Annotated in this window: 54 protein-coding genes (2 of these 54 cut by a window edge); 24 read left to right on the top strand and 30 right to left on the bottom strand. The window is 70.9% G+C overall.

From position 1 onward, the window contains the following. Positions 1-43 carry the 3' end of a flavin-containing monooxygenase gene (locus ACZ3I4_RS32450; RefSeq protein ID WP_465385860.1) on the top strand. 1,400 nt of this gene lie to the left of the window's left edge, so 43 of the gene's 1,443 nt are visible here — the last part of the coding sequence; its start codon lies off the left edge, out of view; the stop codon is at positions 41-43. A gap of 39 nt (positions 44-82) precedes the next feature. On the opposite strand, the gene ACZ3I4_RS32445 is transcribed toward ACZ3I4_RS32450, so the two are convergent. Genes ACZ3I4_RS32445 through ACZ3I4_RS32435 form a run of 3 tightly spaced genes read right to left on the bottom strand, consistent with a single transcriptional unit; the run spans position 83 to position 2,363 of the window. Beyond that, complete coding sequence (locus ACZ3I4_RS32445) at positions 83-934, bottom strand: N-acyl homoserine lactonase family protein (protein ID WP_465385859.1); 852 nt, start codon at positions 932-934, stop codon at positions 83-85. Then, positions 895-1,458: a carboxymuconolactone decarboxylase family protein gene (locus ACZ3I4_RS32440; RefSeq protein ID WP_465385858.1), complete on the bottom strand. Its 564-nt coding sequence runs from the start codon at positions 1,456-1,458 to the stop codon at positions 895-897. Before ACZ3I4_RS32440 ends, ACZ3I4_RS32445 begins: the two co-directional genes overlap by 40 nt. Further along, positions 1,455-2,363, bottom strand: coding sequence for a DUF6282 family protein (locus tag ACZ3I4_RS32435; protein ID WP_465385857.1), 909 nt, complete (start codon positions 2,361-2,363; stop codon positions 1,455-1,457). Before ACZ3I4_RS32435 ends, ACZ3I4_RS32440 begins: the two co-directional genes overlap by 4 nt. A 40-nt stretch (positions 2,364-2,403) precedes the next feature. Here ACZ3I4_RS32435 and ACZ3I4_RS32430 point away from each other — a divergent pair, with 40 nt between their 5' ends. Further along, positions 2,404-3,150 (top strand): SDR family NAD(P)-dependent oxidoreductase, encoded by a 747-nt coding sequence (locus ACZ3I4_RS32430; protein WP_465385856.1) that lies wholly within the window; start codon positions 2,404-2,406, stop codon positions 3,148-3,150. 3 nt (positions 3,151-3,153) lie between these two features. Here ACZ3I4_RS32430 and ACZ3I4_RS32425 read toward each other — a convergent pair whose 3' ends face one another. The 4 genes from ACZ3I4_RS32425 to ACZ3I4_RS32410 all read right to left on the bottom strand — a co-directional run bounded on the left by ACZ3I4_RS32425 (position 3,154) and on the right by ACZ3I4_RS32410 (position 7,111). Next, positions 3,154-4,269: a Kelch repeat-containing protein gene (locus ACZ3I4_RS32425; RefSeq protein ID WP_465385855.1), complete on the bottom strand. Its 1,116-nt coding sequence runs from the start codon at positions 4,267-4,269 to the stop codon at positions 3,154-3,156. Positions 4,270-4,287: 18 nt separating this feature from the next. After that, the gene (locus ACZ3I4_RS32420) at positions 4,288-5,520 is read right to left on the bottom strand and encodes a hypothetical protein (RefSeq protein ID WP_465385854.1); all 1,233 of its coding nucleotides are present in this window, start codon (positions 5,518-5,520) and stop codon (positions 4,288-4,290) included. Further along, on the bottom strand, positions 5,517-6,035 hold the full coding sequence (locus tag ACZ3I4_RS32415; protein ID WP_465385853.1) for a SigE family RNA polymerase sigma factor: 519 nt from the start codon (positions 6,033-6,035) through the stop codon (positions 5,517-5,519). Before ACZ3I4_RS32415 ends, ACZ3I4_RS32420 begins: the two co-directional genes overlap by 4 nt. A 68-nt stretch (positions 6,036-6,103) precedes the next feature. Then, positions 6,104-7,111, bottom strand: a complete 1,008-nt coding sequence (locus ACZ3I4_RS32410) for an acetamidase/formamidase family protein (RefSeq protein ID WP_465385852.1) — start codon at positions 7,109-7,111, stop codon at positions 6,104-6,106. Between the two features lie 67 nt (positions 7,112-7,178). Between ACZ3I4_RS32410 and ACZ3I4_RS32405 the strand changes: the two genes are divergently transcribed. Continuing rightward, positions 7,179-7,646, top strand: coding sequence for a nucleoside deaminase (locus ACZ3I4_RS32405; protein WP_465385851.1), 468 nt, complete (start codon positions 7,179-7,181; stop codon positions 7,644-7,646). A gap of 17 nt (positions 7,647-7,663) precedes the next feature. On the opposite strand, the gene ACZ3I4_RS32400 is transcribed toward ACZ3I4_RS32405, so the two are convergent. After that, a complete protein-coding gene (locus tag ACZ3I4_RS32400) occupies positions 7,664-8,329 on the bottom strand; it encodes a hypothetical protein (RefSeq protein ID WP_465385850.1) in 666 nt (221 codons plus the stop codon). 39 nt (positions 8,330-8,368) lie between these two features. Continuing rightward, positions 8,369-8,737, bottom strand: a complete 369-nt coding sequence (locus ACZ3I4_RS32395; RefSeq protein WP_465385849.1) for a VOC family protein — start codon at positions 8,735-8,737, stop codon at positions 8,369-8,371. Between the two features lie 62 nt (positions 8,738-8,799). On the opposite strand from ACZ3I4_RS32395, the gene ACZ3I4_RS32390 reads away from it, so the two are divergent. Both ACZ3I4_RS32390 and ACZ3I4_RS32385 read left to right on the top strand, forming a co-directional pair. Continuing rightward, positions 8,800-9,732, top strand: a complete 933-nt coding sequence (locus tag ACZ3I4_RS32390) for a helix-turn-helix transcriptional regulator (protein ID WP_465385848.1) — start codon at positions 8,800-8,802, stop codon at positions 9,730-9,732. Between the two features lie 64 nt (positions 9,733-9,796). Continuing rightward, on the top strand, positions 9,797-10,558 hold the full coding sequence (locus ACZ3I4_RS32385) for an alpha/beta fold hydrolase (protein WP_465385847.1): 762 nt from the start codon (positions 9,797-9,799) through the stop codon (positions 10,556-10,558). Between the two features lie 16 nt (positions 10,559-10,574). Here the strand turns inward: ACZ3I4_RS32385 and ACZ3I4_RS32380 are convergent, their stop codons facing one another. The 6 genes from ACZ3I4_RS32380 to ACZ3I4_RS32355 form a co-directional block, all read right to left on the bottom strand. Next, a complete protein-coding gene (locus ACZ3I4_RS32380; protein ID WP_465385846.1) occupies positions 10,575-11,126 on the bottom strand; it encodes a hypothetical protein in 552 nt (183 codons plus the stop codon). 173 nt (positions 11,127-11,299) lie between these two features. After that, on the bottom strand, positions 11,300-12,247 hold the full coding sequence (locus ACZ3I4_RS32375) for an LLM class flavin-dependent oxidoreductase (RefSeq protein WP_465385845.1): 948 nt from the start codon (positions 12,245-12,247) through the stop codon (positions 11,300-11,302). Continuing rightward, positions 12,244-13,461: a threonine synthase gene (locus tag ACZ3I4_RS32370; protein ID WP_465385844.1), complete on the bottom strand. Its 1,218-nt coding sequence runs from the start codon at positions 13,459-13,461 to the stop codon at positions 12,244-12,246. Before ACZ3I4_RS32370 ends, ACZ3I4_RS32375 begins: the two co-directional genes overlap by 4 nt. Beyond that, positions 13,458-14,561 carry a M24 family metallopeptidase gene (locus tag ACZ3I4_RS32365; RefSeq protein ID WP_465385843.1) on the bottom strand — a complete coding sequence of 368 codons (1,104 nt, stop codon included), beginning with the start codon at positions 14,559-14,561 and terminating at the stop codon, positions 13,458-13,460. Before ACZ3I4_RS32365 ends, ACZ3I4_RS32370 begins: the two co-directional genes overlap by 4 nt. Then, positions 14,558-15,559 (bottom strand): TIGR03619 family F420-dependent LLM class oxidoreductase, encoded by a 1,002-nt coding sequence (locus tag ACZ3I4_RS32360; protein WP_465385842.1) that lies wholly within the window; start codon positions 15,557-15,559, stop codon positions 14,558-14,560. Before ACZ3I4_RS32360 ends, ACZ3I4_RS32365 begins: the two co-directional genes overlap by 4 nt. Then, positions 15,559-16,851, bottom strand: a complete 1,293-nt coding sequence (locus ACZ3I4_RS32355) for a cytosine permease (protein WP_465385841.1) — start codon at positions 16,849-16,851, stop codon at positions 15,559-15,561. The genes ACZ3I4_RS32360 and ACZ3I4_RS32355 overlap by 1 nt, the downstream gene beginning before the upstream one ends. Here ACZ3I4_RS32355 and ACZ3I4_RS32350 point away from each other — a divergent pair. Then, the gene (locus tag ACZ3I4_RS32350) at positions 16,786-18,105 is read left to right on the top strand and encodes a PucR family transcriptional regulator (RefSeq protein WP_465385840.1); all 1,320 of its coding nucleotides are present in this window, start codon (positions 16,786-16,788) and stop codon (positions 18,103-18,105) included. The two genes, ACZ3I4_RS32355 and ACZ3I4_RS32350, sit on opposite strands and share 66 nt — an antisense overlap. Here the strand turns inward: ACZ3I4_RS32350 and ACZ3I4_RS32345 are convergent. The 3 genes from ACZ3I4_RS32345 to ACZ3I4_RS32335 are packed head-to-tail and all read right to left on the bottom strand — an operon-like array spanning position 18,087 to position 21,019. Next, complete coding sequence (locus ACZ3I4_RS32345) at positions 18,087-19,172, bottom strand: vWA domain-containing protein (RefSeq protein ID WP_465385839.1); 1,086 nt, start codon at positions 19,170-19,172, stop codon at positions 18,087-18,089. The two genes, ACZ3I4_RS32350 and ACZ3I4_RS32345, sit on opposite strands and share 19 nt — an antisense overlap. Continuing rightward, positions 19,138-19,737, bottom strand: coding sequence for a class F sortase (locus ACZ3I4_RS32340; protein WP_465385838.1), 600 nt, complete (start codon positions 19,735-19,737; stop codon positions 19,138-19,140). Before ACZ3I4_RS32340 ends, ACZ3I4_RS32345 begins: the two co-directional genes overlap by 35 nt. 1 nt (position 19,738) lies before the next feature. Then, positions 19,739-21,019, bottom strand: coding sequence for a hypothetical protein (locus tag ACZ3I4_RS32335; RefSeq protein ID WP_465385837.1), 1,281 nt, complete (start codon positions 21,017-21,019; stop codon positions 19,739-19,741). A 193-nt stretch (positions 21,020-21,212) separates the two neighbouring features. Here ACZ3I4_RS32335 and ACZ3I4_RS32330 point away from each other — a divergent pair, with 193 nt between their 5' ends. The 3 genes from ACZ3I4_RS32330 (at position 21,213) to ACZ3I4_RS32320 (ending at position 25,129) form a co-directional block, all read left to right on the top strand. Continuing rightward, positions 21,213-22,607 (top strand): serine/threonine-protein kinase, encoded by a 1,395-nt coding sequence (locus tag ACZ3I4_RS32330; RefSeq protein ID WP_465385836.1) that lies wholly within the window; start codon positions 21,213-21,215, stop codon positions 22,605-22,607. A gap of 820 nt (positions 22,608-23,427) precedes the next feature. Further along, a complete protein-coding gene (locus tag ACZ3I4_RS32325) occupies positions 23,428-23,907 on the top strand; it encodes a hypothetical protein (protein ID WP_465385835.1) in 480 nt (159 codons plus the stop codon). A gap of 1,024 nt (positions 23,908-24,931) precedes the next feature. Continuing rightward, positions 24,932-25,129: a hypothetical protein gene (locus tag ACZ3I4_RS32320; protein WP_465385834.1), complete on the top strand. Its 198-nt coding sequence runs from the start codon at positions 24,932-24,934 to the stop codon at positions 25,127-25,129. A 914-nt stretch (positions 25,130-26,043) separates the two neighbouring features. Here ACZ3I4_RS32320 and ACZ3I4_RS32315 read toward each other — a convergent pair. After that, positions 26,044-28,167 carry an MMPL family transporter gene (locus ACZ3I4_RS32315; protein WP_465385833.1) on the bottom strand — a complete coding sequence of 708 codons (2,124 nt, stop codon included), beginning with the start codon at positions 28,165-28,167 and terminating at the stop codon, positions 26,044-26,046. Positions 28,168-28,240: 73 nt separating this feature from the next. Here ACZ3I4_RS32315 and ACZ3I4_RS32310 point away from each other — a divergent pair, with 73 nt between their 5' ends. The 3 genes from ACZ3I4_RS32310 (at position 28,241) to ACZ3I4_RS32300 (ending at position 29,840) form a co-directional block, all read left to right on the top strand. Beyond that, entirely contained in the window at positions 28,241-28,561 is a 321-nt protein-coding gene (locus tag ACZ3I4_RS32310) for a PadR family transcriptional regulator (RefSeq protein ID WP_465385832.1), read from the top strand. Between the two features lie 47 nt (positions 28,562-28,608). Continuing rightward, on the top strand, positions 28,609-29,238 hold the full coding sequence (locus ACZ3I4_RS32305; RefSeq protein WP_465385831.1) for a permease prefix domain 1-containing protein: 630 nt from the start codon (positions 28,609-28,611) through the stop codon (positions 29,236-29,238). 341 nt (positions 29,239-29,579) lie between these two features. After that, positions 29,580-29,840 (top strand): hypothetical protein, encoded by a 261-nt coding sequence (locus ACZ3I4_RS32300; RefSeq protein ID WP_465385830.1) that lies wholly within the window; start codon positions 29,580-29,582, stop codon positions 29,838-29,840. A gap of 270 nt (positions 29,841-30,110) precedes the next feature. Here the strand turns inward: ACZ3I4_RS32300 and eccB are convergent, their stop codons facing one another. Then, positions 30,111-31,523, bottom strand: coding sequence for a type VII secretion protein EccB (gene eccB / locus ACZ3I4_RS32295; protein ID WP_465385829.1), 1,413 nt, complete (start codon positions 31,521-31,523; stop codon positions 30,111-30,113). Between the two features lie 370 nt (positions 31,524-31,893). Here eccB and ACZ3I4_RS32290 point away from each other — a divergent pair, with 370 nt between their 5' ends. Both ACZ3I4_RS32290 and ACZ3I4_RS32285 read left to right on the top strand, forming a co-directional pair. Beyond that, positions 31,894-32,646, top strand: coding sequence for an NYN domain-containing protein (locus ACZ3I4_RS32290; RefSeq protein WP_465385828.1), 753 nt, complete (start codon positions 31,894-31,896; stop codon positions 32,644-32,646). A gap of 71 nt (positions 32,647-32,717) precedes the next feature. Further along, positions 32,718-33,458, top strand: coding sequence for an SDR family oxidoreductase (locus ACZ3I4_RS32285; protein WP_465385827.1), 741 nt, complete (start codon positions 32,718-32,720; stop codon positions 33,456-33,458). A 481-nt stretch (positions 33,459-33,939) separates the two neighbouring features. Here the strand turns inward: ACZ3I4_RS32285 and ACZ3I4_RS32280 are convergent, their stop codons facing one another. Both ACZ3I4_RS32280 and ACZ3I4_RS32275 read right to left on the bottom strand, forming a co-directional pair. Continuing rightward, on the bottom strand, positions 33,940-34,425 hold the full coding sequence (locus ACZ3I4_RS32280; RefSeq protein ID WP_465385826.1) for a DUF7919 family protein: 486 nt from the start codon (positions 34,423-34,425) through the stop codon (positions 33,940-33,942). 147 nt (positions 34,426-34,572) lie between these two features. Further along, positions 34,573-35,442 carry an RNA polymerase sigma-70 factor gene (locus ACZ3I4_RS32275; RefSeq protein WP_465385825.1) on the bottom strand — a complete coding sequence of 290 codons (870 nt, stop codon included), beginning with the start codon at positions 35,440-35,442 and terminating at the stop codon, positions 34,573-34,575. 115 nt (positions 35,443-35,557) lie between these two features. Between ACZ3I4_RS32275 and ACZ3I4_RS32270 the strand changes: the two genes are divergently transcribed. Continuing rightward, complete coding sequence (locus ACZ3I4_RS32270) at positions 35,558-36,766, top strand: alpha-amylase family protein (protein ID WP_465385824.1); 1,209 nt, start codon at positions 35,558-35,560, stop codon at positions 36,764-36,766. A gap of 59 nt (positions 36,767-36,825) precedes the next feature. On the opposite strand, the gene ACZ3I4_RS32265 is transcribed toward ACZ3I4_RS32270, so the two are convergent. Continuing rightward, positions 36,826-37,737 carry an AraC family transcriptional regulator gene (locus ACZ3I4_RS32265; RefSeq protein WP_465385823.1) on the bottom strand — a complete coding sequence of 304 codons (912 nt, stop codon included), beginning with the start codon at positions 37,735-37,737 and terminating at the stop codon, positions 36,826-36,828. 73 nt (positions 37,738-37,810) lie between these two features. On the opposite strand from ACZ3I4_RS32265, the gene ACZ3I4_RS32260 reads away from it, so the two are divergent. Next, positions 37,811-38,788, top strand: a complete 978-nt coding sequence (locus ACZ3I4_RS32260; protein ID WP_465385822.1) for an SDR family NAD(P)-dependent oxidoreductase — start codon at positions 37,811-37,813, stop codon at positions 38,786-38,788. 164 nt (positions 38,789-38,952) lie between these two features. Here the strand turns inward: ACZ3I4_RS32260 and ACZ3I4_RS32255 are convergent, their stop codons facing one another. Both ACZ3I4_RS32255 and ACZ3I4_RS32250 read right to left on the bottom strand, forming a co-directional pair. After that, the gene (locus ACZ3I4_RS32255) at positions 38,953-39,858 is read right to left on the bottom strand and encodes an SDR family oxidoreductase (RefSeq protein WP_465385821.1); all 906 of its coding nucleotides are present in this window, start codon (positions 39,856-39,858) and stop codon (positions 38,953-38,955) included. Between the two features lie 38 nt (positions 39,859-39,896). Next, positions 39,897-40,493 carry a TetR/AcrR family transcriptional regulator gene (locus tag ACZ3I4_RS32250; protein ID WP_465385820.1) on the bottom strand — a complete coding sequence of 199 codons (597 nt, stop codon included), beginning with the start codon at positions 40,491-40,493 and terminating at the stop codon, positions 39,897-39,899. 216 nt (positions 40,494-40,709) lie between these two features. Between ACZ3I4_RS32250 and ACZ3I4_RS32245 the strand changes: the two genes are divergently transcribed. Continuing rightward, on the top strand, positions 40,710-42,194 hold the full coding sequence (locus tag ACZ3I4_RS32245; protein WP_465385819.1) for an MFS transporter: 1,485 nt from the start codon (positions 40,710-40,712) through the stop codon (positions 42,192-42,194). Between the two features lie 88 nt (positions 42,195-42,282). Here the strand turns inward: ACZ3I4_RS32245 and ACZ3I4_RS32240 are convergent, their stop codons facing one another. After that, on the bottom strand, positions 42,283-43,152 hold the full coding sequence (locus tag ACZ3I4_RS32240; RefSeq protein ID WP_465385818.1) for a helix-turn-helix transcriptional regulator: 870 nt from the start codon (positions 43,150-43,152) through the stop codon (positions 42,283-42,285). Positions 43,153-43,274: 122 nt separating this feature from the next. On the opposite strand from ACZ3I4_RS32240, the gene ACZ3I4_RS32235 reads away from it, so the two are divergent. Together ACZ3I4_RS32235 and ACZ3I4_RS32230 are read left to right on the top strand one after the other, a co-directional pair. Continuing rightward, a complete protein-coding gene (locus ACZ3I4_RS32235) occupies positions 43,275-44,318 on the top strand; it encodes an NAD(P)-dependent alcohol dehydrogenase (RefSeq protein ID WP_465385817.1) in 1,044 nt (347 codons plus the stop codon). Between the two features lie 46 nt (positions 44,319-44,364). Then, the gene (locus tag ACZ3I4_RS32230) at positions 44,365-44,994 is read left to right on the top strand and encodes an SDR family oxidoreductase (RefSeq protein WP_465385816.1); all 630 of its coding nucleotides are present in this window, start codon (positions 44,365-44,367) and stop codon (positions 44,992-44,994) included. Here ACZ3I4_RS32230 and ACZ3I4_RS32225 read toward each other — a convergent pair. Genes ACZ3I4_RS32225 through ACZ3I4_RS32210 form a run of 4 tightly spaced genes read right to left on the bottom strand, consistent with a single transcriptional unit; the run spans position 44,974 to position 50,440 of the window. Beyond that, positions 44,974-46,674 carry a vWA domain-containing protein gene (locus ACZ3I4_RS32225; protein ID WP_465385815.1) on the bottom strand — a complete coding sequence of 567 codons (1,701 nt, stop codon included), beginning with the start codon at positions 46,672-46,674 and terminating at the stop codon, positions 44,974-44,976. The two genes, ACZ3I4_RS32230 and ACZ3I4_RS32225, sit on opposite strands and share 21 nt — an antisense overlap. 7 nt (positions 46,675-46,681) lie before the next feature. Continuing rightward, on the bottom strand, positions 46,682-47,488 hold the full coding sequence (locus ACZ3I4_RS32220; RefSeq protein ID WP_465385814.1) for a DUF4062 domain-containing protein: 807 nt from the start codon (positions 47,486-47,488) through the stop codon (positions 46,682-46,684). Positions 47,489-47,537: 49 nt separating this feature from the next. After that, complete coding sequence (locus ACZ3I4_RS32215) at positions 47,538-49,187, bottom strand: CocE/NonD family hydrolase (RefSeq protein WP_465385813.1); 1,650 nt, start codon at positions 49,185-49,187, stop codon at positions 47,538-47,540. A 35-nt stretch (positions 49,188-49,222) separates the two neighbouring features. Beyond that, positions 49,223-50,440, bottom strand: a complete 1,218-nt coding sequence (locus ACZ3I4_RS32210) for an ROK family transcriptional regulator (protein WP_465385812.1) — start codon at positions 50,438-50,440, stop codon at positions 49,223-49,225. A 113-nt stretch (positions 50,441-50,553) separates the two neighbouring features. Between ACZ3I4_RS32210 and ACZ3I4_RS32205 the strand changes: the two genes are divergently transcribed. The 5 genes in view from ACZ3I4_RS32205 to ACZ3I4_RS32185 are tightly spaced (at most 3 nt apart) and all read left to right on the top strand, a layout consistent with a single transcriptional unit that may run on beyond the window. Beyond that, positions 50,554-51,798 (top strand): ABC transporter substrate-binding protein, encoded by a 1,245-nt coding sequence (locus ACZ3I4_RS32205; protein ID WP_465385811.1) that lies wholly within the window; start codon positions 50,554-50,556, stop codon positions 51,796-51,798. A 3-nt stretch (positions 51,799-51,801) separates the two neighbouring features. Beyond that, positions 51,802-52,701: a carbohydrate ABC transporter permease gene (locus ACZ3I4_RS32200; protein ID WP_465385810.1), complete on the top strand. Its 900-nt coding sequence runs from the start codon at positions 51,802-51,804 to the stop codon at positions 52,699-52,701. Beyond that, positions 52,698-53,528 carry a carbohydrate ABC transporter permease gene (locus ACZ3I4_RS32195; RefSeq protein ID WP_465385809.1) on the top strand — a complete coding sequence of 277 codons (831 nt, stop codon included), beginning with the start codon at positions 52,698-52,700 and terminating at the stop codon, positions 53,526-53,528. The genes ACZ3I4_RS32200 and ACZ3I4_RS32195 overlap by 4 nt, the downstream gene beginning before the upstream one ends. Next, positions 53,525-54,829, top strand: coding sequence for a sulfatase-like hydrolase/transferase (locus ACZ3I4_RS32190; protein ID WP_465385808.1), 1,305 nt, complete (start codon positions 53,525-53,527; stop codon positions 54,827-54,829). The genes ACZ3I4_RS32195 and ACZ3I4_RS32190 overlap by 4 nt, the downstream gene beginning before the upstream one ends. After that, positions 54,829-55,561, top strand: partial view of an alpha-mannosidase gene (locus ACZ3I4_RS32185; protein WP_465385807.1) — the start only. The gene runs 2,255 nt beyond the window's last position; only the first 733 of its 2,988 coding nucleotides appear in the window; it begins with the start codon at positions 54,829-54,831; its stop codon lies off the right edge, out of view. Before ACZ3I4_RS32190 ends, ACZ3I4_RS32185 begins: the two co-directional genes overlap by 1 nt.

Raw genomic sequence — 55,561 nt, 5'->3', positions numbered from 1 at the left:
CGCCACCCGGCTCCTCGACCGCCTGGGCCTGCGTCCGCGCTGAGCCACCGCCGCCTCGGTTCCGGCGGTGGCGCGCACCGCCTCAGGAAATCTCGGCCACGTGCAAGCCGTCAGGGCCGGTGACGGACGGGAAGCGGTCCCACAGGGCGGCCTCGTGGAACGGCAGGATCCGGCGGGTCTCGCCGCCGACGGCGGCCAGCATGTCGTCGGCGAAGCCGAGCCACGTCGCCGCGCTGCCGGTGGTCATGGCGATCGGCGCGAGGACGCCGTCGCCGTGCAGGCCCTCGAGGTTCTCATAGCTGTAGACGTTGTCGCCGGCGAAGATCCACGGGCCGTTCGTGTCGTTGGTGACCGCGACGACCTGGGAGCCCGCGGTGTGGGTGTCGTGGGCCGGGCGCAACTCGATGCCGGGCGCGACCGTGGCGTGACCGTCGACCAGCGTGGCGCGGCGGGCTTCGAGCAGTTGCGGCAGGCCGGCCTGGCACGAGCGGGTCAGAAACTCGAAACGGCCGGGGCGGGCGGCGTTGGCCACGTACGACTCGATCTCGCGGCGCTGGATCCAGACGTGCGCCTCGGGGAAGGCGTCGACGCACCCCGCGTGATCGAAGTGGTTGTGGGTCAGCAGCACGGTGTCGACCTGCTCGGGCCGCACACCGACGCGGGCGAGCACGTCGACCGGTGCGGCCCAGCGCGTTTCGCCGTACTTGGCGGTGAGCCGCGCATGGACGGCCGGATCGTCGAACCCGGTGTCGACCAGGATGCACCGATCGCCCGAGCGCAGCAGCCCGAAGCAGTACGGCATCCGGCGGTGACCCTCGTGGGGCTGAGCCGCGAACAGGTTGCTGGCCGGGAAACGGTCGACGTAGCCGTACTCGAGGACCGTGATCGACCAGTTCACGCCGGTGGCCGCACGTCGAACACCGCGAGCTGCCACGCGACCATCGTGTAGTAGCCGACGATCGTCACCAGCTCGAGCAGCCCCGGTTCGCCGAGCAGGCCGGCCGCCGTGCGGAACTCGTCCTCGTCGAGCGTGCCGTGGTCGAGCACGCGCACGGTGGTCCGGAAGACGCACGCCTCGATCTCCGACAGCCCGGCCGGTTCCCGTCGCTCGGCCAGCCCGGCCAGGTCGTCCGCGGTGAGCCCGGCCGCGGCGCCCGCGCGCTCATGGGCGTACAGCTCGAAGGGGCTCTTGTGATGATGGCCGACCAGCAGGATGGCGATCTCGCGAGCGCGCAGGGGCAGTTGCGAGCCGAACCGGACGGCACTGCCGATGTGTTGCAGGGCCTTGCCGAACGTCGGGCTGATGACCCAGACGGCGGGCGGTCCCTGGAGCCGCCCGTCCGGGCCGACCAGCGAGAACGGGCTGGCCGGGGCGACCCGGGGGCCGGTGGTGTAGATGTCGTACAGCGCCTTCTGCTCGGCGGTCATGGTCGCGGGGTCGACGTCGTCGATTCTCAAGCGGGCTCTCCCAGAAAGGCGCGGGGGTTGGCGGACACCATGGTGGCGATCGGGCCGGCGGGCCAGCCAAGATAGGCCAGCTGCTCGACGAAGACGCGCAGGCATTCCGGTTCGGGCGGCACCCACCGCGAGAACACGTCGGTCGTCAGGATCGAGCGTTCCGGCCCGACCGCCTGGATCGCCTCGTGCACGTCGCGGACGGTCAGGTGCCCGTCCGGGTGCAGCAGCGGCGCGTTGCTGAACTCGAGCCAGGCGCCCAGACCGGCGAGCTCGCGCAGCACGGCCGGATCCGACGTGTAGTGCAGCGGATGGGTGATCAGCAGTCGCTGCCCGATGCCCGCGCAGTACTCGGCGACGGCCCGGCTCTCCTCGATCGACGCGTGACCCGTGGCCAGGGCCAGTCCGCGTTCCCGGCAGGCGTCGATCACTTCCCGCGTACGCCCGGAGAGCGCGCCGCCCGGCTCGCACAACGCGACGGCGGTGCGGGCCGCGTACGCGTCGAACGAGGGCGCCATGCGTCCCAGCAGCGTCGAGACGTAACCGCCGCGGGCCGCGTCGGCCACCGTGCCCCAGGTCGGCAGGAACACCACCCGCGCGCCGTGCGCCGCCGCCAGCTCGACGACCGCAGCCTCCAGCCCGCCGGCCGGCGGATTGAGCGTGATGCTGCCGTGGACCGCGAACCCGTCGTCCAGGGCCTCCTGAACCGCCCGGGCCCGGTCGGTTGTCGCCCATAGATGCGACTTGAGAACCCACCCCGCCATCCCGTACGACTGGGCCAGCCGCGCCACCTCCACGTCGGCGCCCCGGTTGGCCAGGGCGGGGGAGAGGTCGGGCTGCCCGTGCACATGCACGTCGACGGCCCCGCGAAGCAGAGCCCCGAACCCGTCGGGCAGCGCGTCGATCACGCTTGAATTGTATGACTGTATGACACTATCCTCAAGCACCATGCTGGACGGGAAAGTCGTTCTGGTCGTCGGGGCGAGCGCCGGGATCGGCGCCGACGCGGCCCGGGTCTTCGCCGCCGACGGCGCCCGCCTGATGCTGGTCGCCCGCACCGCGGCGCCCCTGGCCGCACTCACCGAAGACCTGCGTGCGCGAGGACACGAGGTCGCGTACGAGACCGGTGATGTCTCGAAGGCCGGGGACGTGGCCCGGTTCGTGGACGCGACGGTCGCTCGTTTCGGCCGGCTCGACGGGGCCTTCAACAACGCCGCGACGACGCAGGGCGGCCGCCTCGACGAGGTCACCGAGGAGGACTTCGACCGGATCATGGCGGTCAACGTCAAGGGCATGTGGCTGTGCCTGCGCGAAGAGGTGCGCGCGATGCGGGCGTACGGGAAAGGGTCGATCGTCGGCGCCAGCAGCATCGGCGGTCTGCGCGGCAGCTCCGGCATGGGTGCCTACCAGGCCACCAAGCACGCGGTGATCGGGCTGACCCGCACCGCCGCGCACGACTTCGGCCCGTCCGGCATCCGGGTCAACGCGGTCGCGCCCGGACCCACCGAGTCGCCCATGCTCGATCGCACCCGGCTGGCCGTTCCGGGCGGCGTGGAGGCGCGGATCGCGGCCACTCCGCTGCGCAAGGCGGGCACCGGCGCCGACGTCGCAGCCGCCGTGTCGTTCCTGCTCAGCGACCGCGCGAGCCACCTCTCCGGGGTCGTGCTGCCGGTCGACGGCGGCTTCCTGGCCTGAGCCCTACCGCTTCGGCGTCCAGATCCACGCGTCGCCCAGCAGCGTCTCGTCCCGGGCGCCCCCGAACACCATCATCCGGATGCCCGCGGCCACGACCGTGCGGCCGGTGGCTTCGTCGTCCGGGAGCGCGTGCACCCGCTCCCAACGGCCGGTCCCGGCGTCCAGGACGGCGTCGGGCAGTTGCGGATAGAGCGCGGCCGAGCCGGTGCGGGCCGCCCCGCCGAGCGCGTCGCCGGGTGGCGGGTCGGGCAGCGGCGTCCACGCTCCGGTGGCCGGGTCGAGGATTCCGCCGTACGGGTAGGTGCGGCCCCAGTTGCCGATCTTCCCACCGTCTGCGCCGCCCAGAGCAGGGTTGACCATCATGCCGCCGGTCGCCAGCCACGGGCCGGTGCTCAGCATCGGGGAGTCGGGCAGCCGCCGCCACGTTCCGGAGTCCAGGTTCAGCGCCGCCGCCCGGGTCAGGGTCGGGCCTTCCGCGCCGGGGTTGGGGATCAGCTCGTGGTCGAAGAGCATCAGCTCACGCCCGCTCCACGCCATGCTGCGGTCGAACGCGGCGCCCAGCGGGTCGGCCGGCAACGTCGTCCATTTCCCCGTACGCGTGTCGAGCGCGAAGTCCCGGCCGGGTCCGAACTCGTCGGTGCCCCCGTACGCCACCAGACGGGACCCGGCTGCCACGAGCTGGAAGCCCAGCGACGGGTCGAACGGCGTCGCCCGCCGGGTCCAGGTGTCCTTCCCGACGTGATAGACCAGCAGCTCCCGGCGGGTCTCGTACGGCAGCACGTAGGCCGCCGCCCCGATCATGGCGCCCTGCGCTCCAAGAGCCGGCACCGGAAGCGGCGCGATCGAACGCCAGCGGTTCGTCCCCGGATCGAACGCGGCGCCGTCGGTCAGGGGAGTCGGGTCGACGGCGCAGCTCGCGTTGGGCGGGCACGGAGGCGCGTCGCTGCCACCGATCAGCAGCACCTCGCGGCCCGTCCACAACCCCAGAGCCTGCTCCCGGGGACCGAGCGGGCCGGCGGCGACCTCCCGCCAGCCCTCCGGCGCCGTTTCCCGATCCTGCGGCCGCGCGCACCCGCCCAGCAGCAGAACCCCGCACAATGCCCCCGCGACCAGTCTCATGACCGGTTGGACTCCGGTTCAGTCCGTGCAGTTCCATCGCAGCGGCCGGTTCGCGACGCCCTCGGTCTCGTCGGTGTCGGTCGTGTAGCCCGCGGCCACCTTCCCGTCCGCGCTGAAGCTGCTGACCACGTACTCCTTCATGCCCTTGTACCGGGGGAGCGGCACCACTTGGCGGCCGGCCACGATGACCGGTTCGTCGAGGCCGCGCACCCCGAGAACCCAGCCGTTCCCGGCGCCGATCGCGGGCGGGCCCAGTTCGGCGGGCAGCTTCTCGAACGTGCCCGAGGCGATCCGGTAGCGGTACGACGCGAAGGTGCGCGCCGAGCCGTCCCGGCTGTCGGCCACCGCCCGCCCGTACACGACACCGTCGCTGATCGACTCGGGCCAGAAGTAGGTGGCCTTCGGCGGGGTCAGCAGCCGCCCGGTGCCGTCGGGCAGCCAGAGATAGCCGTTCCCCTCGCCGACCTTGCGGTAGACCCGGCCCGCGATCGTGCCGTCCTCGTCGATGCCGATCGCGTCGCCGCCGGTGAACGCCTTCGGAAGCGGCAGCCTCTCCGGGCTGTCCCGATCCGACGGCCACCGGGCCGGAACGCCACCGAAGAACGGCTGACCCAGCGTGCCGGCGATGACGCCCGCGTCGTTGACGGCGGCCGCGACCGCCCGGCCGCCGAGCAGCCTGGTCACGCCCTCCCGGGAGACGTACGCCTCCTCCCGCCCCGCGTCGTCGTAGGCGTTGCCGACGGCGAAGCCGGAGGAGTTGATGTCGTTCCACGCCGCGTCCCCGCCCGGCATCGACGGTCCCGGCACCAGTTCGCCGTCCTTCCACAGGACCGTCTGCACGCGGCCGACCTCGGGATAGACGCGCCCGGCCAGATAGCGCCCGCTCGGGTCGCCCGCGGTCACCAGCGCCTTGCTGATCCCGCGGGACGGCAACAGCGTGACCCGGCAGTTCCTCGGAACCGGCGGGGGCGCGGCGGCCACGGTGGCGGGCGTCGCCACCGGTGCGGGCGCCGGGGCCGGGGCCGGTTCCCGCAAGGCCGCCACCGCCATGGTTCCGCCGCCCGCCGCGACCGCGGTCACGGCGGCCAGGGCCACCCCGCCCGACCATCGGCGGGTCCGGCGCCGGCGGCGGCCCTCGTCCATCGTCCGGGCCACGTCGACGGTCGACGGCGCGGGCGGCTCGTCGGGCATCGTCCGCAGGATCCGCACCGCGCGGTCGTCCTCGCTCATCTGCGTGTTCTCCTCCGTCATCGGTTGTCCTGGGCGGCGGTGACCTCGGGCATCTCGTCGTCGAAGATCCGGCGGAGCCGGTCCAGCGCGTGGGCCGACTGGCTCTTCACCGTTCCCTCGGAGCAGCCCAAGAGCAGGGCCACGTCCTTGACGGGCTGGTCGCACAGATAGCGCAGCACCACGACCGCCCGCTGCCGGGGTGGCAGGCCCATCAGGGCCTGGCGCACCACGGACCGGTCCTCGGTGGCCGGCGCGGCGGCCGGCACCCGTTCGGGCAGCCAGTCGAGCAGCGCGACCTTCCACCACCCGCGGCGGCGGTCGTCCAGGAAGACCCGGACCAGCATCGTGTTGACGTACGCGTCGAGGTTCTCCACGTGGCTGATCCGCGGCCAGCGCGTGTAGAGCTTGGTCAGCGTCTCCTGCACGATGTCGTCCGCGCCGTGCGAGTCACCGCAGAGCAGATAGGCCGCCCGCCGCAGCCCGCCGACCCGGCCGTCCACGAACGCCAGATACTCGCTGTCGGTTCTTCTCGGCATCCGCCGGCCCGCCCCCTGTCACCGTCACTGCGTAACCGACGCGGATCGCAGCCATTCGGTTGGGTCGATCAGGCAAGAATTTCGCGAGCCGTCGTCCGCAGCCGTGAGTGCATTCCCTCGTACGCGGTGGCGGAGCCCAGATAGGTCTTTCCGAGCTTGGCCAGCATCGTGTAGTTCGGGTCGCAGACGTTGCCCACGGGCGCCTCACCGGCCTGGCTGATGAGCTGGTACGCGTCGAGGACGTCGAGCCCGGTCAGCCCGGCCGTCCAGGTCACCAGGTCGTGCTGACTCATCCGGTACGCGTCCTCTAGCGGCCGGGCCGAACCCGCGGACATCAGCGAGTCGTCCGTCTCGAACCGCGGCGTCGGCGTGCCCACGCCCTTGATCAGGTCGAGGACCACCGTGGTGTTCATGGCCGCCTCCACCCCGGTGCCGCACACCTCGCCGTCACCCTGCCGGCAGTGCCCGTCCCCGAGCGCGAACAGGGCGCCCGGCACGTTCACGCCGAAGTACGCGGTCACCCCGGCCCGCAGCTCCGGCGTGTCCAGGTTGCCTCCGTGCACGTCGGGCACGATCGTCATCCGGCTCTCGAACCCGGCCGGCGCCACCCCCGCCGTCCCGTGCATCGGATCGAGCGGCATCTCCACACTGAAGTCGCTGCGCCGCGCGTGATACCGCACGACGCCCCGGCCGGCGTCCACGTCGTAGCGCCACACCACCTCGTCCAGCGGCGCGTGCAGCATCGCCGTCGTGTGCGTGGCCGTGAGCGCCCCGAAGTGCGGGAACGTCGACGACACGGCCCAGTCCCGGGCGGGCCTGATGTCGGCGAAGTGCACGGCCAGGGTGTCCCCGGGTTCGGCGCCCTCGACGTGGATGGGCCCGGTGACCGGGTTGAGATAGGGAAACTCGCAGACCACCGAGGGCAGATCGCCGACATCGCGGACCCGGCCACCGAAGCAGTCCTCGGTGTACAGCTCGACAGCCGTGCCCGGCGCGACCCGCAGCCGCGCCTCCCGCCCGCCGAACGTGTAGGAGAACTCGTCGGCGGCGGGCCGGTAGCTGACAACCTCGATCATGCGCGTTCCCCTCGGCTCCGGCGCGTCGCCGCTTGTTGCCACGGACTCGGTCACGAAGGATGGTGCCATGACGACGGAACATCTGCGGCGATGCGTGGAACTGGCGGCGGAGGCCCTGGCGGCCGGCGACTTCCCGTTCGGCTCGGTGCTGACCGCCCCCGACGGCTCGGTGCTGGCCGAGGACCGCAACCGCGAAAACTCCGCCGGCGACCCGACGGCCCACCCCGAGCTGAGGCTGGCCCAGTGGGCCGTGGCCAACGTCCCCGCCTCGCAGAGGGCCGGCTGCACCGTCTACACCTCGGGCGAGCACTGCCCGATGTGCGCCGCCGCCCACGGCTGGGCCGGCCTGGGCCCGATCGTCTACGCCGCGTCGAGCGCGCAGCTGGCCGGATGGCGTACGGGCTGGGGCCTGTCTCCTTCGCCGGTCGCCGTCCTGCCCATCACCGCGGTCGTGCCCGGCCTGCCCGTGACCGGCCCGGTCCCGCCGTTCGACGACGAGATGCGAACGTTGCACGAACAGGCCGCCAAGCGCTGACCCGGCCGTACGATCTGCTACGACAGGGCCCCTCGGTCGACGAAGCTGTACGAGCCGCGGATGCCGCCGTCGCCGATTTCCTGGATGTACAGGGCCGACCCGTCGTTCTTCACCTGCAGGGCGCCGAACTTCTCGTTGGTGACGTCGTGGGTGGGGCGGCCCTTCTCGTCCTTGCCGCCGTTCGCCGTGATCCGGAAGACCGTCGTCTCGTTCTCCGCGCATTTGACCGTGCCCACGCCGACCGGCTCCTCGCGGGCGTCGGCGAAGACGCACCAGCGGCCGCCCTCCTCGCGCGGGCGCAGCGCCTCGATCAGGTAGAGGTCCTCGCCCTTCGCGGGCACGAGCCGGAACCGGGCGCCGTCGTCGGTGCCGTTCCCGATGGCGATCGGCCCCTCGTAGGTGGCGCTCCAGTCCTTGTCCTCCTCGGCGATGTGGATCAGCGCCTGCCGCTTGCCGGCCAGGATGGCCCCGGTGTTCAGCGGCGCGGAAGCCGTGGAAGCGAGCGGCGCCGGCGCGGCCGAGGTGGCCCCGGCGGTCGCGGCGGCCGAGGTGGTCGCGGCGGCCGAGGTGGCCGTGGTGTCCGCCGTGCCGCCGCTCGAGCCGCAGGCCTGGAGGGTCAGGGCCAGGCCGGTCAGGGTGACACCGGTGGTGAAGACCCGGGACGTACGCAGGGGAAGAGCCATCTTCACCCGGTACCCGTCCACGGGCGAGGACACACCCGCCTACGCCACCGCGGGCGGGGCGAACACGTTCACCAGGGTGCCGTCGGGGTCGCGGAACAGCATCGACCGGTTGCCCCACGGCATGGTGGTCGGCGTCAGCACGAACTCGGTGATGCGGTCGCGCAGCCGGGCGTATTCGGCGTCGACGTCGGCGACGCGGAACTCGACGATCGCCGGGCCGTTCCCGGCGGCGGCCCCGTCGAGGAAGGGCACCGTGGCGGTTCCGCCGATGGCCAGCGTCGCGCCCGGAGTGATGATCTCGGCGAACAGCGGTGTGTGACGCCGCGCGGTCAGCCCCGTGACGAGCTCGTAGAAGCCGGTGAGGCGGTCGACGTCGCTGGTGATGATGCGGATCGAAGCAAGGTTCATGCGGCCGACGCTAGAACCAATACCGGACAGCTTCCGCCCGGTATTGCGGGACAATGGCGAGCATGACCCGGCCCACCGCTCGCGTGCTCGGCCTGCTGGAGATCCTGCAGTCGGGCGGCACCCGGACCACCGCCGATCTGGCCGCGCGTCTCGGCGTCGACGAGCGGACCGTACGCCGCTACGTCGGGCACCTGATCGATCTGGAGGTGCCGGTCGAGCCGGTGCGCGGCCGCTACGGCGGTTACCGCCTCGCCCCCGGGTTCCGGATGCCGCCGCTGATGCTGACCGACGAGGAAGCCCTGGCCGTCCTGGTCGGTCTGGCCGCGGGCGGCGAGGACACCGCGGCTGGAAGCGCCGCCGCGAAGGTGCGCCGGGTGCTGCCCAAGGCCCTCAAGTCCCGGATGGAGGCGCTGTTCGAGACGACCGAGTTCACGGCGCCCGCCCGCGGGACCGTGCCGCCCGAGGCGTCCGTCCTGCTGCGACTGGCCGAGGCGGCCCGGGAACGGCATCCGGCGGTGATCGGCTACACCGACCGGCACGACCGGAGCAGCGAGCGGACCTTGCACCCGTACGGGATCGTGGCCCATCGCGGACGCTGGTATGTGACCGGCGCCGACTCCCGGTCGGGCGAGCTGCGCACGTTCCGTCTCGACCGGATCGCGTGGGTGCGGGTCACGGCCGAGACGTTCGCGGCGCCCGGCGATTTCGAACCGGCCGGCGCCGTGCTCGCCGGCCTGTCCGGCACGCCTTGGCGGCACCGGGTCGTCGTGCGGGTGCGGGGCGCGCAGGACGACGTACGGGAACGGCTGCCCGACGGCCTCGCGACCGTCGAGCCCGACACCGAGGACGGCTGGGTGGTGGTGCGGTTGCGGGCCGAGCGGCTCGACTGGGTGCCCGGGGTCCTCGGCGGCCTCGGGCTTCCCTTCGCCGTACGGGAGCCCGAGCGGCTGCGCGATCTGGTGCACGAATGGGCACGGCGGCTGGGTGCGGCCTGACCGCCGGCCTACGCTCCCGTGGATTTCTCAGGGCCTGTACACCAACGTCTGGTAAACAGCGTGGATGGTCTTCGAGTGGTCGGCGTCCGGCGCCGTCGTGGTCAACGGTGTCCGCCTCGGCTACCGGGAGGCCGGCGACCCGTCGGGCACCCCGATGCTGTTGGTGCACGGTAGCGGCAGCAGCTCCCGTACGTGGGACAGGTTCGCCGCCCGCCTGACCGCCGAGGGGCACCGGGCGATCGCCGTCGACCTGCGCGGGCACGCCACCAGCGCCCGCCCCGGGCAGTACGCCCTGACCAGCCTGCGCGACGACGTGCTCGGCCTGCTGGACGTGTTCGAGCTGCGCGACGCCGTCCTGATCGGCCACTCGGTCGGCGCCTACGCCGCGCTCGCCGCCGCCCTGCACGCCCCCGGCCGCATCGCCAAGCTGGTGCTGGAGGATCTGGCCGCCCCGCCGCGCCGGGCCCAGCCGGTCAAGGGCATCAATCCCCGGCAGGTGCTGGCCGCCGTGGCCGGCATCCTGACCGGCCGGCCGGACTACGACCTGCGGGCCCTGGCCGCCCTGCTGCGCCAGCTGACCCGCCCCGACGTCGCGTGGTGGTCGCAGCTCGGCCGGGTCACCCACCCCACCCTGATCCTCTCCGGCGGCCCCACCAGCTGCATCCCACCGGACCGCCTGGCCGAGGCGGCCGCGGCCATCCCCGGCGCCCGCCTGTCGACTATCCCGGTCGGCCACCGCGTGCACAGCCTGGCCCCCGACCAGTTCGCCACCGAGGTCCTGGCTTTCCTGACCGAGCCCGCCCTGGCCGCCTCCCACCCCCGGTGAGGCTGTGTCACGACTTCTAGCCGCGGCGCAGAATGGGATTTCGCAACACGATGCCCGCGCCCAAGCAGGCCAGCGCGACGAACAGCGGCAGTGACACGAACGTCATGATGCGCAAGGGCGCCGGCACGGACTCGGTCAACGCGAAGATCAAGGACAGCACCTCCGAGATGACCGCCATGCCGATGACCGCGGTCGAGGCCAGTGCGTAGGACGGCCCCAGGTGCAGATTCCTGTGCCAGCGGTTCTCGCCGCGCACCCAGCTTTCCCAGTGCAGCAGCGGCTCTGCGGGCAGGTCGGAGTCCGTCGGCCGGGTGACCGAAACGGGCGGCACGTACCAGGAGTTCACCTTCTTCTCCAGCTCCCACAGGAAGCGTGCGGCGCGGGCCATGCGCATCAGCTCACCCAGCCACACGAACCACATGAGATGAAGAAACAGGGGCGCCAGCGCGAGGATGGAGACGCGGATGCCGACGTCTTTCCACGTCGCCAGCAGGCCCGTGAAGATGGCGGCCGCGGCGGCCAGCGCGTAGGTCATCACGGTCTGCTGAGCGGCGATGGCCGCGGACATCTCCGTCTTCACAGCGGTGTACTCGTGTTTGGTCATCTCGAGCCGGACTGTGTCCGGAGGTGCCTGGGTTTGCGCCGGGCCGGGCGGTGGCGTCCGGCGCCACCATGGGTCGGCCGGGGCCCGTCGTGGCCTCGCGTTCGTCACCGCCTGGATGTTTCCCATCGCTGCGGCGGTTAACCCGCGGAGAGGGCCGCGGCCAGGGTCTCCGCCGGGTCGACGGCCGGGTCGTCGCGGATGACGGCGACGTCGAGACCGGCCTCGGCCAGGCGGGCCAGGCCGTGCGCGGCACCGGCCGGGTCGCCGGCGACCACCACCTCGTCGAGCAGTTCGTCGGTGACCAGGTCGGTGCGGGGCGAGCCGTTCAGCCAGCCGGCCCGGAACTCGGCGGCCGACGATGCGGAGACCCCGGCCGTACGGGTGATGAGGTGGTCGCCGTGCACGCCCAGGAACTGGGCCACCATCGGCCGCAGGCGGTCACGGGCCCGGGCCGGGTCGTTGTCGACGGCGATCCCCACGTAGGCCGACAGCTCCGATCCGGGTCCCACCCGCTCGCGCACCCAGCGCACGTAGCCGGGACCGGCCAGGATCGACAGCAGCAGACCGTCGGCCACCGCGCCGCCCCGCGTGATGGCCCGTGGCCCCTTGACGCCGAGCACGATCGGCGGGTCCGGCCGCACCGGCGTGAACGACAGCCGGGTGTCCACCGTGAAGAACTCGCCCTCGAACTTCACGGGCGAGCCGGTCAGCAACTGCCGGATGAGGCCGGTCGCCTCGAGGGTGCGGGCCAGCGGACGGTCGAACGGGATGCCCATCTTGTCGGTCATCCAGTGCGCGTTGCTGGTCCCCAGCCCGAGCACCGCCCGGCCCCCGCTCAGCTCGTCGAGGGTGGCGAACTCCATGGCCGTCAGCGCCGGATGCCGCGTCCACGGGTTGACCACGCCGAGGCCGATCCGGACCGATCGCGTACGGGCGGCAACCGCCCCGGCCAGAGCGAACGCGCCGCGTTCGAAGTAGTCCTCGGTGAGCCACACGTCATGGAACCCGGCCCGCTCGGCGGCGACCGCGGCCCGGACCGCCCCGGCCGAATCGCGATGCCCCGAGATCGAGAAGGCCAGCCTCATCGCAGCACCTTGTCCAGCGCCACGATCGTCGGCTCGATCACCGGCACCTCGTCGAGCCGGGCCGCGGTGGCGCCGACGTCCTTGAGCCCGGTCGACGTCCCGATGACCACCGCGGTCTGGTCGGGCCCGAGCCGGGCCTTGCGCAGCGCGACCACCGCGGTCACGCTCGACGCTTCCAGATAAACCCCGGAGGACGCGGCCAGCGACAGCTGAGCCGCCATGATCTCGTCGTTGTCGGGTGTCGCGATGGCCAGGCCGTTGCTGCCCCGCAGCGCGGCCAGACTCTGCTGGGTGCCGAACGGCGACGCGGTCGAGAACGCCACCGACGGCCGCACCGGCACCGGACCGGCGGTGTCCGCCCCGGTCGCGAGGGCCTGGGCCAGCGGCCCGAACGGCTCGGCGGCGATCAGCCGGGGCACCCGGGCGATCACCCCGAGGGCGACCAGGTCGGCGAAGCCGCGGGCGATGCCGGACAGCCCGTCCCCGTACGCGACCGGCACCACCACGACGTCGGGCGGCGACGGCAGCTGCTCGATCAGCTCATACGCGATGGTCTTGTAGCCGTCCACCCCGTACGGGTGGGAACCGGCGGGCGGATCCGCGTAGCCCGACATCGCCATCCAGCCGCGGGCCTTCACGAGCTCGCCCATCAGGTGCCAGCGGTCGGCCGGCCGGGGCAGAGCCACGACCTCGGCCCCGTACGCCTGCATGAGGGTCTTCATCGTGGTCGGCACCGACGCCAGGGTCAGCACGACGCAGCGCAGACCGGCGCGGGCGGCGTACGCGGCCACGGCCGCCCCGTGATTGCCCGTGCTGGCCACCACGACCGTTTCCGCGCCCACCTCGACCGCCTTGGTCGTCGCCACCGCGGCCAGCCGGTCCTTGTACGACCACGTCGGGTTGCGGCTCTCGTCCTTGACCCACACCCGCCGCAAGCCGAGGCTCTCGGCCAGGCGCGGCACCTCGACCGCGGGGGTGCCGCCCTCGCCCAGGCTGACCGGTGTGACGTCGGCGGCCAGCGGCAGCAGCCGGCGATAGCGGAAGATGCCCGGCCCGTCCCCGACCGGCACCCCGCGCAGCCCGGACAGGTCGTATTCGGGCAGGACGTTGGCGCCGACGCAGGCCGGGCAGCCGGCGCCGATCAGCGCCGGGGCCGGTTCCGGATAGACCGCGCCGCACCGGACACAGACCAGGTTCCCCGTGTACGCGCTCACGCCGGCACCACCAGCAGGTCCCGCTCGCCGGTGCACAGCATCTCGTACCCGTCCTCGGTGATCAGCACGGTGTCCTCGATCATCATGCCGCCCCAGCCCAGCTCGTAGTACGGCGTCTCGAAGCAGAACGTCATCCCGGCCCGCAGCGGCGTCTCCCCGCCCGGCGCGATGATCGGCGGCTCGTAGATGGACAGCCCGATGCCGTGCCCGCAATGCTGCCTGCGGTAGCGCGGCACCCCGGCGGCCGTCCCGTCGAGCCCGAGCCGGAACAGCTCTTCGGCCGTGATCCCGGGCCGGGCCGCGTCGAGCTGGGCCTGCTCGCCCGCGTGCACGGCGCCGTAGACGCGGCGCTGGCGCTCGTCCGGCTCGCCCAGCACGGCCGTGCGGCCGATGTCCGACCAGTAGCCGTCCACCACGCATCCGACGTCGAACCGCGCGGTCTCGCCCGGCTGCCAGGCCCGGTCGCTGGGCACCACGTCGGCCAGCGCGCTGCGTTCGCCGATGCAGGCCACCACGAACCGCGGGTCGGCGCCCCCGGCGCTCATGGTCGCCGCGATGACCGCGGCCAGTTCCCGTTCGGTGGTGCCCGGCCGGGCCTCGGCCAGCGCCGCCGCCACGGCCGCCTCGCACAGCCGGGCCGCGTACCGGAGCAGGTCGACCTCGCCCGGCAGCTTGATCATGCGGGCCTCGGTGGCGACGTCGGTCTCCGGCTCGCGGACGACGCGGGTGCCCGGCGGCAGCTGGCCCAGCGCCGTCCGCAGGGCGCTTTCCAGGTCGGGGTGACGGTCGGCCATCCGGGTCAGCGCCTCGTCGGGCGTCTGCGCCTCCACGTAGAAGCGGCCGAACGGCACCAGACGGTCGGCCGGGATCCCCGAGGCGGCGGCGGCCGGGGCGTCGGCGGCGGTGCAGATCAGCCACAGGTCGTCGCCGGTGACGACCGCGGCCATGCGATGGGTGCGGAACACCTGACCGGGCATGCTGCGGTAGCCGGTGGCGTACAGGACACTCTCGGGCTCGGTGAGGACGATCGCGTCGAACGGCGCGTCGGCCAGACCCTTGCGCAGCCGCGCCAGCCGTTCCGCGGCGAGGTCGCCGGTCATCGCGCGATCACCTCCTGCCCGAACTGGGCCATCATGTCGATCGTCTCGCCGACCGAATCGGCGGCGAACAGCAGCGCGGCCATCGTGTTCACCCCGGCTTCCCCGTACGCGGTGACCTGCTCGGCGATGTCCTGCGGGGTGCCGATCAGGTTGCGCGAGATGAGGTCGTCGACGCCCTGGTCCTTGAGGGTCGTCTTGGACAGCGACACGAGGTGGTGGAACAGCTGCGACGACTCGAACCGCCGCCACGCCTGCTCGCGGGTCGGCGCCACGCTCACGCAGACCTGCAGCGCCACCTCGAAGTCGCCGGTCAGCGCCCGTCCGTTCTGCTCCGCCTCGTCGCGGATCAGCCCCAGCCCGGCCGCGGCCTCGGCGGGGGACAGGCAGGCCGGCAGCCATCCGTCGGCCAGGCGCGCCGCCCTCGACCGGCTGCCGGGCGAGTTGCCACCCGAGAGAATCGGCAGCGGATCCTGTACGGGTTTCGGGTAGCTCTCCACGTCGTCGAAGTTCACCCACTTGCCCCGGTACGAGGCCCGCCGCTCGGTGAACAGCGCCCGCAGCCCGGCGATCGCCTCCTCGGCGTGCTCGCCCCGGTGCAGCGGCACGCCCGGCGCCATCGCCTGGAACTCCTCGCGGTAGGCCCCGATCCCGACGCCCAGCACCGCCCGGCCGTGCGACAGGTGGTCGAGCGTGGCCACCTGCTTGGCCGCGACCACGGGATTGCGGAACGGCAACACCATGATCGCGGTGGCCAGCCGTACGCGTTCGGTCACCGCGGCCACGTAGCTGAAGTAGGCGAACGGGTCGTAGTAGCGCGGCGGCGTGGAGAAACTGTCCCGCACGTAGCGCTGGGTGGTGAGGTGGTCGTTGCCCCACACCGACTCGAACCCGCTCAGCTCGGCCTTGACCGCCAGCTCGACGGCCTGGTCGATGTCGGCGTACGGGACGGAATACATCAGCCCCTCGGTGCCGGTCGGAACGCCCAGCCCGTACCGCATCAGGACCTCACCTTCCTCAGGGCGAGCCCGGCGATCGTGTAGAGCACGAACCCGCTGACCAGCCCCTCGATCGCGTTGACGAGCAGGAAGTCGCCGTAGTAGGCGAGCAGCGCGGCGGCGATCCAGCAGACCAGAGATTCCCACCGTACGGCGGGCAGGTTGTGCAGCGCCTCGGCCGCGTTGCGCTGCACCACCCAGAAGTGGGCGATCAGCAGGCCGGCGAACGGTGGCACCACGACCCCGATCACGGTGAGGAACTTGCCGAACTGGTCGGCCACCCCGAGGAACGCGATGGCCACCGCGATCACCACGGCGACGACGGTCCACACCGGCTTCTTCAGTTTCAGCTTGAGCAGGTTGGAGGCCGAGGTGAAGGCCAGCGAGGCCGAGTAGATGTTGTTGTCGGCCGTGTTCCACAGGGCCAGGAACAGCAGCACGGCCGCCGGGGCGAGCAGGCCCAGGCCCTGCATGACGACCACGAAGTTGCTGTTGCCGACCTTCATGGCCGAGACGGTGGCGATGATCTCGAAGATGCCGACGCCGACGACGAAGCTCAGCACGCACGAGATGACGACGTCGCGGGCCTTGATCGCGTACCGCTGGACGTCGGAGACGAGCGCCGCGCCGGTGACCCAGGTGGCGATGACCGAGCTGACCGCGGCCGAGAAACCGATCGCGGCGACCGGGCCGGCGTCGAACACCTCGCCGAACCCGCCGTCCAGGGTGCCGATCCGGTACAGCGCGAACAGGCCGATCGCCACCTGCACCGGCACGGCGATCATCGAGAACGTGTGCAGGCCCTTGAAGCCGAAGATCGCGGTGGTCAGGATGGCCGCCGCGAAGACGATGATGAACACCGACGACGGGATGGCCGGGATCAGCTTGTGGACCGCGCCGCCCCAGGTGTCCATGAGGACGCCGATGAAGCCCATGGCGACGATGCCGAGCACGATCGAGACGAGCACCGAACCGGCCCGGCCGAACACCGCCCGCGACGCGAGATAGCTGGTCAGGCCGGTGCGGAAGCCGATGATGCCGATCAGCGAGGCGACCACGGCCAGCACCACGTTGCCCAGGCCGATGGCCAGCATGCCCTCGCCGAACGTGGTGCCGGCGCCGACCACCCCGCCGACCAGGAAGCTGCTGACGCTGATGTTCCAGCCGACCTGCACCACGATCAGCTGCAGGAGAGGCTTGCGCCGGGCGGCCGGCACCGGTTCGAGAGCATGGTCGTCCATGGTCCCGGCGAGATCACCCTCGACGGCTCGGGCCGCGCGTTCGTCGGTCGTCATCGTTGTCTCCTTGATCCCCCAGGCTGGTCGCGCTTAGCGATTCACCACATACTCTGGGAGGGCGGGTGTCGAGACTACCCAGGCGAGGCGGAAGAACGAGGAGTACTTCTTGTGGATATCCCACAACGGGCACACACTCTTCTCAGCCGTGTTACCGACTTGGCGCAAGTGCTGGTCTCCGATGTTTGGCGGCAGTTACCGGGCTATGACGAGGACCGCATGGACCTCGCCGACCTGGCCGGCACGATCACCCCCAACATCCGTACGCTGCTGTTCTGTGTGGCCGAACGCCGGCTGCCGGCCGGGCCCGAGCTGGTCACCGCGGCCGCCCTGGGCGAGCGCCGGGCCATCCAGGGCGTGCCCATCGAGGCCGTCGTGACGTCGTGGCACCGGGCCGAGCGTGAGGTCTTCTCGTGGCTGGCGACCGTGGACGCGCCGCTGACCCCCGACGAGCACCGGCAGGCCACCCGCGATCTGGCCGCCGCCGTCGACCTGATGACCTCGGCGTCCACCGAGGCCTACCGCCGGGCCCGGACGGAAGTGGCCGCCCACCTCGAGCAGATGGCGACCGACCTGGTGTCCCGGCTGACCGGCGGCGAACTGCTCGACCCGCAGGTGATCGAGGAACGGGCCAAGCTGATCGGCGTGGCCGTCCAGGGCGAACACCGGGCCTTGGCCGTACGGGGGTCGCAGCTGCTGCCGCGGGCCCAGCGGGTGGTCCTCGACGCGCTGCGCCCGCTGCTGCACAGCCGCACGGTGGTCGGCACCCGCGACGACGTGGCGGTGATCGTCACGCCCGAGGTGCCCGGCCTGATCGCGGCGCTGAGCCGGGTCACCCTCGGCGGCCTGCTCATCGGGGTGGGGCTGCCGCGTCCCCGGTTCGGTGAGGTGGCCGGGTCGTGCCGCGAGGCGATGGCGGCGGCCGAGGCCGGACGGCGTACGGGCCGCGCCGGGGTGGTCGAGTTCGCCGCCGTCGCGGCCGACGTTCTGCTGCTGGAGAATCCGCTCGACGCCCGGCAGGTGGTGCAGAGCGCGCTCGGCCCGATCCTCGGCAAGGCGCCCCTGGTCGAGACCCTGCGCGTCTATCTGCACAGCGGCCTGTCGACCCGGGCCACCGCGGTCGCGCTGCGGCTGCACGAAAACACGGTGACCTACCGGCTGCGCCAGATCACCGACGCGCTCGAGGTCGGGGGGCCGGCGGCGCTGGTGCGGGCCGACATCCTGATGGCCCTGCGCTACCGCGAGCTCTCCTGATCGCGGGGCGTCACCGTGGCCCGGCCGTGGGCGATCACGATCGGCGGTGGGCGGCGCCGGCGGCGGGCCCGGCGGCTCAGCAGCCAGGTGACGAGCAGGCCCAGCCCGACGACGGCGACGGCGGCCACGGCGGCGACGGTCAGCATGCGGCCGGGCCCGCCGGGTTCCGGGCGTGGGGCCGCGGCGGGCACGGGCACCTCGGCCGCCAGGGTCAGGTCGGGCGTGGTCACCTGCAGCGGCACCTCGGCCGGGCGGCCGGCCGGGGTGGGGAAGCGCACGAGGTAGCGGCCGCGCAGCGTGGTCTCGACCTGGTCGAGCGCGGGCACGACCGCCGGGTTGCCCGCCGGGGCGAAGAATCCGCCGGTCGCCTCGGCCGCGGCCGACCAGTACGGGCTGGCGCCGGCCGTGGTCGCCACGACCAGGATGATCCCGGCCCGGCGGAACCGTTCGGCCAGGTCCCCGGCCGGGGGGCCGCCCGCGTCGGCCGCGCCCGTGTAGACGACGGCCAGCTTGCGGCCCGCCGGCACGTCGGGGAACTGGCTTGCGGCCAGTTCGAGGGCGGCGGCGGTGTCGCGCGTGCCGTGCGGTTGGACGCCGCCGAGGGCGGCCACGACGCCGGTCGGATCCTGCTGGGGCGGGGCTAGCACGGCGGCCGGGGCCGAATCGCCGACCACGGTGGCCCACGTGCCGGGCGGGGCCTCGAGAATGAACCGGGCGCCGGCGCTGAGCCAGGCCGGGGCCGAGACCGCGCCGGTGGCCGAGGTGTCGACCACGATCGTGACGGCCAGGCCCGCGGACATGAGCGGGACGATCGCGGCCGGTCGGCGTACGCCCCCGGTCGTGATCTGGGCCGACGGGGAACCGGGGCGGCTGCTCGCGCTCAGATCGACGACAACCGTGGTCTGCTCGTCGCCGCCGAGCACCGCCTCCACCGGCAGCGGCACCGTCCCGGCCGGAGCCGCGCCGGCCGGGCCCGCGACGCCCAGCGTCAGCAGCGCCGCGGCCCCGGCGGTGAGGGCCCCGACGGCCCGGTCACGCCGCGTCGGCGTACGCGATGACGTTGTCACGGTAGCTTCCGCGGGTCTGGTCGAAGCTGCCGCCACAGGTGACCAGGCGCAGCGTGGGGTCGAGGGAGGGCGCGTAGACGAGGTCGGTCGGGAAGCGGGTCTTGGCCACCCGCGACACCTTGCTGATCGTGAAGGTGGCGGTGCTGCCGTCGGCCCGGCCGACCTCGACGACCGTGCCCGCCTTGGCCTTGTGCAGATCGAGGAAGACGCCGGGCCCGTCGTGCGAGTCGACGTGCCCGAGGATCACCGCCGGGCCGTCCTGGCCGGGGCGCGGCCCGCCGTCGAACCAGCCGGCCACCGACACGCTCGCCGGCACCTCGACCGCGCCGTCCTTCTGCAGACCGAGGTCGACGATGCTGGTGTCGATGCGCAGCGCCGGGATGCGCAGGCGCACGGGTCGCGCCACGGTCTCGTATGTGGTGCTCGACTCGAAGCTTTCGGCCGGGTTGGCCGCGGCGGCGCTTTCGGCCGGGTTCTCCAACCCGGCCGACGGCGCCGGGCTGCTCCGGCCGGGACCGCACGCGGCCAGCAGCGCGAGCGCCGTCACGGCGGCCAGTCTGCGCATGTCAGAAGTGTTCCACGGTGCCGGCCATCCCGCCGAAACCGGTTTGCGCGCCTCCCTTGGGGAGCCGGGCCGCCACCGCGCCGCCGAACGCGTCGGCCAGCGTACGGGCGAGATGGAACATGTGGTCGTACGTGTCGTAGGCGATGGTGTGGGCCTTCGGATAGTCCTTGGCCGCGTACGCGTCGGCGTGCTGCAGCAGCATCCGGTCGTGCTCGGCCAGCGCCGCCGTCATGGTCGCCGGGGTGGCCCGCCCGCTGGTCGCGTCGGACAGGAACTTGCCCATGCGCTGCTGGAAGCCGGTCAGCCGGTCGCGCGCGGCCTTCTGCTTGGCCTCGTCCCGGCCCGCGGTCGCCGCCGCGTACGACACCAGCGCCTCAACGTGCGCGCCCCACAGCGTCTGGAACTGCCGGGCCGCCGTCCCGCCGAACAGCGTGTCCATGGCCGCGGCGATGTCGCTGGTGTTGGCGTTGAGCGACTGGCCGGCCGCGCTGAAGTCAGGAGTGCGGGTGACCGCGGCCCGGGTCGCGTCCTCGATCAGCACGGCGTGCTCGGCCAGCAGCTTGCCCAGTTGCGAGCGCAGCCGCCAGACCGGTTCCTCCAGCACCGCGGTGTCCGCCGGCGGCAGCAGCGCCTTGGCCAGGCCGAGCCCCAGGTCGTAGGTGTGCTGGAAACCGAGACGGGACAGCTCGTCGGACTTGGCCCAGCTGCCCGCCGCGTACGCGTCGGCCTGCCCGGTCAGATGCTCGATGTGCGTCACCACGAGGCTGCGCGCGGTGGACAGCGGCAGCCGGCCCTGCGACGCGCCGGAGAAGAACGCGGCCAGTGCGCCCTCGAACTCGGTCAGCTGCGTCCGGGCGGTCGCCTTGGCCTGGTCGTCGTGGTCGGCCAGCGCGCCCGCATAACCGAACAGCGCGACGACGTGCCGCGACCACAGGGGACGGAACTTCCCGGCCGTCGCGTCGCCGAACAGCTGACCGACCAGGTTGGTCATGTCGGTCGTGTTCTGCCCGAGCGAGGCGTTCGCGGCCTGCGCGAAGTCGTCGTCGCCGCGCACCCGGCTGCGCATCATGTTCGAGGCGAGCACCGAATGCTGCCCGAGCAGCGCCTCGAACTGCACGGCCAGATCGGCCGGCGTGCTCTCTGCGGGAGCGTGAGCCGCGCCCGCCACCATGTGGCCGACCGTCACGGTTTCCGGCGTTGCGGTCGCCCGCACCGCCGCCACGGTGGCCGCTGTCGCGGTGACCACGGCGACCGCCGCGATCCGGTATCCGAGTGTCCGCATGCGTCTCGCCTTCGCAGGTTTTGTTACGCCCGCCGACCCTACGCCCGGCATCGACACCGGTCGACTCCTCCGGACGGCCGGGTCGCGCGTCCACATGTCCGATGGTGATCGGCTGTTCAACCGCGTTGTCACCAGCATGTGCGGGGTACCTTCAAGGGGTGCTGGCGGGCACTGCGAAGGGCAGGGGCGGCGGATGACGGCTGCGGGCGACCTCATCGCCGGGCGCTGGCGCGTGCTGGGCCCGTTGGCCAAGGGCGGGCTCGGGCATGTCTGGCTGGCGGCCGACGAGCGTACGGGCCGCACGGTGGCGTTGAAGAAGTGCGGCCTGCCCAAGACGCTGACCCCCGAGAAGCGTTCCCTCGTACGCGTTTGGGTCCCTCGCGAGGCCCGCGCGTTCGCCCGCATCCATCACCCGAACGTGATCCGCACCCTCGACGTGCTGCTCGACGGTGACGCCCCGTGGATCGTCATGGAGTACGTGCCGTCTCGCTCGCTGCTCGACCTGATCCTCGCCGAGGGCCCGATGCCGCCCGCCCGCGTGGCCGCGATCGGTCTCGACCTGCTGGCCGCCTTGACCGCGGCCTGGGAGGCCGACGTGCTGCACCTGGACGTCAAACCGTCCAACGTGCTGATCGCCCAGGACGGCCGCGCCGTGCTGACCGACTTCGGCCCCGCCGGCAGCAAGCCCGGCGTGGCCGCCCTGGCCGCCGCCGACGTCATCCTCGGCTCCCCGAAATACGTGGCCCCCGAACGCCTCTTCGACTTGATAACTGACGAACGCTGCGACCTGTGGTCCCTGGGCGCCACCCTCTACCACGCCGTGGAGGGCCGCACCCCGTTCACCCGCGACACCACCGACGACGCCCTGCACGCGGCCGACGCCGGCACCCCCGACCCGTTCACGTTGGCCGGCCCCCTGGAACCGGTGCTGGCCGGCTTGATGCGCCGTGACCCCGCCTACCGCATGACCGCCGCCGAGGCCCGCCGCCACCTGCGCCGCACAGCCCCCACCCCGCGCCGCACCACCCTCTTGACCGCCGGCACCGCGGTAGTCGCGGCCGCAGCCCTCACGGTCGCCGGCGTAGCCTTCGCCGCCCAGCCCACCACCCCGACGCCCCCACCTCCGACGCCCCCCGCAACCGCCCACCCCAGCCCACCCACACTCCCACCCGGCTTCCTCTGGTGGACCGAGCCGTCCGGCGACTACCGCATAGCAATGCCCAAGACTTGGCACCCGTCCTTCCGCGGCGCCCACTTGACCTGCACAGCCCCCGACGGCAAAACAGCGATGGGCGTATCCGAATGGACAGCCCCAGGCGACCCGGTCGCAGCCCTGACCGCCCTGGAGACCAAAACAACCCACCCCCATTACCGCCGTCTGAGAATCGCCACCACCCCAGGCGCCGCCATCTGGGAGTACACATACGACGACCCGGCAGCCGGCCGCTTGCGGGCGCTACGCCAGATCGTCCGGTTGGGCTCCCGCGCCTACGCCGTGGACTGGAGAGCCCCCGCCCCCAACTGGTCCAAAGCCCTACCCACCCTCCTGACCGTCCTCCCCACGCTGACCCCCGCCCCCGCCAGGTAGAGCACGGCTCCCTGCCGGCTCCAGAAACTCCAGCGAGTGCCGCCCAGGCGCGCTGAGGCCGGGTGACGACCCCTCCGGCCGCACCCTCACGCCGTGCGGGCTGCCCACCCCTGCGAAAGCACCCAGCCGACCAGGGCCCAGACAACAAACCAAATCCCATCCAAAATCAACGCCAATCGGCATGCCGAACGCACCCGGAAAACCCAGGCGACCCGTGGAGCACACCACCGCCGCTGATCCAATCTGACTCAGCCATCGCAAGGTCGCTTTTCGGCCGCGACCACAGCATGATGAGTTGCACAGACCCGGCGGCCAATTACGGCATCGAGTGTCACCGTAACCAAGGTCAGACAGCAACCAAAGAAATCATTAAAGCCCACCGTGCGCAAGCATCACTCCAAGCATGACCCATCAAAAAGCCAACCCGTCCCACGCCCCGCCACCCGAGCCAAGGCACCCATCCGCCACTCTCCCAAAAATGCGAATCGTGCACGGTGTCCGGGTCCATTCGACCGTCGATGGAATCGTAGGAAAAGTGGTACAACTCCTGATCAAGGACACCTAATGACCTTGACTGCGGACAGCGCCGGGGATACTTCCACGGTTGCCGAGAAGAAGACTCCAGCGTCTACGCATCCCGATGTGGACGCCGACTCGGTCGGCCGAGCAGTCCTGCGACGGCCGAACTCATCGCAAGGTTCGCGATAAGCGGCCCCGAGGACGCTGGTCTCCGCGCGCGGCGGCGGTGGACCGGGGCTGTCTTGCCAACGTCCGTGGCGAGGCCGGGCAGCTAAGCGCCACTGTTTGCCGCCGAGCTGTGGTGCCCCGCAACGACGTGATGGCCGCCGACCCGCTGCCGGTCAACGACCATGCCGGCTCCGATCTGGTGGCCGCCGACCCGCTGCCGGTCAACGACCATGCCGGCTCCGATCTGGTGGCCGCCGACCCGCTGCCGGTCAACGACCATGCCGGGCCCGACCTGGTGGCCGACGACCCCGCTCCAGGTGTCGTGGCGTGCTGCCGAAACTATGCCGACCTGGGCCCGGCATCCACCTCGCGACTGCGGTGGCCCGGGGCTGAAGGCGGCACCGCTGGCGTGTGGCGAAGCTGTCGGGTCGGCCAGGCCGAGGACGTGGACGCCGGTGTTCGCTGCAGCGTCTTGCTGTCTGCAAACGGTTGCCTGCCGCGGGTTTGTGATGGGTGCAGCCAAGCGTGTGAGCGCCGGTGTTGTGGCTGGGCGGCACTGAAGGCTTGGAGGCCGCTGACTGTCGCGGGGTCGGGTTTGGTGCACCGAGCATGAGGGCCTTGACCCCGGATCTTGGGTGCGGCCGACGCCAGCGTAGGGGGCGCGAGTGCCACTGTGTAACCGCGACGTCTTGGTAAGCGCGGTTGAAGGCTCGGAACTCAGGTTCTGGCGGACCGGCCTGATGGGTCAGTGCCGTCGTGTGCCCGGGGTCGTGGTGCGCCAAGCTGGAGTCATAGGACCCGGTATCTGTCGCGGGGTTGCGGTGGACCCGGCTGACCTCAACAGCACCGGTGCCTGTGGCCGAGTTGTGGCCGGCCCGGCTCAGAGCGTGGACATGGGTCTTCGACGCGGGATTTTCGCTGGCTGAACCCGGCGGCGTGGATGTCTTTGTCGGGACCGTGGCGGTCGGATCTGAGGGCGTGACCGCCGCCGTGTGCCAAGGGGCCGTGGTGAACGCTGCTGAAGGCGTGGTCGCCGGTGTCTGCCGCCGGGTTGTGGCGTCCTGGGCTGAAGGCGTGGAGATCGGTGCCTTTCGCGGCGCCGTGGTTGACGGTGCTGAAGGCGTGGTCGCCGGTGTCTGCCGCCGGGTTGTGGCGTCCCGGGCTGAAGGCGTGGAGATCGGTGCCTTTCGCGGCGCCGTGGTTGACGGTGCTGAAGGCGTGACCGCCGGTGTCTGCCGCCGGACTGCGGCGTCCTCGACTGAAGGCGTGGAGACCGATGCCCTTCGCGGAGTCGTGGCGGGTCGGATGGGGGATGTGGGCGCGGGTGGTTGGCGCGGAGTCGTGGCGGGTCGGATGGGGGATGTGGGCGCGGGTGGTTGGCGCGGAGTCGTGGCGGGTCGGATGGGGGATGTGGGCGCCGGTGTTTGCCGCGGAATCGCGGTCGGTCGGGCTGGGGTCGTGGGTGCCGGCGCCTGGCGCGGGATTCCCGTCGGACGAGTTGGAGCCGTGGACGGCGGCACCCGCATCGGACCTGCAGCCGACTGCACCGCAACGGACGGTGACGTCCGTCGCGAGGCAGCCGTCAACGGACTCGCGCCCCCTGGCCGCGACACCCGCCCCGGCGCTGGACTGGTCGGGTGGCCGGTATCGTCGCGCCCCGCAGGCCTGGTCAGGTCGGGCCCTCGCACCCGGCTCAGCTTCTCGGCATGACGGCGTTTCAATCCCCACGCGCGCTGACGTTCATGCTCGCGCCGGAATGCGTCATTGCCCGGCGAATAATTGCGCGCCGCAGTCCGATCCCGCATCGCAGCAATATCGGCGCGGCCAAACAATGACAACTGGCGGTTCATGCACAGATTATCTCGTAGCCCAAATGCCCAATGTCAGTATTCGATCATGCCATTCGCGATGCATCGTGAGATGGCGACCGCGTCAGATGTTACTGTAACTTTTTGCACGAAACCCAAGAATGTAGCTCGCTCCGTCCGCTTCCAAATCGAGTCTGAGGCAAAGTGGCCTACACTATCTTGATGACCTCTTTCACCGCGGGCTCAGGCGCGACCAATTTCCGAAGGGTGTCCGGTAAAGGCAATGCTCGTTCTTCGGGCGACGCACCAAAGGGTTGTCCTCTTGTTCAATGACCGATGACGCACGGGTCAGGCTGTGGCCCTTCGTCACGACCGAAGCAGCCGCAAACCTCCGGAACGCGATATCTTGCCCGCCCGGCGGGGAGGTGCGTGGACCATGCGCCTCGAGTTCGCTCGCAGCTCGATTGGCACGTGCCGAGCTGAGGGCGCCCCACAGCAGGTGCCAAGCGGAAGGCGTGCCACAGCAGGTGCCGAGCGGAAGGGGTGCCACAGCAGGTGCCAACCAGAAGGCATGCCACAGCCCGAGGGAGGAGTGCCACAGCATGCGCGGAGCGGAGGGCGCGCCACAGCGGGTGCCGAGGCGAAGGCGCGCCACGGCCCGAGGCGAAGGCGCGCCACGGCCCGAGGCGAAGGCGCGCCACAGCATGCGCGGAGCGGAAGGCGCGCCCCACCAGAGTGGCTCTCGGTCGGTGCGCCGCGCGTTCGGCACCCGTCGTCATGAACGCGTCATGCCGCAAAGGTGAGCCGCGCCGGTGCGCTTGGGTTCGGCGCGCAACCTTCAGGAAAGACTGCGCGCGAGCGTTGCTGATGAGCGTGCTGCGGGGAAGGGCGCGCCCGCACCAGCGCGCCCTCAACCGCTATGCCGCAAGTTCGGGCGGCTCCTAATCGACTCGCACTGCCGGTAAACGTCGCTGCAACCAGCGTGGTCCCCACCAAGCGCGTTCGCCCAGCAACCTCATCACGGCCGGCACGATCAGGCAGCGGATCACCAGGGCGTCCAGCAGGACTGCGGTGGCCATGCCCAGGCCCATCATCTGCAGCATGCGGTCGGGGCTCAGGACGAAGGCCCCGAATACCACGATCATGATGGCCGCGGCGGCGGTGATGACGCTTCCGGTGGTGGCCAGGCCCTCGCGTACGGCGTGGGTCGCGTCTCGGGTCTTGGTCCATTCCTCGTGCATTCTCGAGACCAGGAAGACCTCGTAGTCCATCGACAAGCCGAACACGATGGCGAAGATGATGACGGGGACGAAGGCTTCGATCGGGCCCGGTTCGGCCCACAGCCAGCCGTTCTGGAAGACCAGCACCATCACGCCGAGCGAGGCGCCGATCGACAGCAGGTTGAGGATTGCCGCCTTGATCGCGATGGCCACCGAGCGGAAGACCAGCAGGAGCAGCAGGGCGGACAAGCCGACGACGGCCCCGACGAAGAGCGGGAAGCGGCGGTCGACGGCCTCGGCGAAGTCCACGGTGGCCGCGGTCGGGCCGCCGACCAGCACCCCGTCCGGCAGATCGTCGCGCAGGGCCCGAACCAGGTCGGCGGTCTCGGCGGCCTGCGGTGACGTGGCGGGGAAAGCCAGGCTGGTCAGGAGCTGCCCGTCCTCCGACGGCCGTGGGGGAGTGGCGTCCGTGACGCCGGCGTAACGGCCCAATACCTCGTACGCCGTCTGGGCCTTGGTCTCGTCGCCGTTGGGAGTCACCACGATCAGCGGGCCGTTGGCGCCCGGCCCGAACGACGAGGCGATCAGGTCGTACGCCTGCCGGGTCGTGCTCGACGACGGGTCGTTGCCCTCGTCGGCCAGGCCGAGCCGCATGCCCAGCGCCGGGGCGCACAACGCGGCCAGGGCGGCCACCGCGACGAGCAGGGCGGGCACCGGGCGGCGCTGCACGAGGGTGGCCCACGAACGCCAGCGACGGCCGGGTTCCCGTCCGCGGCGCTCATTGCGGGCTGCGTGTTTGCGGATGCTTCGCTCAATCCGCCGGCCGAAGATGGTCAGCAGTGACGGCAGCAGAGTTAGCGAGGCGAGCATCGTCACGAGCACGGTCAGGGTGACGCTCAGGGCCACCCCTTCGAGCGAGCCCAGCCCGAGCGTGTAGAGGCCGAGCAGCGCGATCACGACGGTGGCGCCGGCGAACAGAACCGAGCGCCCGGCGGTGTCCAGGGCGATCCGGACGGCCACGTCGCGAGGGGCGCCGGCGAGCAACTCCGAGCGGTATCGCGCAAAAACGAGCAACGAGTAGTCGATGCCGACGCCCAGCCCGACCAGGATCAGCATCGGTGCCGTGTAGTCGGGGATCGTCATCACATGCGAGGCCAGCCCGACCAGGCCGAACGTGGTGCCCACGGCGAAGATCGCGGTGATCAGCGGCAGCGAGGCGGCGAGCAGCGAGCCGAACAGGAACAGCAGGATGACCAGCGCGGCCAGCATTCCCGCGCCCTCGCTCGGGCCGCCGCCACCCTCCTCGACCTCGCGGATGGCGTCGCCGGACAGTTCGACGCGCAGTCCGTCCCGGTCGTGCGCGAGCGCGGCGTCCATGATTGCGCGTTTGTCGGCGGCTGGGATGTAGCCCGCCGCGTCGTCGAGCATCACGGTGGCCCGTCCGACCGTGCCGTCCGCGGAGATTCCCCCCGTACGGGGATCGGGTGGTTGAACTGACGCCACATGAGCGAGGCCGCGCAGGTCGGCCAGCAGCGCGTCGACTCGGGCCTGCTGCGCCTCGATGCCGCCGGCCGACTGCACGACCACGGTCACGCTGTCGCCCTGCTGCTGGGGGCTGTGTTGCGCGTACGCGTCGAGCAGTTGTTCCGATTCGGTGCCGGGCAGCGAGAAATCGTTGCGGTAGTCGCTGCCCGCCACCGTGGAGCCGCCGATGATCGCGGCCAGCGCCACGACCCACAGCGCGATGGCGGCCCAGTGGTGACGTTGCGACCAGCTCGCGAGCCGGGTCATCCGGGTGTGGCGCTCCCCGTGCGGCGCGGTGGGCGGTGACTCGGTGGTGGTCAACGGAAGGCTCCCTACATGTTGTCTGCCTACGTGTAGACAGCCAACGTATAGCGCGATTGTGTAGGCTGTCTACATGAAAGCCGACGCGCTCCGTGGTCACCTCGACGCGCTGATCCTCGCGACCGTCGAAAATCAGCCGCTGCACGGATACGCGATCATCGAGGCGCTGGCCGCCCGCAGCGGTGGCGAGCTCGACCTGCCCACCGGCACGGTCTATCCGGCCCTGCGGCGTCTGGAGGCGGCCGGATATCTGCGCAGCGACTGGTCGGACGACTCGGGCCGGCGCCGGCGGACCTACACGTTGTCGCGTTCCGGCCACAAACGCCTGGCCGCCGCGCGCGACGAATGGGACCATTTCTCGCGCGTGGTCGGCGTCGTGCTGAAGCCGTCTTAGGGGTGATACCCGATGTGGCCGGCGGCCGCCGTCGGCAAGATGGCCGGGTGACCTACCTCGCGGAGCTCGAGGCCGCCCTCGTCGGACCACGGCGGGTCAAGCGCGACCTGATGCAGGAGGCCGCCGACCACCTCGAGGACGCGACCGAGGCGCTGATCAAGGCAGGCTGCACCGCCGGCGAGGCCCGGGCGCGCGCGGAGGCCGACTTCGGGCCGGTCGACCAGGTCGCCGCGGCGTATCAGACCACCCTCGCCGTGGCCTCCTCCCGCCGTACGGCATGGATCTTGACCGCCGCTCTGGTGTTTCAGCCCTTCCTGTGGGACAAGGGCGTCCGGCTGGTCGACGTGGCGTCGCACGGGCCGATGCTGAACGACTCGCGGTGGCTGGCATTCCTCGACAAGGCGATCGAAACCGGCGGCGCCGTCATGATCGCCGGGGCGGTCCTCGGCGTGCTCGCGACCGGCATCGGAAACCGCTGGCTGCACGCCGGCCGCTCCATCGCCCGCGCCACCGCCACGTTCACCCTCGTCTCGTCGCTCCTCCTGCCGCTCATGGCCGCGAGCCTGAGCCTCGGGAGCGGCCTCGGTCCCGAGCTGTGGCTCTTCATCGCGGTGCTGCTGGTGATGCCTCTGGGCGCGGCCTCGGTCAGTGCGTGGCGCACCCTGGCCGCTGTGTGACGTGCCCGGCTCCTGCTCGCCTTCCGGGCGGGGCTTGCTGGCCTTGTCTGGCGTGCGATCCAGCTCCTCCCGGGTTGCGGCGGGGCTTGCTGGCCTTGTGTGACGTGCGATCCCGCTCGCCTCCCAGGTCGAGACGGGGCTTGCTCGCTCTGTGTGACGTGCTCGGCCCTGCCGCTCTCCGGGAGGCGGCGACGTTCGCTGCCCCCTGTGAGACGTGCGACTGGTTCGTCTTCCGGCCGGGAAGCGGGCTTGCGAAACCTCTCGGATATAGAGATGCTAGGAAGCCTAGCTATCCGCCGCCGCGTCGGTCGACGGCTCGAGCGTCCGCGAAGGAGTCGTCCATGTCCGCGCCCGGCCGTGACGAACCCTGCCGCGAACATGTGCGGCGTTATCTGGAAGCACCTTTCCTCGCCGACCTGGCCCGCGCGCGTCTGGGAGACCAGCTCTTCGGCGAGGATCTCTGGCCGGATGTCGTCACGGACGGCGTCCCGTGGTCGCTGCGCCAGGCCCTGGAGCACTGGGTCACGCAGGACTCGACCCCGGACGAGGAGATCGCCGACTTCATCGGCTGGCCGGTGCCGAAAGTGCGCGAGTACCGCTGAGCCGACGCGCGTTTCTGGCCGAACTCAGCCGCTCATCGGCCGACGGCCGACTGGGGCACCCACTACCCGGTAGCCGGCTCAGCCGCTCACTGGCCGGCGCCAGGTTCAGCCGCTCATTAGCTCGGCCGACTCAGCCGCTCACTGGCCGGCGCCCGGCTCAGTCGCTCATTGGTTCGGCCGGTTAGCCGCTCACTGGCGGGCGCCCGGCTCAGCCGCTCATTAGCCGACGGCCGGCTCAGCCGCTCACTGTCCGGCGGCCGACTCGGGCACTCACTGTCCGGCGGCCGGTTCGCTCGGCTCGGCCGTCGTAGCCGGGCGCTGGGCCCGGGCCGGATCGAGGGACGGTCCGGTGGCGAGCAGGCTGACGATCTCGCTCGGCACCGCCACCGGCTTCGCCTTGCCGTACCCCAGCCTGGCCAGCAGACCCGGATTGGCCAGCGGAAACATCGTGCCCGTGTCGGTGACGATGCCGATCGTGCCCAGCTGCGACGACTCCGGGTTGGCCAGCGAACCGACCACGGCCCCGCCCCCGCGCGGCACATACACGACGTCGGCGCGCACCTGCCCCTGCACGGTCGACTGCGGAATGGCGGTGCCGTCCGGGATGTCCGGATCGATCCGCACCCCGTCGCGCGCCGGATCACGGATCGGCAGCGTGACGCACGCGCGCTGCGGGGTGCCGTCGGCCAGCACCGGAACAGTCACGGGCAGCGCCCCGGGCTGACCCGCGTCGGTGATGCGGGCCTGCGACGGCCGCAGGTCGACGAAGTTGTTCACCGGCACCGCGTCCCGGGCCCCCGGCACCGCCTGCAGCAGTTTGGCTTGGAACGGCGTCACCGCCGCGACCCCGTCGGAAAGCAGCACCGCGAACTGCGTCTTACCCACATCGGTGATCACCTGACCGATTTCGAGCCCCGGCACCGGCGAGCGGCCGTTCCGATTGGGCAGCTGCGGCGCCACCAGATCGGGCCCGCTCGGAATCGCGTTGATCCACGCCGTCGTGACCGGCCAGGGCGTCTGCGCGTTGTAGCCGAGCGAACGCAGAACGCGCAGCTCCGCCCCCGGCGGGATGCTGAACTTGCGGTTCCCGTCGACCAGCGACACCCGGCCGTTCGGCTCGCTGACCAGCAACGCCTCCCGTTTGGCAGTGGCCAGACGACCGCCGCCCGGCGTGGTCCCGACGAGCACAGTCGACCGCAGACCCGCGTCCGCGCGCTGCGTGCACACCGACCACGAGCCGGTGAGCAGCGCCGACTTCTCCGGCAGCGAGTCGGGCGCCCCCGGAATCCCCAGCGTCGCCCCCAGCGGCACAGCGGACAATTTGCGCGCCGAGATGCCCTTGACCGACGCCGGTGACCCCTCCGCGAGCAGCAGTCCCGAGCTGTAGTTGAGCACCGGATGCAGCCGGCTGTCCGCTTTCGAATACACGAACTGCGCGCCCGTGCCCTTCTCCTGCAGGATCACACGCGAGTCCCGCGGATCCGTATTGCCGTTCCCGGTCAACAGGCCATAAATCGCCGTGGCCCCCACCGCCAGCGACGCGATCAGCAAACTGACCAGCGCCGTCATCCCCGCCCGCCGCATCGGCGACCGCGCCGGATCCGGATCCCGGCTGACCAGCGCCGCCACCACCCGCTGCATCGCATACTGATACGAGTGAAGCTGATCCTGACGCGTGGGCATGGCTTCACTGTAGAGGCCCCCCTCGATACCCCGCCGCCTCTCCACACCCAAGATCAAAGGCGGACGGCCACCGTACGCGTAGTGGCCCGACCCAACCGCACCAACCAGGCCCCCAAGCTCCCTCGCGACCTGCGAAATCACCACGGCCGTAGCGCGAGCTCCGGCCGTGGTGCCCGCGCGAGCACGACGCGCTCACCCGTCCCACGCCACAGGGAAACTCGGCCGTCATCCCGCTCGCGCCGGCGTGGCCGGGCGGCCACACGCAGGTGCGGCCCAACTGACACGCCGCAGAGGCGCTGATCACCGGGACCGGTTGGTCGCACTCTGGGCCCGTACGCTGTCGGAGGCCGGAACGGGAAGAGGAGCAGACGTGGCAGCTGACAACGACGCGAAGCTGGCGGTGCTCATCGACGCCGACAACGCGCAATCGCGCATCATCGAGGCGCTGCTGGCCGAGATCGCCAAGTACGGCACCGCGCACGTCAAACGGGCGTACGGGGATTGGACCGGCCCGAATCTCAAGGGCTGGAAGGACGAGCTGCTCGCGCAGTCGATCCAGCCGATGCAGCAGTTCGCGTACACGAATCGCAAGAACTCGACCGACTCCGCGATGATCATTGACGCCATGGATCTGCTCTACACGGGCCGGTTCGACGGGTTCTGCATCCTGTCCAGCGACAGCGACTTCACCCGGCTGGCGTCGCGCATCCGCGAGTCCGGACTGACCGTTTACGGCTTCGGCGAACGCAAAACGCCAAAATCGTTCGTCGCCGCGTGCGACAAGTTCATCTACACCGAAAACCTGACCGGCCCCACCGCGCCCGAGCCGGTGCAGCTGACCGCGGCCGAGCAACTGCGCAACAACTCGGCCCTGGTCAACCAGGTCCGCAACGCCGTCGAGGCCGCATCCGACGACGACGGCTGGGCGACGCTCGCGCACGTCGGGCAGATCCTGACCAACCAGAGCCCCGACTTCGATTCGCGCACGTACGGCTACAGCAAACTGAGCGACCTGATCGGCGCGATCACCCTGTTCGAGCTGGAGCGGCGCGACATCGGTCAGGGCAAGAAAGCCGTTTTCCAGGTACGCGACAAGCGCCGCCGGACAAAGAAGGACGCGTAAGGCTGTCACAGCTTCCGGGGCTGTCCGGTCGAAGTAGGTGACCGAGGCAGAACACGAAAGGTGTGATGGAAATGAAGATCGCCGTGCTGGGCGGTACCGGGCTCATCGGGTCGCAGGTCGTCAAGCTGCTGGGGGAACACGGCCACGACGCCGAGCCGCTGTCCCCGTCGAACGGTGTCGACCTGCTCACCGGCGAAGGACTCGACGCGGGCCTCAAGGGCGCCGACGTGGTGGTCAACCTGACGAACTCGCCGACCTTCGACGAGAAGTCGCCGGCCTTCTTCCAGCAGACGATGGACAACATGCTCGCCGCCGCGAAACATCAGGGCGTCGGCCACGCCGTCATCCTGTCGATCGTCGGCGTCGACCAGGTGCCCGCCCTCGACTACTACAAGGCCAAGGTGCTGCAGGAAAACGTGCTCAAGGCGGGCCCGATCCCGTGGTCGATCGTCCGCGCGACCCAGTTCTTCGAGTTCATGAACTCCGTGCTGTCCTGGACAGCCGACGGCGACACCGTACGCCTCCCGGCGACCCCCGTGCAGCCGCTGGCCTCAGCCGACATCTCCCGAGCCGTGGCCGAAGTCAGCGCGGGCACCCCACTGCTCGGCGTCCGCAACGTGGCCGGCCCCGAGATCTTCACACTCGACGACCTGGGCCGCATCGCGCTGCAGGCCAAGGGCGACACCCGCACGGTCGTCACGGACCCGGCCGCCGGCATGTTCGCCGCCGTCCCCGGCAACGTCCTGACCGCCCCCACCGACGCGATCATCGCCAAAACGACGTTCCGCGAGTGGCTGACCACCCAGAAGTAGCACACCCCCGGCCGGCGGCAACGAGGCCGCCGGCCGACGGCAACCGTTCGTGCGGTGCGTGAGCGCAACCGTTCGTGCAGTGCATGAGGGTGAGCGTTCGTGCAGTGCCTGAGCGTTCGTGCAGGGCGTGAGCGCAGCCGTTCGTGCAGTGCGTAACGGTAAGCGTCCGTGCAGGGCGTGAGCGTTCGTGCCGTGCGTGAGCGCAACCGTTCGTGCAGTGCGTAACGGTGAGCGTCCGTGCAGTGTTTGAGCGTTCGTGCCGTGCGACCGTTCGTGCGGTGCTTGGGCGAGAGCGTTCGTGCAGTGCTTGAGCGTTCGTGCAGTGCTTGAGCGTTCGTGCCGTGCTTGAGCGTTCGTGCCGTGCTTGAGCGTTCGCGCCGTGCTTGAGCGTTCGCGCCGTGCTTGAGCGTTCGCGCCGTGCTTGAGCGTTCGTGCAGTGCTTGAGCGTTCGTGCCGTGCTTGAGCGTTCGTGCGGATTCGCTCAATCGAAGGGGATGCGCTCTGCGTCGCTGGGGGGCCACGCGGCCGTCCAGGCCGGGTCGTATCGCCGCACCGCCTCGACGAACGCAGGCGGCGGCTGGTACCGATGTGCGGTGACGTAGTGCCAGACGAGCGTGGGAGCGGCGAACATCGTTCCGGGCCGCGCCGGCACCCTGATCTCGGCGTGGCCCAGATGCACGATGCCGCTCGGGTGGTCAACGGTGAGCATTCCCCGCACCGATGCCGCCAGGCAGATCGTGCATTGATGGAATCCGCGCATGCGGTTGACGGTGATGCCCGAGATGATGTCGAGCAGGGCGTCCGCCAAACCCTCGGGCGTCGTCCCGGTCGCGAACTGGTGGGGCGCGTCGATCCATCCGACGTTGAGCCGCTCGTAGCTTGGCCGGTATTCGATCCAAGCGCCCGGAACTTCGAAGACTTCAAGCTCGCTGTACGCGTACGGGGTCAGGTCCTCGAAGTAGGTCACACGCACGTTCTATCAGGACGGTCACGTCCGGTCGGCCGTGGAGCGTGCCGGGTAGTTCGGCCACGTGCGATCACTGGCGTTGGACCTCAGCCCTGCCGGCAAGCAACGCCCGTGCGCTGTGGGCGGAGAATACCCGTGTAACGACACTCAGCGGAATGCGGCGATCTTCTCCGGGTTCATCAGCCAAAGCAGCTGGTCGATGCCGTCGGCCGAAGCGCTGAGTGTCAGCACCGCTTTTACCTCGTTGCCGTCGTGCAGTACCGCGGCCTGCTGGCCGTTGACGATGACGAAACGGGGCACGATTCCGTCCCACCAGAACGACGAGAACGCGGCGATGAAAGTTGCTACCCGGTCCGCGCCGACGACGATTCGGCGGGCGGCGTGCTTGGCGCCGTTGCCGTCGGTGATGCTGGTGACGCCGGCCGCGAACAGATTCTCGAGGGCGGCCAGATTTCCCGAGCGCGCCGCCGTGAGGAACGTGGTCAGCAATTCCTTCTGGGCCGACAGTGAAACGGGCGCCTTGCGTTCCCCGGCCACGTGTTTGCGGGCCCGGGACACCAATTGCCGTACGGCCGGTTCGGTGGCCTGCAGAATGTCGGCGATCTGCCCGTACGGGTAATCGAAAGCCTCCCGCAGCACGTAGGCGGCCCGTTCGTTGGACGTCAGCTTCTCCAACAGCAGCAGAACGGCGAATTCCAGCGCGTTGCCGGTTTCCGCGCCCAGGTAGGGATCGGCGCTCGTGTCCACGGGCTCGGGAAGCCACGGCCCGATGTACGTCTCCCGGCGTACCCGGGCCGATTGAAGGGTGTTGATGGCCAGGCGGGTCGTGGTCGTGGCCAGGAAAGCGGCCGGATTCTGCACGGTCTCGCGGTCGTACGTCTGCCAGCGCAGCCACACGTCCTGCACCAGATCCTCGGCCTCGGTGGCGCTGCCGAGCATGCGATACGCGATTCCGAAAAGGCGCGGCCGCACCTCCGTGAATACTCGTGCCGCGTCGTCCAGATCGGCCAGACCCATTTCGCCCCCTCCCGGCAGTTCATCCTGGCACTGTGATCGCCGGAAAGTCAGTGACGTGCGCCTCGGGAGACCGCGGGCGGATTCGATGCCGGGCCCAGCGGGTATGGTCGCCGGGATGAGCCCCTGGATCGACCATGCCGTGTGGTGGCACGTCTACCCGCTCGGCTTCACGGGCGCCGTCAGCGCCGGGCCCGGGCATCGCCTCGGCAAGATCACCGGGTGGCTCGACTACCTGGTCGAGATGGGCGCCAACGGGCTGCAGCTCGGTCCGATCTTTGCGTCCGAGACGCACGGCTACGACACGGTCGACCATTTCCGCATCGATCCGAGGCTGGGCGACGACGCCGACTTCGACGCGCTGATCGCGGCGGCGCGGCAACGCGGCGTACGGGTGCTGCTCGATGGGGTGTTCAATCATGTCGGGCGGGGCTTTCAGGCGCCGGCGCACTGGTTCACCGGCGGCGATTTCGAGGGGCACGGCAGTCTGCGCGAGCTCGACCACACGCAGCCCGAAGTGCTCGACCATGTCGTACGGGTAATGGACCATTGGCTGTCGCGCGGGGCCGACGGGTGGCGCCTCGACGCGGCGTACGCGGTCGACCCGAAGTTCTGGAAAGCCGCGCTCGCCCGCGTGCGCCCGCAGCACCCGGAGGCGTGGTTCGTCGGCGAGATCATCCACGGGGACTATCCGGCGATCCTGCGCGAATCCGGTCTCGATTCGCTGACCCAGTACGAATTGTGGAAGGCCATCTGGAGCAGCCTGAACGACGGCAATTTCTTCGAGCTGGCGCACGCGCTCGAACGGCATGCGGAGTTGCTGCCGGTTGGGCTGCCGATGACGTTCCTCGGCAACCACGACGTCACCCGGATCGCCAGCAAACTCGACGACCCGCGCCACCTCGACCATGCGATCGCGATCCTGCTGACGGTCGCGGGCGTGCCGAGCATCTACTACGGCGACGAGCAGGCCTTCCGCGGCGTCAAGGAGGAGCGCGCGGGCGGCGACGACGCCATCCGGCCCGCGTTCCCGGACAGCCCCGGCGAGCTGTCCCCGCTCGGCCGGCCGACGTACCGCCTGCACGAGAAGCTGATCGGGCTGCGGCGCCGCAACCCCGCCCTCACACGCGCGGCGACGACCGCGACGCACCTGACGAACACCGCCGTGGCCCTCAAATCCGCCTCGCTCACCTTGCTGCTCAACGTGGGCGACGACGAATACCGTTTCCCCGGCGTTGATCCGGGCGCACAGGTGCTCGAGTCGTCCCAGCCGGGCGGCGATCCCGCGCTCGTTCCCGCCCACGGTTGGTCCGTGCTGTCGGGGTGACGTGGTTCGGGGTGCGTCGGCCTGTTCGGCTTGCGCTGGGCTGGGGCGACGTGCGGCCTCTATGAAACAGTCCTCAGGCGGCTCCGGAAGCGCATCGGTGACTCGCCCACCTCGCGTTTGAAGGCCGTGCTGAACGCGGCCTCCGACGCATAACCCAGCGTGGCCGCGAGGGAGGCGAGGCGTACCTCTCCGTCGCGCAGGGCGCGCTGGGCCAGCAGCATGCGCCACTGGGTCAGGTAGGCCAGCGGCGGAACGCCCGCGACCGCGCGGAAGCGTCCGGCGAACGTAGTGCGTGACATGGCCGCGGCGTGCGCGAGCTCCTGCAGGCCCCAGGCGCGGCCGGGATGATCGTGCATGAGGTCGAGGGCCGGCTTCAGGCGTTCGTCGCGGAGCGCGGCGATCCATCCGGGCGGCCGGTCCTCGTCGGCCAGCAGCGCGCGCACCACTTCGAGCAGCAGCAACTGCCCGTGCTGGCGGATCGCGAATGAGGCCCCGAGCCGGCTGCCGGTCATCTCGTCGACGATGCGATGCACACAACCGCGCAGCGACGACGTGCCCGGAGTGGACGACCTGACCACGGCCACCGGCGGCAGCGCGTCGAGCAGCAGCGCCCGGCCGGCCGGGGTGACGTCGATGCGCCCGCCCACCACCACATCGTCGCGTTCGCGGTCGACGTCGAACCGGAAATGCTCGTCGGGCACCACCTCGCGCGCCGGCCCGTCACCCGAGCCGCCCTCGAGCCGCAGCCACTCCCGGTCACTGAGAATCGCGACGTCGCCAGCCTCGAGCATCAGCGGCGCGTCCAGGCCGTCGGTGGTCAGACCCACTTGCCCGTACGGGATGGCCAGGAACTTGAGCGGCAGACGCACCTCGCCCCGCGAGAACCATCGGCCGCGCGCGGCGAACCCGCCGGAGAGCACACCGCGCACCTCGACGAGATCGAACACCTCGGACAGCCGGTCTGCGCCCACGTTCGTACGCTCGCACAAATAATCCGGATCGACAACCATTCAGCGTACGGGCGGGGACGCGCACGCTGGAGGTATGAAACAGCAACCCATCGGCTCGGGTTTCACCGCCGCCTCGACCGCGGACGACGTGCTGGCCGGCCGTGATTTGTCCGGCTTCTACGCGATAGTCACCGGCGGACACTCCGGCATCGGCCGGGAGACGACCCGCGCGCTCAGCCGAGCCGGCGCCTCGGTCACCATCGGCTCACGCGACCCGGACCGGGCCAGGGCCGCCGTGGCCGGGATCGAGCACGTCACCGTGGACCGGCTGGATCTGCTCGACCCGTCCTCGGTCGACGCTTTCGCCACCCGGTACCTCTCGGCCGGCCGCCCGCTGCACGCCCTGATCAACAACGCCGGCCGCCCGGCCCCGCCCACGCTGGAACGGGACGCGCGCGGCTACGAGGTGCAGTTCGCCACCAACCACCTGGGCCACTTCCAGCTGGCCCTGGCCCTGCTGCCCGTGCTGCGCGCCACCCCCGCCGCCCGCGTGGTCAACGTGACGTCGGGCGCACAGCGTTTCTCCGACGTGCTCTGGGACGATCCGACCTTCGAGCACACCCCGTACGACTTGCTGCTCGCCTACGCCCAATCCAAGACGGCCAACGTCCTGCACGCCGTGGAACTCGACCGCCGCTGGGCCGAACACGACGTCAACGGCTACGCCGTCCACCCCGGCGTGGTCGTCGGCACCGGCCTCAACGGCGCCGTCGGCCTCGACATGCTGCGCGAACAGGGCCTGGTCGACGAGTCCGGCCACCCGATCATCGACCCGGCTCACGGCAAGAAGACCCCGGAGCAGGGCGCGAGCACCTCGGTCTTCGCCGCCACGAGCCCGTTGCTGGCGGGCATCGGCGGCGTCTATCTGAAGGACAACGACATCTCCGTTCTGGACGACCGCCCCCGCCCGATGTCATCCGTCGAGCCCCCGTCCGAGGTCGTCTCCCACTCCATCGACCCGAGGTCGGCCCAGCGCCTGTGGGAGCTGAGCGAGGCGCTGCTCGCCCGCTGACGCATCTATGCCGAGCACGCCTGCGCGGTGACGGGGTTCGGCACGCGTGCGCGGTGACGGGGTTCGGCATGCGTGCGCGGTGGCGCGGCTCGGCATGCGTGCGCGGTGGCGCGGCTCGGCACGTCCGCCGCGGCAATGTGTGATGCGGGGCGTGTGGCCCGCGGTCAGCGGTAGCCGGCGGCATCAGGTGGGTGGCCCGGCGCCATCACCTCGGTGAAGTAGCGCGGGAAGTCGGGGCGGCTGCCGTCGAGGTCGGTCAGGTCGTATTCGCGGGCCAGGTCGATGCTGGCCAGGGTTTGGCCGGTGAACCGGAGCGCGTCAGGGTCGGCGGCCAGGGTGGCCACACCCCGGCCCACGAAGTGCGGGGACTCGGTGATGCCGAAGTGCTCGGCCTCGGCGGACTGCCAGGTCTGCTCGGTGACGCCGTATTTGTCGAGCATGCGCTCCGACCGCAGCCAACCGGGAGTGACCGCGACGGCGGCGGCGCCGTGCGGGCGCAGCTCGGCCGCCTGGGCCTGGGCCAGCCGGATCACTGAGACCTTGACCAGGTCGTAGTAGACGGATTCGCGATAGTCCCCGTCGATCGCCTTGCCGTCGGTCATCTCGACGATCAGGCCGCCCGGCCGCCGGATCAGCAGGGGCAAGGCGTAGTGGCTGGTGATCAGGTGTGTGTCGACGCCCTGATGCAGCATGCGCAGCCCGCGATCGATCGAATGTTCCCAGAGCGGCTTGCCCCACTCGGTGAACATGTCTCCGCCCCAGACGTTGTTGACCAGCACGTCGAGTCGGCCATGGTCGGCCGCTATTCGCTCGGTCAGCGCGGCGACCTCGGCGGGAACGCTGTGATCGACCCGGACAGGAATGCCGTGGCCGCCGGCCGCGTCGACGGCCTCGGCGGTCTCCTCGATCGTCTCCGGTCTGTCCATCTCGGAGCGGCCCGACGCCCGGCTGGACCGGCCCGTGGCGTAGATGGTGGCGCCGAGCGCTCCCAGCTGCACGGCGATGGCCCGGCCCGAGGCCCGGGTCGCCCCGGCCACCAGCGCGACTCTGCCCTTCAGCGATGCGGTCATGCCGAGGATCGTGGCAGCGGGGTATGACAGAAAAGGGGTCAGCCGGGCGGCAGCAGCGTCTCGATCAGGTCGGAGAACGCGTCGCGGATCTCCTCCTCGCCGGCGGTGGCCAGAGGTGGCACTCCGATGGACTTGCGCAGCAGCGTCGTGCCGAGGACGGCGCCGAGGAGGATTTGCGCGCGTAGTTCGGCCGTGTGGTCCGGTGGGTCGGCGGAGCCGTTGGTGGCGCTGGCCAGGCGGCGGCTGATCGAGCGCAGCAGGGTTCTACGCATCTCGTCGGTTCGCTCTTCGCCGGAGGACCGCACCAGGAGCAGCAACGCCTCGTGCAGTCGCGGGTCGTCGTCCGATCCGACGATGCGGTGCGCCATCTTGGCGGCGATGTCGGCGGGGGAGGAGCGTTCGGCGTCCCGGCTCAGGTCGGTGACCGCGCTGGCCAGGCAGGCCTCGAACAGGCCTTCCTTGGAGGTGAAGTAGCGGTTGATCAGCGCGACGTTCACCCCGGCGCCGTCGGCGATGTCGCGCACGGTGGTGGTGGCGAAGCCCTGACGGGCGAAGTGGTGGCGGGCCGTGTCGAGCAGGAGCTGCCGGGTGTGGGCCGCGTCGCGGCGCCGGGGCTGGCCGGGGATGTCTGCCAACGTGGAGCCTTTCGCCTGATCGACGCCTGAGGAACCAGAGGACGCTGAACACCCTGAGGGCTGATTGGAACAGTGTCGAAGCAGCGTAACCCCGGCCACCACGCCATGTAAACAGGCATTGACTTTGCGCTGGTGTGACGTAAGCAATCGTTGACTTAGCGGCAAAGGCTCGATCTAATAAGTAAGCAACCATTTACTTCCAGTCTCGGGGACGTCATGACCCACATCGAAGAACGCGCCGAGGGCACCCGCCCCAGCGGCGGCCTGCTCGTGCTCTATCTGGCTCTGGGCGGTCTGGCCTTCGCGGTGCTGCAGTCCCTGGTCTCGCCGGCCCTGGCCACGATCGGCCGCGACCTGGAGGTGTCGACCGCGGACGTCAGCTGGATCGTCACGGCGTACCTGCTGTCGGCGTCGGTGCTCACGCCGATCCTCGGCCGGCTCGGTGACATGGCCGGCAAGCGCAAGATCCTGATCGTCGTGCTGGCCATCCTGGCCGCAGGCACCGTCGTGGCGGCGCTGGCGCCCAACCTCGCCGTGCTGATCGTCGGTCGGGTGCTGCAGGGTGCGGCCGGCGCGATCCTGCCGCTGTCGATCGGCATCGTCCGCGACGAGCTGCCCCGCGAGCGGGTGGCCACCACGGTCGGCCTGATCTCGGCGATCTTCGGCATCGGCGCCGGTATCGGCATCGTCGCGGCCGGGCCGATCGTCGAGCACCTGTCGTGGCACTGGCTGTTCTGGCTGCCGCTGGCGCTGGTCCTGATCGCCCTGGCCGGCGCGGTCTTCGGCATGAAGGAGTCCCCGGTCCGTACGCCGGGCAAGCTCGATGTGGTCGGCGCGTCCATCCTGTCGGTTTCGCTGGTCGGGCTGCTGCTCGCGATCAGCAAGGGTCAGGCCTGGGGCTGGGGCGACGCCAAGACCATCGGGCTGCTGGCGCTCGGTGTCGTCGGGCTGGTCGTGTTCGTCGTCGTGGAGCTCAAGGTCCGCGAGCCGCTCATCGACATGCGCCTCATGAAGATCCGCGGCGTGTGGGCCACCGACCTGGTCGCGCTCATTCTGGGCTTCGCCATGTTCGGTACGTTCCTGCTGGTCCCGACGCTGATCCAGTTGCCCGCGGAGACCGGTTACGGGTTCGGCAAGTCGGTCTCGCAGGCCGGGCTGTTCCTGCTGCCGACCGTGGTCATGATGGTCCTCTTCGGTCCGCTGGCCGGCATCCTGAACCGCAAGTTCGGCCCGAAGCTGCCGATGTTCCTGGGCGCCGTGTTCGTCGTCGCCGCGTTCGCGATCCCGGCGCTGGCGCACGGCGAGATGTGGCAGGTGCTGCTGTCCGGCATCCTCACCGGCGCGGGCATCGGATTCGCCTTCGCGGCCATGTCCAACGCGATCATCGAAGCCGTCCCGGCCACCCAGACCGGAGAGGCCACGAGCGTCAACACCATTGCCCGTACGATCGGCAGCAGCATCGGCACCGCGGTGGTCGCCGCCGTGATCACCTCGAAGACCACGGCGCAGGGCCTGCCCACCGACGACGCGTTCACGGTCGGTTTCTGGGTCTGCGCCGGGGTGGCCGTGCTGGCCATCGTGGCCGCGCTCGCCCTGCCCGCGGCGCACCGCCGCCACACCGAGGCCGTGGCCACCGGCGTCGACGACCTGCCCCCGGAGCCCGCCGAGCTGCACCTGCCCCACTCGCACAGCCGGGCCTGAACGAAGACCCAGAGCGCCGGAAAGCTGGGCCGCCGGAAAGCTGGGCCGCCGGAAAGCCGGGCCGTCGGAAAGCCGGGCCGCCGGAAAGCTAGAGCGCGTGGGCCGCGGCCGCATCGGTCGCGGCCCACGACGCCAGCAGCGCCAGGTTGTGCGCCGTAGGAGACTCCGGCGAGGCCGAGAAAATGGTCAGCGTGAGCTCCGGCTCGGCCCGCAGATCCATGCTCTCGTAGGCCAGCTCGAGGTCGCCCACGACGTGATGGTGGAAGTATTTGACGCCGGTCCCGTGGATCCGCACGTTGTGCGCGCCCCACCGCCGGCGGAAGTCGTCGCTGCGGGTGGAGAGCTCGCCGACCAGGTCGTGCAGGGCCTTGTTGTGCGGGTCCTTGCCGGCCGCCGTGCGCAGGTTGGCCACGAGCATGTCGGCGGCCAGGTTCCAATCCGGATAGAACCGGTGCGCGGCGCTGTCCAGGAACGTGAAACGCCCGAGGTTCGGGGTTCCGCCCGGATCCGCGTAGCAGTCGCTGTACATGGCCCGGCCGAGCAGGTTGGCCGCGACGAGGTCCTGCTGGAAGTTGACCACGATGGCCGGGCTGGTGATCGCGTCGAGCGACCACTGCAGGCTGGGCCGGGGCGCGGACTGCTTGGGACGGCGGCTCGGGCGCAGCAGCGCGTTGCTGCCGTTGGCCGCCTGCGCCAGGCGTACGAGATGGGCTCGTTCCGCCTCGTCGAGCTGCAGCGCCCGCGCGATGGCGTCGAGCACCCCGGCGGACACCCCGGCCAGCGAGCCGCGCTCGAGCTTGGCGTAATACTCCACGCTCATCCCGGCCAGCGCGGCCACCTCGCTGCGCCGCAGCCCCGGCACCCGCCGCTGACCGGCCGACGGCAGCCCGGCCCGCTCCGGCGTGATCTTCGCCCGGCGGGTGGTCAGGAAATCGCGTACCTCGGCTCGGTTGTCCACCCCTGAAACGGTACGTCGGGTCATTCTGGGCTGGGATGTACTACCGGTACACCTTTCATCGGTGACTTCTTCGCGCCGGCGGGAAGGAGTGTGCTGGAGCAGTACCGAGGAAAGGGACACCCATGTTCACTGTCAACGCCATTGCCGCGCCTTCGGCCACCGAGCCGCTGGTCCGCACCACGATCGAGCGTCGCGACGTCGGCCCGCGCGATGTGCTGATCGCGATCAGATACGCCGGCATCTGCCACTCCGACATCCACACCGTGCGCGGCGAGTGGGGTCAGGTGGCGTACCCGCTCACCGTCGGCCACGAGATCGTCGGCGAGGTCACCGAGGTCGGCGCCGAGGTCACCCGGCACGCCGTGGGCGACCGGGTCGGGGTCGGCTGCATGGTCAACTCGTGCCGCGAGTGCGAGAACTGCCGGGCCGGGCAGGAGCAGTACTGCCTCAACGGCAACACCGGCACCTACGCCGCGGTCGACCGGGACGGCACGATCACCCAGGGCGGCTACTCGACGCATGTCGTCGTCGACGAGGACTTCGTGCTGAAGGTCCCCGAGAGCATCCCGTACGAGGCGGCCGCGCCGTTGCTGTGCGCGGGCATCACCACCTATTCCCCGCTGGCGCACTGGAAGGCCGGCCCGGGCACCCGGGTCGCCGTCGTCGGCATGGGCGGGCTCGGCCACATGGCGGTCAAGATCGCCTCCGCGCTGGGCGCCGACGTGACCGTGCTGTCGCAGACGCTCGGCAAGAAGGACGACGGGCTCACGTTCGGCGCCGCGAACTACCACGCGACCAGCGACCCGGCGACGTTCGAGGCGCTGAAGAACACCTTCGACCTCATCATCAACACGGTCAGCGCGCCGATCGACATGGCCGCCTACCTGGGTCTGCTGCGCCTGGACGGCACCCTGGTCAGCGTGGGCGCCCCGCCCGAGCCGCTGGCCGTGCCGGTGTTCGCCCTGTTCGGCAACCGGCGCTCGTTCGCGGGTTCGGGCATCGGCAGCATCGCCGAGACCCAGGAAATGCTGGATTTCTGCGCCGAGCGCGGCATCGCGCCGCAGGTCGAGGTCATCACGGCCGACGCCGTGAACGACGCCTACGAGCGCGTGCTCAAGTCCGACGTGCGCTACCGGTTCGTCATCGACGTCGACTCGCTGCGCTGATCACCACCGCCGGGCGGCACACCAAGACCCTGCTGGAGGCCTTTGCATGACCACCATCGCCATCGTCGGGGCCGGTCCCGGGCTCGGCGCGGCCGTTGCCCGGCGGTTCGGGGCGGCCGGGCACAGCGTCGCGCTCGTCTCGCGCGACCCCGGCAAACTGGCCGGCGAGCTGGGGGCCCGGGGCTACCCCGCGGACGTCCGCGACCGGGCCGCGCTGGCCGGTGCGCTCGAGCGGGCCGCCGACGAGCTCGGCCCGATCGAGATCCTGCAGTACAGCCCTATCCCGCACCGCGACTTCCTCAAGCCGGTCGCCGACACCACCGCCGGCGACGTGGCCGCCGCCGTGGAGTTCTCGGTGCTCGGCCCGATGACGGCCGTGAACACCGTGCTGCCCGGCATGCGGCAGCTGGGCCGGGGGTCGATCCTGCTGGTCAACGGGGGTAGCGGCGCCCGCCCCAACCCCAAGGTCGCGGGCACGTCGATCGCCTTCGCGGGCGAGGGGGCGTACGGGAAAATGCTCCACGAGACCCTCGGGGCCGAAGGGATCCGGGTCGCGCAGCTGATCGTGCCGGGCGCCATCGGGCCCGGGGACGCCGAGGTCCTGGCCGGGAAGCTGTGGCAGCTGCACACGACGGACGGCGAGTTTCGCACGTTCTCAGATGAGGGCGCCGCCTAGCTGGTCGAAGATCTCCTTGACGATCGCCCGGATGTGTTCGTCGTCGGACTTGCCGCGCTGGGACGGCAGCGGCGTCGGGCAGTCCGGGCGGTCGGAGATGCAGTAGACCGAGCGTCGTTCCTCCTGGCCCAGTTTGACCGGGCGTTTCCCCGGGTTGCGGCAGTCCGAGGGCAGCGTGCTGTAGATGCGGTCGACCGCGCACAGCGGTTTGCCGCCGACCAGCACGAAGAACACCTGCACCCCGGTGTCGCGGTAGCTGCGGATGCGTTTGGCGTCGCTCTGCTGCTCGCTGGGGCTGCCCGCCCCGGCCTGCTCGCCGTCGGTGAACACGATGAGGGCCTGCTTGCGCGGGTTGTTGGCATCGACGCCGATCTCGTCACGCACGAGGTCGGCGGTCTCGCGGACGGCCTCGGTGACCGGGCTGCTGCCACCCAGGTTGGACACTTCCGGCACGGCGAGCCGGGTCGGGTCGGCGAAACCGCCGGGGGTCGTCAGCGGGTCGAACACCGCGCCGTCCGCACCCGGGAAGCCGAAGAACGCCACCCGGTCGGTGCCCGACAGGCTGCCCAGCGCCGTGGTCATCGCCGCGGCGATCTGGCGTTTGTACGGCTCCGTGGACCCGGACTGGTCGAGCGTGATGGCCAGGCTGATCCGCTTGCGCAGCGTCTGGCGCCAGCGCTCGAGGATGGCGCTGACGACCGCGCCGTCGCGCCGGGTGAGCGCATGGTCGTCGGTGGACTCGAACCCGACCCGGTCCAGGCGGTTCTGCCACTTCTTGGTCATCAACGTGCGGTGGAACGCGTCGGCCAGGTCCCGCTTGTTCTTGTCCATCCCGGGCCGCTTGAGGAACGGGTGGTCCAGCGTCGGGTTCGGGCCGGCCAGCTCCACCCCGCGGTAGTAGTGGGTGAGATCGGGGAAGCCCTTGTAGACGGCCTCCTCGACGATCATCGCGTTCGGCAGCGCCGAGGTGTCGACCGGCGGCTTGAACGAGGACAGGAACTCGACGATCTCCCCGGGGTATCTCGCGACCGAGCGTTCCAGCGGCGCGGCGTGGACATCGAGCTTCCCGGCCCGTACGTCCTCGGCCGAGATGCCGCTGCCGCCGCCCGCCGCCGCCTCGAACGCCAGGATCGTGGCCATCGCCCCGGATGTCGAGTTGAGCGCGTTCTCCTTGACCAGGTCGAGCTTGCCCGCGGAGGCCAGCGCGGCCAGATCGCTCCAGGTGACCGAGCCGGAGTCGCTCAGCGAGCCGGCCAGCGGGGTGCCGAACTTGACGTAGAGCCGCATCCGGCTGGTCGTGAACGAGCCCAATTTGTCGTCGTAGCGGTCGTCCGCGTCCAGCAGCGAGTTCCAGAACGAGTGCGTGGGCAGCCAGACGTCCGGCCGGTCGGCCCCGCCGCTCGCGAGCGAGCCGGTGATCCGCTGCTGCGCGAACCCGGAGCTGATCGGCACGATCTTGATGCAGTTGTATTCCTTGGCCGCGTCCTGGAGCACGCCGGGAGTGGCCGCGGGGTCGGCGCGGGCCAGGCCCGGTTCGGTGGACGACCAGACCTCGAGCGCGGTGCCGTGACACTTGCCGCCGGACGGCAACGCCACCTCGCCGAGCGCGTAGACGAGAGCGCCGCCCAGCACGATGCAGAGGATGCTGGCGAGCAGACGTCCGCCCTTGTTGGAGTTCATCCTCACCTCACCTCAGGAATGCGTAGCTGCAGGCGACCCGGCCGACGTACGCGACCAGGCCGCACACCAGCGACAGCCCCAGGGCGCCGAGGATCGGGCCGGCCCCACCGACGTCGTAGACCTGGTATGCGAAATATCCCGACGCGCCCAGCGCCACCACCCCGCCGACGACGAGCGCCTGCGGATCCAGCACGTACTCGGCCCGCCGCGCCGCCGGGTATTCGAGCCGGCGCACGTCACGGACGGCCTTCATCACCTGCTCGGCCAGCTCGCGCCGATCGGTGGGCAGCTGGTCCCACTGTTGCCGGGCCACCTTTTCCCGAAGCCGGCGAACCCGGCGGTTGTCGGCCGGGGAGTCCTGTTCGGTCGTGCCGGGGGTCAGCAGATCCTGATCTTCCAGGGCCATCCACAGGCGCCGGCGCGGCCCGTTGTGCGCCCCCAGGACGGCGTCGAATTCCTGTTCGGCGGCGGACCTGCTCTTCTCAGCCGATTCCGACTTCCCGTACTGGCGGCCGTAGAGACCCACGAACATGTGTGCGCTCTTGATGAGGGCCTCACGCGCTTGGGCCTTGTTGTCGCCCGGGTCGGCCGGGTCGGGGCCCTCGACGACGACGACGGGGGCCTGCTCCAGTCGTTCCTTGACCTCGGCGCGGTAGGTCCGCAGGTCACCGCCGGTGCGGGCCAGATAGACGGTGACCTTTTCGACGGATGGCTTTCGGTGCCGTTGGTACAGCCAGGTACCGAATGCGGTCAGGACGCCGACCGCGAGGGTTCCGAAGAACGACCCCACGGCGTCGAGAATGGACTGCCACACGCACGTGCCCCCTCACGGATGCGTAGGGGCCAATGCTAGTGCGCATCCGCTACAGCACGTGCACCGCCACATGCGACGGGTGATCGGCGTCGTGCCGGATCTCGAAGTCGCAGCTCACGCCGTCGACCGCGACCCCGAACGGCTCCGGCGTGCCCATGTTTCGCGCATAGCGGGGGAACGCGCCGCCGCTCACCTGCACGCGCAGCCGATGCCCGGCCCGGAAGCGGTAGGCGGTCGGAAACAGTTCGACCTGGACCGCGCGCACCCCGTCCGGCCCCGGCTCCCCGGAAGTGCGCGGGTCGAGCCGTTGAATGCCGTCGACGACATTGCGCGAGACCCCCTTGGCGTCCACATCGCACAGACGGACGAACACATCCGCGTACGGGATGGAGGTGCGCACATAGATCGTCGCGCTCACCGGGCCCGCGATGTCGAAATCGCCCGGCAGCGCGGGACCGGTGAAGACCAGCACGTCGTCGCGCTTCTCGACGCTCGCGTTGTCGGCCTGCTTGCCCGGCGGCTGCAGCAGCGGGCCCCCCACGGTCGGGGTCGGATCGGCCGGGTCATAGGTGAACCGGCTCGGCTCGCCGTCCTGTTCCGGCCGGGTCACCAGCCGGCTCCCGCTTCCGAGATGCAACCGCGTTTCCCGTACGCCCGGAGGCGGCCACGACTCGAACTCGAGCCACCGGCCGGCCTGTTGCAGATAGACCCGCACCGGGGCTCCCGAGGGCGCCGGACCGCCGTTGAGGTGATGGTCCAGCCAGGCGGCATCGGTCTGCGCGACCATGCGCAGCTCACCCGGCTCGCCGTGGATCCACGGACCGACGACGAGCCGCGCCTGCACCCCGGCCGCCCGCAGCGCCGTGTAGTCGGCCAGGTTGCCCGCCAGGAACAGGTCCCACCAGCCGGTGACCGTGCTGACCGGCGGCATCCGGCTGAGGTCGGCGTCGTCGTGGTCGGCCTGCGCCCAGAAGGTGTCGCCCGGCTCGGCGTGCGCCACGAAGTCGCGCCAGAACGGCACCGGCGCCCCGGCCACCTCGACGTCGACGGCCTGCAGCGGCAACCGGCCGAGCGCGCGCCGCACCCGGGCCTTGACCCGCGGGTCGGGCAGCCCGCCGAGCAGGCCCGGCGCCTCCTGCCGGCCGATCTGGGCCGACCAGGTGAGCGCGGTGTGGATCTGCGGGACGCCGTGCTCGTAGAACAGGCGGTTGGTCATGTTGGCCGAGGTGATGTGCGGCATCACGCAGGTCAGGGGCGGTTCCGCGTACGGGGCCACGGCCCACTGGGTGTGCCCGAAGTAGCTGGCGCCGGCCATGGCGATGCGGCCGTCGCACCAGGACTGCTTGCGCAGCCACTCGAGGGTGGCCAGGCCGTCGTCGCGCTCGCTGGTGAACGGGCGGAACTGGCCCCCGGAGCCGAACGTGCCCCGGGTGGCCTGCATGAACACCTGGAAGCCGCGACGGGCCAGCGGCGCCGCGAACAGCTGCCCGAACGCGCCGGCCCGCCCGTACGGGACCCGGATGAGCACCACGGGCAGCGGCTCGTCGTGACCGGTGGGCCGGTAGTGGTTCGCGAGCAGCGTGACACCGTCGGGCATCGGCACCGCGACGTCCTGACGGATCTCGTACGGGACCGCTTTTCTCGGCAGCCCGAGCGCGACATCCGCCACCAGACCGGCCAGTCGAGTCAACTTCGCCATGGGTGAAACCTAACGCGGCGATCACCGGCGCGCAGTCAGCGGGGCAGCAGCAGCCGGTCGGAGCGGGCCGACACCATCGACGACATCACCAGCGACGCCGCGCCGATCGCGCCGCCGTCCTCGTTCAGCGTGGTGCCCCGCACCTCGACCGTGTGCACGTCGCTCACCGTCAGCAGCTTGGCCGGGATCGGCGGCACGACCCGCAGGTAGGTCTTCGACAGCGCGGGCCAGTTCGGCCCGCCCAGGATGATCGTGTCGAGGTCGAGCACGTTGGACAGGTTGCCGGCGATGCGGGCGATGCCGCGGGCCGACTTCTCGACGATGGCCAGCGCGGCCGGGTCACCGTCGTCGGCCCGCGCGCACAGCCGGGCCAGCGCGGTCTCGATGCCGAGGTGGTCGTCGGGCCGCACGGGCGGCAGGAGGCCCCGCTCGGCCGCCTCGGTGACCAGGTGGACGGGCGCGCAGGTGATCGCGATGCAGCCGCGGCCGCCGCAGGGGCAGCGGGGACCGTCGGGGTCGCCGCTGAGGTGGCCGATCTCGCCCAGGTTGTCGGACGAGCCGCGGACCACCTCGCCGCCGAGCACGACGCCGGCGCCGATGCCCGTGCCGAGATAGATGACCGCGAAGTCGTTGAGCGAGCCGCCGCTGACCCACAACTCGCCGGTGGCGGCGGCGATCGTGTCCTTCTCGAGCACCACGGGCAGCCCGGTGCGGCTCTCCAGCTCGGCCCGCAACCGCACCACGCCCCAGCCGCGCAGGTTGGGCGGCCCGACGACGGCGTCGGCCAGGATCGGCCCGGGGGTGGAGACACCGAGACCGACCAGGCGCTGCGATGCGTCGTCGCGGCGGGCGGCCAGCTCGGCCACCGCCTCGACGACGGCCCGCAGCACGTCCTCGGGGCCGTCGGCCGACGGGGTCACCAGCGACGCCCGCTCCTCGACCTCGCCGGCCAGGTTGAGCAGCACCAGCGTCATCCGGGCGGGGTCGATGTGCAGGCCGATCGAATACTGCCCGCGGGCGACGATCCGGAACATCGTGCGCCGGGCGCCGGTGTCGGCCTCGGCCCGCCCGGCCGTCTCGATCAGGCCGGCCGTGACCAGGCGGCGGCAGATGTTGGAGACCGTCTGCCCGGAGAGGCCGGTGCGTTCGGACAGCTCGACGCGGCTGATGTTGACGTGCCGGCGGACCAGGTCGAGCACCAGGAGCTGGTTGTAGTCGCCGACGCGCGGAAGGTTCGAGCCGCGTCGTTCCATCCGGTTCCCCCCTCGCCGGGCATCGATCACGTCACATCCTAGAAGATCCACTAGCTCTATAGGAAATCAATTTGATTGTGTTACGTTCCGTGGCACGGCGAAGGGACACCACCATGAGATTCGGCAAACCAGTTCTGGCCGCGGCGATGGCCGCCGCCCTCACCCTCGGCGTCGCGGCCTGCTCGGGTGGCGACGACTCCGGCTCCGGCGACGGCCCGGTCAAGCTGGTCTTCCGCCAGTTCGACCCGGAGAGCGAGATCGGCGGGCTCAAGACCGCCGTCGACGCGTGGAACACCGGCCACCCGGACATTCAGGTCGAGCTGCAGACGCTGAGCCCCAACAACATCCAGCAGTTCGCCCGCGAGGCCAACTCGGGGTCGGGACCGGACATCAACCAGGTCGCCTTCGCCGACGTCGCGTTCGTGGCCAACCCCAAGATCCTGCAGCCGCTCGACGAGTACCTCGACAAGAACGGCGGCACCGGCGACCTGCTGGCCACCGACATGGTCACCTTCGACGACAAGACGTGGGCCGTGCCGTGGACCGCCGACACGATGGCGCTGGTCTACAACAAGGAAGCGCTCGGCGCCGACAAGCCGCCGACCACCTGGGAAGAACTCGCCACCACCGCCGCGAAGATCAAGAACGGCTTCTGCTTCCCGGCCGCGGGCTCCCAGACCAGCGCGCAGTGGTTCGCCATCAACTACTACCTGTGGTCACACGGCGGCGCCTTCATCCGCAACGAGATCGGGAAGTGGCAGACCGGCGTGACGCCGGAGCAGCTCACCTCGGCCATCGACTACTTCAACGGGCTGTTCACCTCGGGCGCGACCAGCAAGGCGTTCCAGGCCGTGCAGGATTACAGCGACCCCTCGATCGTCAACGGCCTGGCCGGCGGCGACTGCGCGATGAGCTACATGCCCCCGGCCACGTTCGCCACGCTGACCAAGCAGGCGGGCGACAAGGTGGCGAGCGCGCCGATGCCCTCGGGCCTGTCCGACGGCGCGACCCACCTGGGCGGCCGGGCGCTGGCCATCAACCGCAACAGCAAGCACCCCGAGCAGGCGTACGAGGTCATCAAGTACCTGACCAGCGCCGCGACCTTCAAGACGTACAGCCAGTACCCGGCCTCGAAGAAGACCCTGACCGAGCTGGACGTCCCGGCGGCCCAGAAGGGCTACGTCGAGCAGCTGCCGCACTCCCGGTCGATGGCCCGCTACATCGGCTCCGACCTGACCGTCGCCTCGATCCAGCAGCTGGTCAACCAGCAGTTCTCGGCCGTCTACTCCGGACAGGCGACCTCGGCCGACGCGGCCAAGGCGATCCTCGACGGCCTGGCCAAGGGTCTGAAGGGCTGATCCGTGCCACGCGGACCCGGCCGTCAGGCGTTCCCGCTCGTCACCCCCGCCCTGCTGGTCATCGGCGTGCTGTTCCTGTTCCCCGGCGTCTACAACGTGGTGCTGGCGTTCCAGGACCTCACCCCGTTCGACGCCCCGGGCGACGCCGAGTGGGCCGGCCTGGCCAACTTCCAGGCCGTCTTCACCGATCCGCAGATCGGCTCGGCCGCGGTCAACACGGTGTTCTGGCTGACCGCGGCCACCGTCGGCATCCGGCTGGTCCTCGGCATGGGTCTCGCGCTCCTGCTGCACAGCCGGGTGCTGCAGCGGTGGCGGCTGCGCGGCTTCGCCCGCACCATGGTGCTCGTCCCGTGGATGGTGCCGCCGGTGGTCGCGGTCGCCTGCTGGAAGTGGATCTTCGACGCCAACACCGGCGCGCTCAACCAGTTCCTGGTGGCGATCCACGTGCTGCCCGAGGGCGTGCCCTTCCTGGCCCAGACCAGCACCGTCTGGTGGTCGGTGATCGCCATCATCGTGTGGCGCGAGCTGCCGTTCGTCGTCATCGTGCTGCTGGCCGGGCTGCAATCGGTGCCCGAGGAGCAGTACGAGGCGGCCGCGCTCGACGGCGCCGGCCGGTGGCAGTCGTTCCGGCACATCACCGTGCCGAGCCTGCGGCCGGTCATCACCGTCGTCGTGCTCATGACGGTGATCCAGACCTTCAACAACTTCGTGTACGTGTGGCTGTCCACCGGCGGCGGGCCCGGCACCTACACCCAGGTGCTGGCCACCCAGCTCTACTCGAAGGCGTTCGTGGCCAACAGCCTGGGCGAGGGCGCCGCAATCGGACTCGTGATGACGGCGGTGATGGCGGTGTTCGCCCTGGCCTATCTGCGGGTCAGCGACCGGGGAAGGCAGGAGGCATGAGACGGCGGCCCCGCGACCTGCTGGTGATCGTGCCGACGCTGGCGATTCTGTTCGTCATCGTCTTCCCGGTCCTGTGGATGGTGTTCACCTCGCTGCGCCCGGCGTCGGCCCTGGCCGCGGACCTGCCCGTCGGGCAGTGGTTCGACGGGCTCGGCTTCGACGCGTACGGGCGGCTCTTCTCCGACTCGGGTTTCGCCCGCTACATCGGCAACAGCCTGCTCGTGTCCGCGATCAGCACGGTGTGCACGGTGGTGCTGGCCAGTTTCGCCGCGTACGGGCTCTCCCGGTTCAAGTTCCGGCTCCGCGGCCCGGTGCTGCTCGTCGTGCTGGCCACCCAGCTGCTCCCGTTCGTGGTGCTGATCTCGCCGATCTATCTGGCCTTCAGCGAGCTCGGACTGCTCAACTCGTACTACGGCCTGGTCGTCGTCTACGTCGCGATGACCCTGCCGCTCGCCATCTATCTGCTGCTCGGCTATTTCGACACGATCCCGCGCGTGCTCGACGAGGCGGCCCGCATCGACGGCTGCTCGACCGCCGGGGTCATCTTCCGGGTCGTGCTGCCGATCGCGGTGCCGGGCATCGTCACGGTCGTCACCACCACGTTCATCACGACCTGGGAGGAGTACTTCTTCGCCAGCGTCCTGATGACCAGCGAGGATCTCAAGACCGTCCAGGTCGGCCTGTCCTCGTTCTTCGGCGAGTACTCGAGCGACTGGGGGATGATCATGGCCGCGGCCACCGTCGCCACCGTCCCGACGATCGTGCTCTTCGCCGTCGTCCAGAAGCGCCTGGTCGCGGGCCTGTCCGCCGGGAGTGTGAAGCAGTGACACCCAACGTCGTCATCATCTACGCCGACGATCTGGGCTGGGGCGACCTCGGCTGCTTCGGCGCCGGTGAGCTCGACACCCCGGCCCTCGACGGGCTGGCCGCCCGGGGCGCCCGGCTCACCCAGTGGTACGCCAACTCGCCGGTCTGCTCGCCGTCGCGGGCCTCGCTGCTCACCGGCCGGCACCCGGCCCACGCCGGCGTCGAGGCGATCCTGGGCGGAGCCCGCGACACCGTCGGGCTGCCCCCGCAGTCGACGCTGGCCGGCGCGTTGCGCGACCGCGGCTACGCCACCGGCATCTTCGGCAAGTGGCACCTCGGCGTCGACCCTGCGTACGGGCCCCTGGAACGCGGTTTCGACGAGCATTTCGGGTTCCGGGCCGGATGCGTCGACTACTACTCGCACATCTACTACTGGGACAACCGCAACCCGGTGCACGACCTGTGGGACGGCGAGGACGAGGTCTGGCTCAACGGCGAATACCTGACCACGGTCATCGCCCGCAAGGCCGTCGACTTCATCGAGCGCCACGCCGACCGGCCGTTCCTGTGCTACGTGCCGTTCAACGCGCCGCACTACCCGATGCACGCGCCCGAGGAATACATGGCCCAGTTCGCGCACCTGCCCGAGGGCCGGCGCATGACGGCCGCGATGATCAAGGCGATGGACGACGGGGTCGCGACCATCCTCGACGCGCTCGACCGCCACGGCCTGGGCGACAACACGATCGTCTTCATGTCCTCGGACAACGGTCCCTCCACCGAGGAGCGCAACTGGCTCAACGGCGAGGAGGTCTCGTACGACGGCGGCTCGGCCGGCGGCCTGCGCGGGCACAAGGGGTCGCTGTTCGAGGGCGGCATCCGGGTCCCGGCCATCCTCCGCTGGCCCGCCCGGATCCCGGCCGGATCGCGCGACGACGTCGTCGGGTCGATGGCCGACCTCGTCCCCACCGTGCTGCACGCGGTCGACGGCGCCGAACCCGACGACGACACGATCGACGGACGGTCCCTGCTCGACCGGCTCACCGGGCCGGGGGACGGCGACGGTCGCTGGCTGTTCTGGGAGTACGAGGGTCAACGGGCCGGACGGCTCGGCCGCTGGAAGATCGTCGAGGACGTGTGCGAGAGCATGCAGGCCGAGGTGGCCGTGCGCAGCGCCCTCTACGACCTGGATATCGATCCGGGGGAACGGCAGGATCGGTCGGAGGACCACCCCGAGCTGTTCCACCGGATGCGCGACGAGCTGCGGCTCTGGGCGCAACAGTGCGAGAGCTGGCGGAAACCCGGCGACAGGAGCGCTTGATGCACGACACCGCACGCACCATCGAGGCCCGCGTCGAGCGGTTCGCCCGCGAGCATCTGCGGCCCGCCCTCGAACGCCGCAGCGTCCCGCTCGACGTGGTGGCGTGGGACGTGCCGGGCGAGCCGGTGCCGTTCGCCGAGGCGGCCGGGCAGCAGTTCACGCCGATCAAACCCGGGGTCGCGTGGGGCCGGCCGTGGGGGACCACCTGGCTGCACGTCACCGGCGAGGTTCCGCCGGGATGGGGCGGTCCGGACGTCGTACGGGAAATGGTCGTTGATCTCGGGTTCTCGGCGGCGCAGGCCGGGTTCCAGGCCGAGGGGCTCGTGTTCCGGCCCGACGGCGAGATCGTCAAGGGCCTGGAACCGCTCAACAACGCCGTCGCGGCGGGGGACGGGCCGATTGAGTTCTTCATCGAGGCGGCGTCCAACCCGGACGTGTCCGATGGCCGGCCGACGCCGATGGGGGACCGGGCCACCGCGGGCGACGAGCCGCTCTACACCCTGCGCCGGGTCGACCTGGTCGAGCGCGACACGAACATCCAGCACCTGCTGCGCGACATCTGGACGCTGACCGGGCTGATGCGTGAGCTCGACCCGGCGCTGCCCCGCCGCGCGAACATCCTGCGCGCGCTGGAGCGGATGTGCGACGCCGTCGACCCCGACCGGGTGGCCGCGACCGCCGCGGACGGGCGGGCCGAGCTGGCCGGGGTGCTGGCCTCGCCGGCCTGTCCCA

The sequence above is a fragment of the Actinoplanes sp. NPDC021490 genome (assembly GCF_055562135.1).
The sequence above is the reverse complement of the archived record's forward strand: the minus strand, read 5'-3'. Positions and strand labels throughout refer to the sequence as shown.

Coding starts and splice junctions, on each gene's coding strand:
- ACZ3I4_RS32430 (WP_465385856.1), top strand. CDS start 2,404: ATGCTGGACGGGAAAGTCGTTCTGGTCGTCGGGGCGAGCGCCGGGATC.
- ACZ3I4_RS32425 (WP_465385855.1), bottom strand. CDS start 4,269: ATGAGACTGGTCGCGGGGGCATTGTGCGGGGTTCTGCTGCTGGGCGGG.
- ACZ3I4_RS32420 (WP_465385854.1), bottom strand. CDS start 5,520: ATGACGGAGGAGAACACGCAGATGAGCGAGGACGACCGCGCGGTGCGG.
- ACZ3I4_RS32415 (WP_465385853.1), bottom strand. CDS start 6,035: ATGCCGAGAAGAACCGACAGCGAGTATCTGGCGTTCGTGGACGGCCGG.
- ACZ3I4_RS32410 (WP_465385852.1), bottom strand. CDS start 7,111: ATGATCGAGGTTGTCAGCTACCGGCCCGCCGCCGACGAGTTCTCCTAC.
- ACZ3I4_RS32405 (WP_465385851.1), top strand. CDS start 7,179: ATGACGACGGAACATCTGCGGCGATGCGTGGAACTGGCGGCGGAGGCC.
- ACZ3I4_RS32400 (WP_465385850.1), bottom strand. CDS start 8,329: ATGGCTCTTCCCCTGCGTACGTCCCGGGTCTTCACCACCGGTGTCACC.
- ACZ3I4_RS32395 (WP_465385849.1), bottom strand. CDS start 8,737: ATGAACCTTGCTTCGATCCGCATCATCACCAGCGACGTCGACCGCCTC.
- ACZ3I4_RS32390 (WP_465385848.1), top strand. CDS start 8,800: ATGACCCGGCCCACCGCTCGCGTGCTCGGCCTGCTGGAGATCCTGCAG.
- ACZ3I4_RS32385 (WP_465385847.1), top strand. CDS start 9,797: ATGGTCTTCGAGTGGTCGGCGTCCGGCGCCGTCGTGGTCAACGGTGTC.
- ACZ3I4_RS32380 (WP_465385846.1), bottom strand. CDS start 11,126: ATGTCCGCGGCCATCGCCGCTCAGCAGACCGTGATGACCTACGCGCTG.
- ACZ3I4_RS32375 (WP_465385845.1), bottom strand. CDS start 12,247: ATGAGGCTGGCCTTCTCGATCTCGGGGCATCGCGATTCGGCCGGGGCG.
- ACZ3I4_RS32365 (WP_465385843.1), bottom strand. CDS start 14,561: ATGACCGGCGACCTCGCCGCGGAACGGCTGGCGCGGCTGCGCAAGGGT.
- ACZ3I4_RS32360 (WP_465385842.1), bottom strand. CDS start 15,559: ATGCGGTACGGGCTGGGCGTTCCGACCGGCACCGAGGGGCTGATGTAT.
- ACZ3I4_RS32350 (WP_465385840.1), top strand. CDS start 16,786: ATGGTCGTCCATGGTCCCGGCGAGATCACCCTCGACGGCTCGGGCCGC.
- ACZ3I4_RS32355 (WP_465385841.1), bottom strand. CDS start 16,851: ATGACGACCGACGAACGCGCGGCCCGAGCCGTCGAGGGTGATCTCGCC.
- ACZ3I4_RS32340 (WP_465385838.1), bottom strand. CDS start 19,737: ATGCGCAGACTGGCCGCCGTGACGGCGCTCGCGCTGCTGGCCGCGTGC.
- ACZ3I4_RS32335 (WP_465385837.1), bottom strand. CDS start 21,019: ATGCGGACACTCGGATACCGGATCGCGGCGGTCGCCGTGGTCACCGCG.
- ACZ3I4_RS32330 (WP_465385836.1), top strand. CDS start 21,213: ATGACGGCTGCGGGCGACCTCATCGCCGGGCGCTGGCGCGTGCTGGGC.
- ACZ3I4_RS32310 (WP_465385832.1), top strand. CDS start 28,241: ATGAAAGCCGACGCGCTCCGTGGTCACCTCGACGCGCTGATCCTCGCG.
- ACZ3I4_RS32300 (WP_465385830.1), top strand. CDS start 29,580: ATGTCCGCGCCCGGCCGTGACGAACCCTGCCGCGAACATGTGCGGCGT.
- eccB (WP_465385829.1), bottom strand. CDS start 31,523: ATGCCCACGCGTCAGGATCAGCTTCACTCGTATCAGTATGCGATGCAG.
- ACZ3I4_RS32285 (WP_465385827.1), top strand. CDS start 32,718: ATGAAGATCGCCGTGCTGGGCGGTACCGGGCTCATCGGGTCGCAGGTC.
- ACZ3I4_RS32275 (WP_465385825.1), bottom strand. CDS start 35,442: ATGGGTCTGGCCGATCTGGACGACGCGGCACGAGTATTCACGGAGGTG.
- ACZ3I4_RS32270 (WP_465385824.1), top strand. CDS start 35,558: ATGAGCCCCTGGATCGACCATGCCGTGTGGTGGCACGTCTACCCGCTC.
- ACZ3I4_RS32260 (WP_465385822.1), top strand. CDS start 37,811: ATGAAACAGCAACCCATCGGCTCGGGTTTCACCGCCGCCTCGACCGCG.
- ACZ3I4_RS32255 (WP_465385821.1), bottom strand. CDS start 39,858: ATGACCGCATCGCTGAAGGGCAGAGTCGCGCTGGTGGCCGGGGCGACC.
- ACZ3I4_RS32245 (WP_465385819.1), top strand. CDS start 40,710: ATGACCCACATCGAAGAACGCGCCGAGGGCACCCGCCCCAGCGGCGGC.
- ACZ3I4_RS32235 (WP_465385817.1), top strand. CDS start 43,275: ATGTTCACTGTCAACGCCATTGCCGCGCCTTCGGCCACCGAGCCGCTG.
- ACZ3I4_RS32230 (WP_465385816.1), top strand. CDS start 44,365: ATGACCACCATCGCCATCGTCGGGGCCGGTCCCGGGCTCGGCGCGGCC.
- ACZ3I4_RS32225 (WP_465385815.1), bottom strand. CDS start 46,674: ATGAACTCCAACAAGGGCGGACGTCTGCTCGCCAGCATCCTCTGCATC.
- ACZ3I4_RS32215 (WP_465385813.1), bottom strand. CDS start 49,187: ATGGCGAAGTTGACTCGACTGGCCGGTCTGGTGGCGGATGTCGCGCTC.
- ACZ3I4_RS32210 (WP_465385812.1), bottom strand. CDS start 50,440: ATGGAACGACGCGGCTCGAACCTTCCGCGCGTCGGCGACTACAACCAG.
- ACZ3I4_RS32205 (WP_465385811.1), top strand. CDS start 50,554: ATGAGATTCGGCAAACCAGTTCTGGCCGCGGCGATGGCCGCCGCCCTC.
- ACZ3I4_RS32195 (WP_465385809.1), top strand. CDS start 52,698: ATGAGACGGCGGCCCCGCGACCTGCTGGTGATCGTGCCGACGCTGGCG.